Origin of the sequence: Paenibacillus sp. FSL H7-0943, assembly GCF_037963265.1 — a bacterium.
Classification (GTDB): Bacteria; Bacillota; Bacilli; order Paenibacillales; family Paenibacillaceae; genus Paenibacillus_AQ; species Paenibacillus_AQ odorifer.
Genome location: NZ_CP150148.1, coordinates 1,960,828 through 2,018,498, shown reverse-complemented (window position 1 = coordinate 2,018,498; position 57,671 = coordinate 1,960,828). Strand labels below are relative to the sequence as shown.

Below are 57,671 nucleotides of genomic sequence, written 5' to 3'. Positions count from 1 at the left end.
ATGTTCAGCCATGGGGCTCCGAACCAACACCAACCAATTTTTTTGGCGGCGATCTGCAAGGGGTTATTGATCATTTAGATCATCTTAACGAGCTTGGGATCACTGCTATTTATTTCACACCTATCTTTGATGCAACTACTAATCATAAATACGATACAGAAGACTATATGAAAGTCGATCCGCATTTTGGAGATATTGAGACTTTAAAAAAGCTCGTCGATAGCTGCCATAAACGTGGGATTCGTGTCCTGCTAGATGCCGTATTCAATCATTCTGGCAAAACCTTTGCTCCTTTTGTAGATGTTCAAGAAAAAGGAGAGGCTTCCGCCTTTAAAGATTGGTTCCATATTCGCAAGTTTCCGCTTCAGATTGAAAACGGTGTCCCTACTTATGACACCTTTGCTTTTGAACCGCTAATGCCAAAGCTAAACACAGAACACCCTGAAGTTAAACAATACTTACTGAAAGTCGCAGAATACTGGATCAAAGAAGTCGGGATCGATGGCTGGCGTCTGGACGTTGCCAATGAAGTGGATCATGATTTCTGGCGGGAATTCCGCAAGGTGGTTAAACGTGCTAATCCTGAGGCCTATATATTGGGGGAAATCTGGCATGAATCTGCACCTTGGCTGGAAGGCGATAAATTTGATGCCGTTATGAACTATCCTTTCACTGACGCCGTCCTTGACTTCTTTGTGCATGGCACTCTTGATGCTGAAGGATTCGCCAATTCCATTGGTAAACAGTTATCACGCTACCCGCTGCAGGCTAGTGAAGTTGCTTTTAATCTGCTGGATAGCCACGATACTCCACGACTGCTTACGCTGGCTGCTGGAGACAAAAACAAGATGCGATTAGCGGCACTGTTCCAATTCACCTTTATGGGCACTCCCTGCATCTATTACGGTGACGAGATCGGCATGGACGGTGAAGGTGACCCTGGTTGCCGCAAATGCATGGAGTGGAACCCTGAAAAGCAGGATCGAGAGCTCTTCGAGTTCTATCGTCAGCTTATTAAAATACGCAATGACCACCCTGCTCTCCGCACAGGTACATTTACCTTCCTTGAGGCAGGACAACAAGGCAGCAAGCTAGCCTATGAGCGCCGGCTGGATCTGCAGACGATTGTGGTACTAATCAACAGTGAAGAGACCGCTCAGACCTTCCGTATTGACGTAGACGAGCGGGATTGGGAGAACTTGTTTACAGGCGAAACAATGCGCACAGAACGCAGCAAGCTGATCGTGAAAATGCCAGCCTATGGATTCGCTATCCTAAAGGCAATCATCTAAAAGATTTCTTTTCTTCCCACTGCCCAGCCATACAGCATAACAAAACAGGGTATCTCGCAAGCGATAATCGCTTCGGGATACCCTGTTTTCTTTTGGAGCATACTAAAATGCTAACCGCTGCTCAAACTAAGGGGTGCCAGAATTCAGCACACCTTAGTTTAGCCTACTTGCTCAGCAGCGTATAAATAACCTGTGCGCTTTCTGCGCGGGTCATCCATGCTTTTGGAGCGAATCGATTGTTCTCTCGGCCTTGCAGGAGTCCTAAGTCTGCTGCAGTCTTCACATAGGCTTCCGCCCACTTGCTAATACTTGAAGCGTCAGTAAATGCCGTAGAGGCTGCTACAGGTTCAAGCTTCTTACCAGACTTCACTTCAAGTGCGCGGATCGCCATAACAGCCATTTCCTCACGGGTAATTGATGCATTCGGCGCAAAACTATTATTACTCCGTCCACTAACAATACCCAGCTTAGTAGCTGTGGCTACATATGAGGCATACCATGCATCTGACCTGATGTCAGTAAACAGGACCTGCCCTTCCGCTTTTAAGCCAAGTGCACGTACTAGTAGTGCTGTAAATTCCGCACGGCTAACATTACTTTTTGGATCAAACTCAGAGGTAGTGACCCCTGACACAATTTGTTTGGCGGCAAGTGATTGAATCGCCTTAAATGCCCAATAGGTTGCAGGAACATCTTTGAACGACTTATCGATTTCAAGCACAGCATACTTACTGAAATGTGTGACTTGTGCCGTGATCACCTCTCCATTCAGCTGTCCTCCCACGTACTCTAACCCGCCATTATCACTTAAATAATAGATTCCGATTAAGTCCTTGTTGAATTGCCCTTTAATCTTGAATGAGATCGTAATCGGCTCATCGAACTGCTTAATTACAATCCGAGTACCGTCTTTCATCAGCACGCTAAGTCTGAATTCAAATAAATCGGAAAGAGAGCTAACATGAGCACTGTCTTTATTTAAACCGTCTACTATGGCTTTCGCAGCAGACTGCGCCAGTGGGTTCAGTTCAAGCAAGATTTGGGCACCTACCCCATCAATACCTGAAGCTAAACTTGGCATTGTACTTAAAAGCTGGCTAGGGATAGTAACTAACAGATCCCCCATTTTAAATACAAGATCATTAGTTCCTAGTATTTGTGCAGCTTGTAAAGGTAAGCGTACCTCTGTCTTACCGGCAGCAACATCAATTTGCACCTTGCCGTCTTTACCATTCTTCAAGCTATCCTCATTCACAACCTGAGTATCCGCTGGCGGTGTAGGGCTAGGGTTAACAACAACTCCAGAGGTTGGTGCCGCTGTGGCTTCTGGCGTTGGTGTTGATGTTGGTGTCACCTCAGGCGACGGTGTTACTTCTGGAGTCGGCGTTGGTGTCGGCGTCGATGTTGGTGTTGGCGTCGACGTTGGTGTCGGTGTTGGCGTCGACGTTGGTGTCGGCGTTGGCGTCGACGTTGGCGTCGGCGTTGGCGTCGACGTTGGTGTCGGCGTTGGCGTCGACGATGGTGTCGGCGTCGGCGTTGGTGTCGGCGTCGGCGTTGGTGTCGGCGTTGGTGTCGGTATAACATCCGATACTTCCGCCAAAATAACCGTGCCTCCATCATCTCTGCCTGGCAGATCAATATTTACCTTTTGGTCTTCGGAAACCATGTATGTTTTACCGCTGTATTCATCGGTTACCGATGAATTGGCAGCAAACGGTACTGGAATCGTTACAGAATTCTCACTAGTTTTAGTATTGATTACCGTCACTACGTTCTCATCTTCATAAGATTTGTTGAAAGCCAAATAACCTGAATCATCTGAACCTGCGAGCTTCGTGCGCACACCTTTGGAATACACTTTGGAGTACTTCGCACGGATATTCAACAGCTTTTGATAATGGTCATGTAGTGGCTTCTCTGCCGTCAATTGATCCCAAGGCATATCCTTACGGTTCTCACTGAATTGACCTTCAGACATATTTCCAGCATTGCTTCCGGAATTCCCCAGTTCTTCTCCGTAGTATATTACCGGCTGTCCTTTGGCGGTAATTTGCAGAGCTGCAGCAATCTTCAGCTTGCCTTTATCGCCTCCCACATAATCAGACAAGAAACCATTCTCATCGTGACTGCTCAGGAATTGAGCCATCATCTTCGTATTGTCGATCTTTAATTCACGTTCCTGCAGATAAGCATCCACACTGTTTACCTTACCATTTGCAAAATCTCTGGCTGCATCTTTAAATCCAAAATCAAGCAGACCATCCATCTGGCTAGTTTCGAGCATTCCACCATTGTTATCAATGGTTCCACCGAAGTATTCGCCGGTCATTTTGAAGTTTGGATCAATCGCTGTCAGTGCATTTTTAAAGGCTTTCCAAGTCGTATCGTCCACATGCTTGACTGTATCCACACGGAAATAATCAATCGTGTCTCCACGTTCCGTACGTGCGTTGTCTAACCAGCCTGTTTGCCAAGCGATAATTTTTTCACGAACGGCTGGATCTTCCGTCTTGAAATCTGGCAGGAAAGCAAGCTCACCCTTAATTGGATCTGTATCTGCGGATACACCATCCGTGCGCAGCATCCCTTCGAAACGTGCTTTATCCTCAGCTGTAATTGTCGGATAGGTATCCTCAGCTTTCAGACCGTAACCCGTATGATTGAGTACAACGTCAACCATGATCTTGATCCCTTTGTCATGCGCCTTTTCGATCAGCTCCTTGAAGGTTGCCATATCGCCAAGATGCTCGTCGAGCTTGGTAAAATCTTTTGCCCAATACCCATGGTATCCATATTGTTCGCTGCCAAAGTCAACGCCTTTGTTAAAATCAATATTATCTACGATTGGCGTGATCCATAACGTGTTAATTCCTAGCTCTTGCAAATAATCGAGATTGTCGATCATCCCTCGGAAATCTCCACCATGATAAGCTTCCAGATGATCTTTATTTACATTCTCATTATTCGTTGGGTCACCGTCTTTAAACCGGTCTGTAAGCGCGAAATAAATCCGGGCCTCATCCCAATCAAAATCCAGCTTATCCCCTGTATAGGTTCTTGCTTTTACCTCAAGTGTAGCCTTTTCCTTATGTGCATTGCCGTATTGGTCTACGAGCGTAATCGGAATATCCTTGATGCCCGCTGACACCGTGTCTTTCACAGCAACCGTTTGTTTCAAGAGTTCCGTATCCAGCTTAACTTTGCTAGGTCCTCCAAGATTGGTTAAATCCATATATGCTTCAGAGTAAGTTACTTCTTCCGAAGAGGAAGCGTTGATGCTTACAACAGCATTCTGATTGGATGTGACTGCCTCTGGACTTACGGATGCCGTAATCGTAACGACAGGTTGATGATAATCAATAACAGATTCATCATTCACCGTATTCTTTGGATCTGTAATTTCGGTAGTGACGCCGTCTTTAGTAATCAAGAAAGTATATTTATACATACCTTCTTTTAAATCAGCCAGTGTATAAGTGAACCACTCGTTAGCCGGATCATAGATCATTGGATACGAAGTGCCGTTCACTTTTACTTTAGCAGCTGTTATTGCGTCCATATTTCCATTACGGAACAAAGCGTCGTCGCGGTATCTGAAAGTAATCGTTCCATCTTTTAAAATAGGGCCGCTAATACTTGGTTTGATATCAAGCTCTTTAACCATACTGGTTACATACACCTTAGTGAACGGTTCACCAGGGGTCAACGGTATGACACGATCGTCCGGATAGTCTTGTTTTCCCGTGTTCCAATCCGTACCTTTGCGCAGGACAAATCCAACGCTTGTTGCATTCTCCGCAACCTCAATCAGAACGCTCGCTGTGCCATTCTTAAAGGTTGTGAAATCAATCTGGTCATTTTTAGCTCCAGTGTTCCAAACCCAGATATTCCAATCCTTATAGTCCTTATCGCTACGGGTATAAGTGAATTGAACATATCGTTTGTCAGTAACTTTAACGGTGACGGTTGTGGAAACACCCTCATAAGAGATAGTAAGGGTTGCCGTTCCTAGCCCAACCGCTTTGACTAGACCTTTATCAGTTACTGTAGCCACTTCAGGTTTATTGGAAAGGTAAGTAGCCTTCTTAGTAACATTACTTCTGCTATTGTCATCATATTTCGCAAAAACAGCGGTTTGATGCGTATTGCCTGCTGCCAGCGTGTAGCTTGCACTATCTGTTTCCAAAGAGGTAAGCGTAACTGGTGCAGCTTCCTTTTGAATAATCACAGCCGTCAAAGGCTCTAATGTAATTGAATTTGCTGTCAAAATAAAACCTGTCTGCTGCGCAGCCGGTATCGCTGTAACACCAGCTTCATCGTTGTCCACAAGCACTTGACCACCCGTCAAATCCTCAGATAAGGTCAGCTTTCTAGTTGTGCTGTCACCATTCATGAAGACATAATAGATGCCAGTACCATCTGTTGCTTTGTTGGAATAACCGATGACAAGATCGTTATCCTTCATTTCTGGAGCAGGGATCAGGTTAATGTTAGAGTCAACCAAATCCTTATCGCCCAATCGGAAGGCATCCGTTGATTTTCTCAGCTCCATCAGACCCGACGTATATTTTCTTGTCGTGTTCTGTACCGGGAACTTAGATTCATCCGTTGCTTTGGTCCAATCAAACATGTTAACTGCATCCGATGAATCGTAAGAATCATGAATGAAATAGCCAAACGATTGGTTGTTATTGTCGAACATCTCTGTGAATTTATCCTCAGGATCCGTTGTGCCCTTCCACTGCTTAGTCCGCCCATATTCCTGACCGGCATGGATAAAGGCTGTACCTTGAGAAGTTAATACGAGCATATTTCCTAATCTGATCCGCTGCTGAATTTCAAGCTCATTCTCAGCAATATCCGGATCCTTCTTGATCGATTGTGCTATGACATCATGAAGTGTCAGATTATCATGAGCTTCGATGTATGGGACGATATCACCCGGATCATCTGCTGGTGTATTCGAAGGTTGAGCTTTAATATTGTCCAGGATTGTAGCGATCGGACGTGCTCCACCGGTAATAAATCTAGGCTGACCTTCGGAACCATAACCAGACTTCAATTCATTACGGAATTCATCGGAGAAAACACCGACACTATCCGTTTTGTCCATCCAATCCTGATCTGCACCTTGCCCAGCGAGAGAAGGATCAGCCGCAGCGCCGCCGAATGTTCTCCAGCCTTCACCAATAAAGAGTGCCTTCGGATTCACTGCTGCCGCGGCATCATAAGCATGCTGAACAGCATCAGCTGTCGCATCGCCCATCATATCCCAGCGCATTCCATCAATCTTATACTCTTCAAACCAGTATTTTACCGAATCAACCATCAGCTTCTCAGCCATTTTATGGTTGGTGGCTAAATTGTTGCCGAACCCCCCGATAAAGTTGCCGTTTGCATCTTGGAAGGCATAATAATTAGGTACGATGTCGTTTAAAAATTCTTTTTTAGCCATGTGAGTATACACTACGTCCAGAACGACACCCATTCCAGCTTCATGCACGGCATCAATCAAACCTTTTAATTCTTTAATCCGCTCTTCTGGATCGGCAGGATTCTGTGAATAAGCCCCGTCCGGAGAGAAATAGCTGTGAGGATCATACCCCCAGTTGTATTCATTGTTTTTTGCGGAATACTCTGGCTCTCTAGTCCCCATCTTCGTCTCATCCCCGTAATACCAAGCCATCACAGGAAGCAACTGAACATGCGTTACACCAAGAGATTTAATATAATCAAGTTTCTTTTCAAAAGCGCTATAAGAACCCCATCTTTCCCCACTCAGACTATCCTCGATCGATACATCTGACGTAAAATCTCTCACGTGGACTTCGTAGATGATGGCGTCCTCACGTTTTTCGTAGCCTTTTATATCAGCATACCCAAAGGTATCAGGGTTCGTCTGGCTTAAATCAACGATAGCCGCTTTGCCCACTGTATCCCCGCCGGCACCAGCAGCACCTGTGGTATCAACAGTGAATACCGCCATTGATTTAGCATAAGGATCAAGGACCTTATGGGTTACACCGTCATTCGTTACTTCGTATTGATAAAAGAAGCCCCTTACATCTGTTGCCGCTGTGCCTATCAAATCAGCTGGCTTCAGCTGGACTGACCAAACCCCTTGCTCGCCGAGTGTTAAAGCAACACTACCCACTTGCACGTTAGAGTCATTCTTATCGTAAAGATTTACAACGACTCCGCTTGCTTTAGGTGCCCATAATTTCAATGTGGCTGTTTTGTCAGCATTATACGTAGCTCCAAGATCGTCTCCTGTATAATTGTACATTTCATCAAGCATTCTCCAGCCACTTGCGGCGGAGACTGTTTTACCTGAATAAGTAACGCTAAGCGGAACTTTTTCCAAATCAAAAGCTTCTGTATCCACTTCGATTGAAGTTTTGCTTGTAAGGGTTACCGCAGTAATCGGGACTGCAGCACCCTCTTTATCCTTAACTGTAATTGCTGTCTTTAAGGCAGCTGGATCCAAACCGTCAGTCAGTGTGAAGCCGAGAAGGATTTTGCTCGTCGACAACACCTCTGCGGATACTAAGCCAATTGGTGTCTCTCCAAACGGAGAAACATAAACATTGTTGTCTCCTTCTTTAACCCATAGCTGATTGTATCGATCCAGCAGGCTAAAGGTTTTATTGTCACCGTCCTTATCACCGTTCGAAGGTTTCATCACAATAAAGCCGATTTTCTTCGCGTTCTCAATAAGTGGAACATCAACATATGCACCATAACGATCTGTTTGATCTGCCACAAAAGGAGTGGCACCAGACGGCCAATTTTCGGATGGGGCTACGACGTCATCCCACAGCCAAAGTCCGTATTGATCATGATTTGTATCAGCTCTGGTATAGTGAATTCGCACTGTATTAGGAGCAAGTGCAACTGGTTCATACGGTGTTACATCATTTGACCCTTGCTTGATCCAAATTTCATTCGTCTCAGGCGTGTTAATGGCAAAGAGTTTATCGCCTTCATCCTTAGCCTGAGTGACTCGGTTTACCACAAGGAACGAAATTTTCTTAGCTCCATCCTTCACTGGCACGTCAACATAAGCACCATAAGAATCAATTTGCCCTTCAGGAAATGGAGTTGCCCCTGTTGGCCAATTTGCGGAAGGGGATTGAACATCATCCCATGTCCATAATCCCTGATTTTCATAGTCACCAGCTGTCCGAGTGTAGTGAATACGGATGTGTCCAGCCGGAACAGGGGTAACCTCAACAGGTTCAGAAGGAATTTTATATTCGGCTGTCACACTGCCATCCAGTGGATTAAATTTAAAGGTAACCGGCAGATCTGAAGGAAGACTCAGATTATTAGCAGTTTCGGGATACAATTGATCCCCGGCTTCACCGTCTCCTGGAACAGAAACTTGGTAGGTGTAATCTCCCTTAGGAAGGGTAGCCACCGTACTGTAAACATCATCAAAATCAGGATCAGATAATGTAGTAAGTGCTTCTGCCGGCAGGTTTCCTGTCAATCTTGGTAGTTTAGCGGAAGCAATCGGTGTGTAATACGTGGAATCAGCTATTTTATGAGTCAAGTCATTATAATAAAAGGTTACGGCAGTCTCTGTTTCCAGCTTGATATGGATATTCTCCCCATCATTGGTCCCCTGAGGATTGGTGTAACTTGTGAATCCATAATTCTCATCCCATAAATCATTTAGAGTAACCTTGTAGTTATATTCTCCTGCTGGCAGAGTGCCTGTAAAAGAATATAGGCCATTATCTGAATAGGTCATTTGGGTAACTACTGATGTCTCATCCCAATCCTTACCCGGCGCTTCCGCACCTGTCGATGTAAATTTAGACTGCAGATCCCCAACCAATACAACCTTCGTCGTTGCTGCTTTAACATTAACAGGATGTAGTCCAAGACCAGAGAACACGAGAGCAATGATCATAAAGATCGCAAATGCCCTCTTCCCCCATAAAGTTATTTTCATTTTTGCAAAACCTCCCATAATTATGAATTCCCTTTTTGCAAGCGGATACATGATTTCACAAACCCCTCCAATTTATGAGATTATAAATCATGCATATTCCTTCTGAAGGTGAAGAAGGTCTATATGTAGGGCTCGTCAAGCCAAATCAACGCTGTCACCATCCTTTTATCAAAGTAAAAGCTTGATACATCATGTCAAAATTAGTGCAATCGTTTGCAAAAAGCTATGCACAAACACTAGTCCATAAAACCCGATCGTTAGTGCAACTGATTACAGCCTAAAAATACCCAATGAAAACGCTTGCTGTATTTTGATTTACATACTAATGCCGAATTTACGGTATTGTCAACCAGTATTTTCTAAAATAAAAGCTCAATTTAAAGCCGCAATAAAAACGAAACTTGTTCTTCCCTTCCTTTCAGCTAAGTTCTTGCATCCTTTAAGCCATACGTTTGCATTCAGCGAATGCTCTTTTCGCAAAATTCAGACCGCATTTATACATATTAAGATCAAAATTCCCGAATCATTCATACTTTTTTGGTGAAAAGCAACAATATTACATTGAAATTTCTTGTGTTCCTTCCAAAAGTAGCAATTTCCTCCTTTTGAATGACTTTATCTATTTACAATTTAGAACTCTTAGATTAATATTACTGTGTAAAGCAAACGGTTCCATAAGGAGGTTTCAATGACAGTTACCATTAAGGATGTGGCCAAGAAAGCGGGAGTATCTCCCTCCACGGTATCCCGGGTATTGTCCAACCATCCCAGAATCAGCCTGGAAACTTCCCGCAAAGTTAAAGCTATTATGGAGGATATGGGCTATACCCCTAACATGATGGCTAAGAGCTTGGTGTCGAAAACTACTAACAGCATCTGCTTCAGTCTTCCTAAACCTGCTGAAGAGCTGTTCTCTAATCTATTTTTTATGGAATTAATTCGCGGGATCGTTACACAAGCCAGCCGTTCCGGTTATGATGTGCTGATAAGTTCCGGAGCGAACGAGAAAGAAGAACTGGAAGCCGTTTCACGACTTCTGAAGGGTCGCCGTGTTGACGGCGTTATTCTGCTTTACTCTCGTACGGATGATGCCGTTATTGATTTTCTAGAGAGCAACGATTATCCATTCGTGCTTGTTGGCCGAAGTGATAAATATGAGAATATTTTATCAGTCGATAATGATAATGTGATGGCAGCGTACGATGCTACGAACCACCTCATTTCCATGGGGCATAAACGTATTGGCTTCGTAAGTGGACCACCTAATCTAATCGTTTCTCGTGACCGTCTCGCCGGATATCGTAAAGCATTGCAGAATAGCGGTTTAGAAATGCGGGATGAATGGATTGTAGAGGGTGAATTTCTACAGGATAGCGGCTACAGAGCGATGTCCTTTTTCATGAATTTGCCGAATCGACCCACTGCGCTGGTAGCGGTGGATGACATGGTATCGTTCGGAATTTTGCGTGGGTTGAACGAACTGAAATACAAGGTTCCAGACGATCTCGCCATTGTAAGCTTTAACAATATTCCATTATCTGAATTATCTAGTCCTCCGATCAGCAGTATTGATATAGGAATTTATCATCTTGGCTACACCGCATCACAAGTACTTATCCAAAATATCAAGAGTCCGGATAACGGTTCAGGTCATACTAACCGATTTGTTATTCCCCATCGTCTGATCGTGAGAGAGTCATCCATGCACTCTCTCGCAAAGCATGAAACCGAATGAATAAGTGAAGCGTTTATTCGCTTCATTTATTTTTTGAAAATCTGTACAAACGTTTGCGCTAAATCATACAATACTTAATGATCCAGTTCTTTATGGGTGATTTCTAGGATCTTAGGTTAGGATAAACTTACACATCTTAATCAAAGTTTAAACGGTTTAATAAGATTCTAATACGGCATCCGCTGGATCACGACGCTGTCAAAACTTTTAGGAGGTACTACAATGCCGGAAATTAAAGCCTGCTTGTTCGACTTGGACGGAGTAATCGTCGATACAGCAAAATACCATTATATCGCTTGGAAAGAGCTTGCAGATGGTCTGGGATTTCTTTTCACAGAACAAGATAACGAACGCCTTAAGGGAGTCAGCAGAACGGCTTCACTAAATATTTTGCTGGAAATCGGCGGACTAACGATTGATGAAGAAGAGAAAGCTAAGCTTGCGGAACAGAAAAATAATCGGTATGTCGAATATATTGCGAAAATGGACAGTTCTGAGATTCTCCCAGGTGCGCTTGATTTCCTAAAAGAGTGCCGCGCGAATGGCATCAAAGTCGCTCTCGGTTCTGCCAGTAAAAATGCAATGACGATCTTGAATAATACCGGATTAACCCCTTACTTTGATGCAATCATCGATGGAACTCACACTAGTGCTGCTAAACCAGATCCGGAAGTGTTCCTGTTAGGAGCCAAAGCACTGGATGCCGCACCTGAACATTGTGTAGTCTTCGAAGATGCAGAAGCGGGAATTGAGGCCGCTACCCGGGCCGGTATGTTCAGTGTTGGCATTGGTTCGCCGGAAACCCTCAGTGCAGCGAATATTGTGGTTCCATCGCTCGCTCATATGAGTGTGTCCGTGCTCAAAGAATCTTTTGCATAAATATAGTGAACATAATGAACTCAAATAGTACTGATTTGAGTTGTTATGGACATTCCTACCAGAGATTAAATGAACTAATAATTAATCGTTAACTTTCTGGTGATGAAGTGACGGAGAGGAATTTTGGAACTGTAGAAGCTTAGCGTTCGCCTTTATAATCAGATTTCATCCGCAAAATGTGGTTTAAATATAGAAATCTGATTATAACAGCGATCGAAAGTCCAAAGATTCATCGCAGTCACTTTTATATCACTGGAAGTTTAACAAAAGATTTGTTCATTTTATATATCCCCCTAACATATTTAAAGGAGCGGTTATCGTGAAACAATATTTAACAATTGATGAATGGTCCATTATTGAGGAATCCTTTGATCCACAGACGCAAGAAATTTCTGAAAGCGTATTTAGTCTTGGTAACGGATTTATGGGTGGCCGGGCCAATTTCGAAGAGCAATATAGCGGCAACAGCCTGCAAGGCAGCTACATGGCTGGCGTCTACTACCCTGACAAAACACGTGTCGGCTGGTGGAAAAACGGCTATCCTGAATATTTTGCCAAAGTACTTAACAGCACGAACTGGATCGGTATTAACATTGATATCGAGGGTACCCCCCTTGACCTGGCAAAGTGCACCGTTTCCGAATTCCGCCGTGTACTTAATATGAAAGAAGGAACGCTCTCCCGTAGCTTCACTGCCACTCTCGAAGATGGTAAGGAAGTTAAAGTAGAAAGTATCCGGTTCGTAAGCATGACTCGTCAAGAAATCGGCGCGATTCGCTATTCCATCATTCCTGTCAATTTCTCAGGCAAGATTACGATTACTCCTTATCTTGATGGTGATGTGAAGAACAAGGATTCCAACTATGACGAGAAATTCTGGAATGAAGTTGAGAAACAAGCGGGACCTGATCATGGACATCTCACTCTAAAGACTAAGAAACTCGACTTCCATGTCACCTCTGCTATGGCTTTTGATATCCTTGTCAATGGTGAGAAGGTAACTGCCGAAGCCGAAGTCATCGAACAAGAGAAATATGTAGCCAGCAAACTGGACGTAACCGCACAAGCGGGCAATCAAATCGTCATTTATAAATATGTAGCCAATGTTACTTCTCGGAATCACGGTCTGGGACAATTGGTCGACGCCGCCCAAACTGCTCTGCAAGCTGCTAAGGAAGCCGGGTTTGTAACTCTTTTGACCGAACAAATTGAAGCTTGGAGAGAAAAATGGAAAGAAAGCGACATCATCATTGAAGGTGACGTTTCGGCTCAGCAAGCGATTCGCTTTAATATTTTCCAACTCAATCAAACCTATAATGGTGAAGATGACCGCCTGAACATTGGCCCTAAAGGCTTTACCGGTGAAAAATACGGCGGCAGCACTTACTGGGATACAGAGGCGTATTGCGTTCCCTTCTATCTCAGTACGGCGGACTCCTCCATTGCCCGCAATTTGTTGATCTACCGTTACAAGCACTTAGAGAAAGCTAAAGAAAATGCCCGTAAGCTTGGATTCAAAAAAGGTGCGCTATACCCAATGGTTACTATGAACGGTGAAGAATGCCACAACGAGTGGGAAATTACATTTGAAGAAATTCACCGGAATGGTGCCATTGCCTACGCCATTTACAACTATGTGAACTACACCGGAGACAAAGCTTATCTGGGACAATATGGCCTTGAAGTTCTCGTGGAAATCTCCCGCTTCTGGGAAGAACGTGTTCACTATGCATCACGAAAAGACAAATACGTAATGCTCGGCGTAACGGGCCCGAATGAATATGAGAATAACGTTAATAATAACTGGTATACGAACCGTATGGCTTCGTGGACTATGGAATACACCATGGAAGCACTGGCATACCTGCAAGAAAATGAGCCTACTCGTTATGCTGAGCTAGTTGACAAACTAGGGCTGCAAGAGAGCGAAACTACAAAATGGAAAGACATCATTGCTAAGATGTATTATCCTGCGGATGAAGAGCTGGGTATCTTCTTACAACAAGATGGCTTCCTGGACAAAGAGATCATTCAAGTCAAAGATCTGGAACGTGAGCATCTGCCACTTAACCAAAAATGGTCATGGGACCGTATCCTGCGATCTTGCTTCATTAAACAAGCAGACGTTCTTCAGGGATTATATTTCCTGGGTGACCGTTACGATCTCGATACCAAAAAACGTAACTTCGACTTTTATGAACCGATCACTGTTCATGAGTCCTCCCTTTCCCCTTGTATCCACTCCATTCTAGCCAGTGAGCTGGGATATAAGGATAAGGCCTATGAAATGTACTTGCGTACTTCAAGACTGGATCTTGATAACTATAACAATGATACAGAAGACGGCTTGCACAGCACTAGCATGGCTGGTACTTGGATGTCAATCGTACATGGTTTCGGCGGACTCCGCGTGCATGACGGCAGACTGACACTGAGCCCATCTAACCCAGGTCACTGGACCGCTTACTCTTTTAAAATCATGTTCCGCGGCTCCCGTCTGAAAGTAAGCGTTACGGATGCACAAGTTACTGTTACGAATGAAACTGATATCCCTGCTTCTATTACTATCTACGACAAAGAATATACCGTAAACGGACTAAGCAGCATCACTGCTGATAGCAATTCCGTCACAGTATAAAACTTACACCCAAGAGATCCTTGAAGCTTAATGCTTTTGGGGTCTCTTTATTTTTTAGGAAGATAACTTATATAAGGAGTGATTTTGAATGAACAGAACCTTTTGGAAAGAAGCCGTTGTCTACCAAATCTATCCCCGCAGCTTTCAAGATAGCAATGGTGACGGGATTGGAGATCTGCAAGGAATCATTTCACGTCTGGATTATTTGCAAAAGCTAGGTGTCGACGTAGTTTGGCTGTCACCTGTATATAAATCACCAAATGACGATAACGGTTATGACATCAGCGATTATCAAGATATTATGGATGAGTTCGGCACATTGCAGGATTGGGAAGAATTACTGACTGGATTGCACGCCCGTGGCATAAAACTGATGATGGACCTTGTAATCAATCATTCCTCAGATGAGCATCCTTGGTTCGTAGAATCCCGTTCTTCAAAAGATAATCCATATCGCGATTACTACATTTGGCGTCCGGGTGGACCAGATGGTGAGCGCCCCAACAATTGGAGTTCTGTATTCAGCGGCCCGGCTTGGGAACTGGATGAAACCACTGGTGAATACTATCTGCATCTGTTTTCGCGCAAGCAACCGGATCTCAACTGGGAGAATCCGCAGCTGCGTGAGGAGTTATACAAGATGATCACCTTCTGGCTCGACAAGGGTGTGGATGGTCTACGAATGGATGTAATCAATATGATTTCCAAGGTGGAAGGTCTCCCTTCCTCTCATAGAGACGGCCTTGCTCCCGGGGAACTTGCTTGGGGTGGCGAATATTATATGAATGGACCACGTGTTCATGATTTTTTACATGAAATGAATGACAAAGTGTTATCCAACTATAACATTATGACTGTCGGCGAAACTCCTGGCGCTACAGTTGAAGATGCCATCCTTTACACGGACGAGGAACGCAAAGAGCTGCAAATGGTATTCCAGTTCGAGCATATGGATGTGGACTCGGGTCCTGACGGCAAATGGGACGTAGCCCCGTGGACGTTGTCGAAGCTGCGCGATATTCTTCATAAATGGCAAGTGGGTCTGGCGGATAAGGGTTGGAATAGTCTTTATCTTAACAATCATGACCAGCCACGTATGGTCTCAAGATTCGGGGATGACGGTAAGTATCGTGTGATCTCTGCCAAAATGCTCGCTACCTTACTGCACACGCTGAAAGGGACACCCTATATTTATCAAGGCGAAGAAATCGGGATGACTAATGTAAAGTTCACAGCCATTGAACATTATAAAGACATTGAAATCCTCAATATGTATCGCGAAAAGGTTACCGAAGGCGGCGCTGATCCTAACAGCGTGCTAAACGCTATTCATATCAAAGGCCGTGATAATGCGCGCACTCCGATGCAATGGGATGATTCTGCGAATGCCGGCTTTACTGAAGGGGAGCCGTGGCTCAAAGTTAATCCGAACTACAAGGAAATTAACGTGGAGCAGGCCCTGGCGGATTCGGATTCCATCTTCTATTATTACCAAAGGCTGCTTGCTTTGCGCAAAAAAAATCCGATCATGGCTTATGGCGAATACAAGCTACTTTTGCCAGAGCATGAGGATATTTATGCCTATACGCGTACTCTGGATGACGAGAAGTGGCTGGTGCTGCTCAATTTCAATGAGGTTCCACAGACTGTTGATCTTTCCGCAGAGCTAAGTAAGGCTACGGAACTTATTATTGGAAATTACCCTGATGATGCACCCACACGGGAATTATTACGACCTTATGAAGCAAGAGTGTATCGATTGAAAGACTAACTTTGTCTATCTTCCTGAGTTATACTATTTAGGATGATTTTTTATGAGATTATCCTTCTGCCTGCTACCTGTCATTAGAGAGCACGGAATAACAGGATTTTGCAAATGCAGCCTGATAGTATGAACTTAAAGGGAGATGACGGACTTGGAATGGCTTATCCGCATGAAAGAAGCTTTAGATTATATGGAGAGCAAGATGGAGGAATCTGTGACCATTGAAGAAATCGCCAAGGTTGCTTACTCCTCCCCCTTTCATTTCCAGCGCATGTTCAATATGCTTACCGGAATATCTATTAAAGACTATATCCGTAAGCGCAGATTAACTCTGGCTGCACAGGAGCTTGCTATTTCTAAAGTTAAAGTGCTGGATGTTGCACTGAAATACGGATATGACTCGCCCGAGTCGTTTGCCAAAGCATTCCGCAAGGCACATGGAATTACTCCTTCTGCTGCGCGGGAGTCAGGGGTACAGCTCAAGGCTTTCCCTAGACTCTCCTTCCATCTATCACTGAAGGGAGATAAAGAAATGGACTACAGAATTGAGAAAAGAGACGCCTTTAATGTTATCGGACTAGTAGAGGAAATGACAACGAAGGATGGGGAGAATCTGCGCCGCATCCCTCAGTTGTGGATAGAAGCTAATGAAAATGGTACGTCGGATAAGCTGATTGAGCTCGGTGAAGATAAGGATTTATTAGGCATCTGCTCTGACATGAACCATGATAAAGAAACCTTCTCCTATTGGATCGCTGTCGAAGCTACTCCAGAGACTGATGCACAGGGCTTTGCTTCTACAACAATTCCAGCTGCAAGTTGGGCTGTGTTCACCTCAGTAGGGCCGATGCCTGATGCGATCCAGCAGGTATGGGCACGCATTTTCCAGGAGTGGTTCCCTTCCACAGGCTACGAGCACACAGGCGGACCTGAGTTTGAGCTATATCTTCCAGGGAGACCAGACGCAGAGGACTATCGTTGTGAGATATGGATCCCTGTTACGAAAAAAGAATAGAACTAAAAAGACTATCGAAATCCCGATAGTCTTTTTTCTTGTGATTGCCTACTATTTCATTTTGAGAATTGGCATAGTCTTGGTATAATAAATAGATTATGTAGTTCTATAATGAATATTGTCATCCGAATTATCGGTGAAGGAGAATTTCATGTCTACTGTAAAAATATTTTCAGACAGCACTTCCGATTTACCTCAAAACTGGAAGGATACTTATGACATCGGCATCGTTCCTCTTTATGTTGTATTTGAAGAAGGTACCTACAAAGATGGTGAAGATATTACACCCGAGGAAGTGTATCGCCGTGTAGCCGCTAGTGGAGTATTGCCGAAAACGGCAGCACCTTCGCCAGCAGATTTCATTGCTGCATTTCAACCCGTGATTAGCAGCGGACAAGATATTGTATATATCAGTCTCTCCTCCTCACTATCCTCTACATATCAGAATGCACTTTTGGCTGCCGGGGAATTTCCTGAGGGACGCGTACAGGTTATAGATTCGCAAACCTTGTGCGGAGGCATTGCCCTCCTTGTTATGAAGGCTGTCAGAGCTGCTGAAAAGGGCCACTCTGCCGTAGAGATTGCAGCCATGCTGGAGCACAGCCGCAGCCTTGTGGAAACTGAATTCGTTGTGGATACGCTAGATTACTTATATATGGGTGGACGCTGTTCAGGCATGCAGAACTTCATCGGTAGTCTGCTCAAAATCCGTCCTGTTCTTAGACTGGTAGATGGGAGCATCATACCTACCAGCAAAATCCGTGGCAAAAAAGAAAAAGCTGTGGAACAAATGCTCCAGAACGCTTTGGTTCATGTCGATCGAATGGATAATGAGTTGCTCATCGTGGTCCATACCTTGGCGGAAGAAGATGCGCTCTATCTGGAGGCAGCACTACGAGAGAAAACTCAAGTTAATGAAATAGCAATCCTCCATGCGGGTTGTGTAATTGGCAGCCATTGTGGGCCGCATACTGTAGGTCTCATGTATATGCTTCAGGACTAATAACACACAAATCTCCGGCCATTGCTTCTTAAGCAAATGGACCGGAGATTTGTGTGTAACCCCCCTAGTTTGAAGTTACTTCCAGCTCTATATCTTCTGCTCTGCAAGGCAACATAAAACGAAACGTAGAACCTTGATTCTCTTCACTTTCTACAAAGATCGTCCCACCCATCAGCTCCACAAGCTGTTTACAAATCGCCAGTCCCAAGCCTGTGCCTCCATATTTACGGTTTATGGACGGATGCAGCTGTGAGAAAGATTGAAACAATAGATTGAGTTTGTTACCGGCAATTCCTACACCTGTATCCCGCACTGAAAACTCCAACAAAAATTCTTGTTCATCAGATAGTGGAATGTTCTTCACCGATAGGGTCACGCTCCCACGTTCCGTGAATTTCAGCGCATTGCCTACCAGATTCACGACAATCTGCCGCAAGCGGATCGGATCAGCAATGATTATGGTTGGAACGCTAGTATCCATCCACCAACGTAATGCCAGCTTCTTCTCTTCCGCTTTCGGTGCAAATAAATCAATGACGTCTGAGATCATCTCGCGGAGATCAAACTTCTCGGATTGTAGTGACATTTTACCTGCTTCCATTTTGCTGAAATCAAGAATGTCATTCAAGATCTGCAATAACGTATAACTACTGCTGCGTAAAATCTCGGCATAACCTCGCTGCTCTTCTCCAAGTTCAGTATCCAACAATAGATCAGCCATTCCGATCATCCCGTTCATCGGCGTCCGAATTTCATGGCTCATCATCATTAAGAAATCAGATTTGGCTTGCGCTGCCTGCTCTGCTGATTCTTTCGCACGAATGATTTCTCGCTCATTCGTAATATCACTGAAGGCAATAACCGCACCGGCGATCAGCCCTTCATCAATAAGAGGTGCTACCCGATAATTAACAAAAAAACTGGTGCCATCCTTACGCCAGAAGATCTCATCATCTTTCTTACGGATGATTCCATCCTCTATCGTAAGACTAATCTGGCAATCAGGTGTCGAATAACGCGAACCATCACCTTGGATATGATGGATATAATCCATAAGCTTCAAACCCATCAATTCTGTTGGTTGGTAGCCTAACATATCCGCTGCCTCACGGTTAATAAATAGAGCGCGCCCCGTTGTATCCAGCACAAAGATTCCCGCGGAGACGGAATTCAGAATGAGACTCGATTGTTGATCCTTCACAGCTACTATTGAGGTATCTTTGGAGCTGATCTCCACTTCGCCCGTGATAGGTAATTCAGTATCTAAGGTGTCCGCTAATTCATCTAGCCAGTCTTGTAACAATTTTGCATGTAAAAGAGCGCTTCCGTTAGCCACTTGAGTAATCGCGAATACCCCGGCGATCCCTTCTTCCGTTCTGATCGGTAATAGTTTAACGCCTACGCAATCTGAGCCTTTTTTGGGATTCTCTAAATCTTGTAGCTCAAAGCTTGAGGAGTTCCCCTGCAGAGCAGCCTCAAAACTAGCAATATTGCCAAGTTTTTTTCTCTTTGCTGATATCGGACTTGTATTTTGCAACTTCGCTTCTGCGCTCAAGCCTAGATGAAAAGTTCGATTGGTTCCTACGCAGCGACCTTGTCTATCCAGAACGAATATCAAATCAGGATGATGGTCATATAACGATTTATAAGCGCTCTCTTCCGAAAGCAACCGTCTCAGAATGGACGTCCAGTCTTTATCCACAGTTCACATCCCCTCAGGCTCTCTCATCCATTATCATTACCCCTAAACGAGCAATGTTCATCTAAAATTTAAAATATATTTCATATCTATTATATCAAAATTACGGAAATCAGTCGTAGATAAACGTCAAATTCCCCCTTTATAACCCAATCACGATGCTTTTTCATCGTTACAAAAGGGTTATAAAAGGGGGTGAATTCCGAATCTATTAGGCTATATCTTTATGTTCAATGTTGCGAATAGCCATATAGGCAATACCTGCTCCTAGCAAACCAAGTGAGATCGACACCGCCGCTAAATTACCTAAGCGAGCTTGATCAAATCCCCCAGAAATTAGGGAGGTAACTAACACAGCTGAGACGATGGTGGCAGGGACCGATTTTTTCTTCATTCCAAAGTACAATGGGATTAGAGCAATACCCGCTGCGTAAAAAGCGTTTGCGCCTAACTTAATCAGCTCTGAAGTGATTACATGAAGGGTCAGTTCACCCGGAATAAGCCCTGCAAAGGAATTGAATCCTACTAGGATAGCGCCGACTACAATATCTGCCACGATAATGGCCACAAATGTGAAGGCGAACACTATCAATATTTTCGCAGTCATCAGCTTTTTACGTGAGATAGGATACATGAAGAGAAGAGTAATGGTGTTGTTCTTATACTCATCAATCACCAGCTTGCTAATAATAACCGAAGCGAAAATAATATAAGCAGCCTTTACAAAAACGAACACGCCCTCAAACAACTCTGCATAAGAAGCAAATGACGGTTCGCTCTCATTTTGATCAACGAATAAAACCATAATCATAAACGCAAGAATCGCAAGATTGACGATTGCTGCACCTGTAAGAAGCGTTTTTAGCTTATTCTTCCGAATCTCCAAAGATATTAATTTAAGCAATGCCTTCACCCCCAATCAATTGCAGAAAATGATCTTCCAGCGTATGTTGTTTTTTGCTGATACTTTCAATTTCCACATCTGCTAGCACTAACGCCTTATTCAGATCACGTTGTGAGATTCCACCGTCATATATTCTAACTGTAATATGGTCCAGCACTTTGAAATTATTAAGCCCAAGCTTATGCTCCAACACATACACTGCTTTATTAATCTCATTCGTAACCACTTCGATATATTCAGTATTTTGGCCACGAATGGAATCCATCGCCACTTCTTCTACCAGAGCACCCTGCCGGATCACACCGATCGTATCAGCAATCTGCTCTATTTCCCCCAGAATATGACTAGATACAAGTAACGTCATTCCATATTCACGGCTAAGCATCCGGAACACTTCACGCATCTCCTTGATTCCCACAGGATCTAGCCCATTAATCGGCTCATCCAAAATGAGCAGCTCAGGTTTCGTCATGAAGGCTCTGGCAATACCCAGACGTTGCTTCATCCCAAGTGAAAATTGCTTCACCGGCTTTTTATCGACACCTGTGAGCTTTACCAGCTCCAGCGCTTCACCAATCGCTTGCGGATCATAATAGCCCATGTACTCTCCGTGCAAAATCAGATTTTCTTTGGCTGTCAATTTATCATAAAACACTGGATATTCAATGATGCAGCCCATCCGCTTCAGCATTTCGTAAGAATGCTCAGTCATTTTTTCATTAAAAAATTCAATTTCTCCACTCGTAGGTTTAACGAGGTTCGTGACCATTTTCATCACGGTAGTTTTGCCAGCACCATTGGGTCCAAGAAACCCGTAAATTTCACCTTGCTTAATATTCATATTCACATTGCTGACGACTTCTTTACCTTGATAGGTTTTCGTTAAATTTCTTGTCCGAAGTATTGTAGTCAATTCCGCGCTCCCCTTTGTTTTCGTCTCGTCTTCCTTAGTTCTTATTGTACACAGCAGAATTTTCTTTTTTATTACTCGTTTCTTACGAAAATCTTAAGCTGCGCACAATTCTATTCCTTAGAAGCGTAATCTGCGAAAAGTAAGGGTAAACACCGTTCTCACATACGGCTGACTAACCAGTGTAATCATTCCATTCATTTGCTCCGTTAATCTTTTGGTGATCGTCAGACCTAGACCGCTGCCTTGATAAGCCCGATTTCTTGAGTCTTCCAGCGTATACAGACGCTCAAATACTTTATCCTGGTGTACTTCACTGATGCCTTTTCCCCGGTCCCACACCTCTATGTATACTTTGTTCTCATCACTATAGAGCTTTAATCCTAATACGCCCCCAGCGTCGCCATAAGAAATTGCGTTCGACAACAGATTGGACAATATTCGATCAAGAGCCTCTTCATTTCCCATGAAGTAAACAGCCTCATCCGGAATCTCAATCTCCACCTCACTGCCCTTAGCGCTGAGGATATCATAGAAAGAAAGGATGTTGCGTCTGCATACTTCACCTGCCTCAACTCGTGAAAGCGCAATTTCCCGATCCCCTGATTTTAGCTTGGACAAATCAAAAAACTTGTTCATCAGCTGGATCACTTCATTGGCTTTTTGATGAATCATCTTCATCATTCGTTCCCGTTCCCCGGCCGGCAAATGCTCATCCTGTTGAATGGTCTCAATATAACCAAGCACAACCGTTAGCGGAGTCTTAAGATCATGAGAAATATTAGACAGCATATTACGCATGGATTTCTCCAGCCTAACGCGCTCAATGCTTCCTTTATGATTGATATCCAGCAGCCGGTTCAGGTCAATCAGCACGCTCTGCAGCTCCAAATTACCGCTGAACAGCAGCAATCTTTCATGTGAGCCTTCCTCCATAATGCTGCTTAACTTGTCATGCATATATCGCAAATCATTAGAAGCTTTACGCGAATTCTGATATTGCCACACAATGACGGCGAGTAAGAGCACAATGACAACACCTAGCACCGCTATCATTATAGCTGTTCTCCCAGCTTATACCCGATGCCCCATAACGTCTTAATGTATTCGGGATGGGAGGGATCGTCTTCTATTTTTTCACGCAATCTTCTCATATGTACATTAATGACGTTCTCATCCCCGAAATAATCATCCTCCCATACGCTCGCATAAATCTGCGCTTTGGTAAATACTCGGCCCGGATGCGTCACAAACAGCTTAAGAATATGAAATTCCTTCGACGTTAGCTTTACTTCTTCCCCGTTCTTCAACGCAGAGAAGTTATCTAAATCTACAGTCAATCGGCCAATGGAGATCATTTGCTTCACCGGAGCTTGATCTTCCACTTGGATACTGGGAGATGCATAACCTGCACGACGGATCGCTGCCTTCACCCTAGCCGCTAGCTCAATCATAGAAAAGGGCTTCGTAATATAATCATCCGCCCCAAAGCCTAACCCAAGCGCTTTATCTACATCACTGTCTTTAGCGGACATGATCAACACTGGAACCAGACTCCCCGCACGGATAGTCTGAAGAATGTCAGTCCCGCTTCGCTTCGGCAGCATAAGGTCTAACAGCACAAGATCAAATGGACCACCGGTCCGAAATGTTCTCTCCGCTACTTCACCGTCAAATACAGCTTCAATCTCATAACCTTCTTTTACCAAATAAGACCTGACCATTTCACTGATTGCTTCGTCGTCCTCAATCAGCAGCACACGCTGTGGCATGTCCAAACCTCCCCGTAGTCGAAAACCTCTTCGTTAAATTATACCAATTTCCCGGAGCTCTTACTATTTCGGTTTTTATTTCAGCTTTTATTTCAGTTTCATTAAAGGTAGCCCAGGTATTATGGCCTTAACAACTTACAAAATGAGGTGATGCTTCAATGTTGAACAAGAGAAGTAAGCAAGCCTGGAGCTTCAAACGAAAGCTGCTGATCGTGATGATCATTGTCCTCCTGCTTCTCGGCACAGTGATATATAGTCTGGCAGATCGTTACTTAATCGAACATGTCGAAGTCGTAGTTGCGGATGATGCAGCTACAACTAGCAGCTCAGGAGCTACAGCCGTTACAACTGCCGAAGTTAACGCAACCTCTGACGACTGGAATTACTCCAGCGATGATATTCAGATCCAGATCGACCAAGTGCAGACCGGTTCCGGTTCAGACCAGATCACTTATTTTGTCGCTGATATCGTCCTCAAGGAAGCGAGCAGCCTGCGCACTGCCTTTGCCGACAACAGCTTTGGAACAAACATCACTGAGGATACCTCGGACATTGCTTCCGCGAACCATGCGATTTTTGCCATCAACGGTGATTACTATGGCTTCCGCAATGACGGAGTGATTATCCGTAACGGCACGGTGTATCGTGATGATCCTGTGCGGGATGCAATGGCGCTGTTCGATGATGGGACAATGCAAACCTATAACGAGGAAGAGATTTCTTCCTCTGAACTGCTGGCGCAAGGGGCCACCGATACCCTTTCCTTTGGTCCGATTCTGATTCAGGACGGGGAGATTGCCAGTGATTTCAGCAATGTCAAAATCGATACCAACTTCGGCAACCATTCCATACAGAATGCGAATCCCCGCACCGCAGTTGGTATGATCGCACCAAACCATTATGTGTTTGTCGTAGTTGACGGGCGCAATGAAGGGTACAGCCGTGGGATGACCCTTACTGAGCTAGCCGATGTAATGTCCGACCTTGGTGCCACAGAAGCCTACAATCTGGACGGCGGTGGTTCATCCACTATGTACTTCATGGGACGGGTCGTAAATAATCCGCAGGGCAAAAACAAGGAGCGGGGCGTCAGCGACATTCTTTATATCAAGGAGGGTGCAACATCATGACTATACTGATCCCAGCCTATGAGCCAGATGAACGACTGCTCGATTTGATTTTACAGCTGCATAATTTCCAGCTCGAACCTATTGTTCTTGTGGATGACGGCAGCGGCCCGCACTACCGTGGAATCTTCGATATGGCAGAAGCATTCGGCTGCACTGTCCTAACCCATGAAGTCAACCTCGGAAAAGGACGTGCTCTGAAGACAGGGTTCCAGTATATTCAGGAGACTGGTCTGCCGGATTATGTAGTCTGCGCGGATAGCGACGGCCAACATCTGCCTTATGATATTAACCGGATCGTTGAATCTCTGCGGAACCAGACTACTCCGGGAATCGTACTCGGCAGCCGCCGGTTCACCGGAACCATTCCTCTGCGCAGCCGCTTCGGCAACTCTGTAACCCGGACGGTCTTTTCCTTAACTACAGGTACTAAGATTTATGATACACAAACTGGGCTGCGCGGCTACCCCCTATCAATGCTTGATTGGCTATGCCAGATTCCCGGCGAACGGTTTGAATATGAAATGAACATGCTGCTGACTGCCCATAAAGAGGGGTACACCATTACGGAAGAGTACATCGATACCGTCTATCTGGACGATAATAAATCATCCCATTTCCGGCCTCTGATGGACTCCTTCCGGATTTATCTGCCGATACTGATGTTCAGCACTTCTTCGCTGCTGTCAGCCCTGCTCGACTTCACACTCTTATTCCTGTTTCAGAGGCTCAGCCATAACCTATTCCTGTCCGTCGCGGCCGCGAGATTGTGCAGCTCTGTCTTTAACTATTCTATGAACCGAAAATACGTCTTCACAGGCGGCAAACGCTCCAAGATTCAGGCTTCGCTTCCCAAATATTTTGCGCTGGTGATCCTCGCATTGTTGTTCAACTATGGGCTACTCTATTTCTATAATGAAAAGCTGATTATTCCGCTTGTCGCCGCCAAGCTACTGACCGAGGCTTCAATCTTCCTTTTCAGCTATTGGGCGCAACGGAGGTTTGTCTATTGAGGGTTTGGGTAGTCTGGGGAAGGTTACGTTCTCTCGACTGCTTATGCTTGTGTGGTGAGCAATCGGGAATTTGTGGAGTACTAATTGGACACTTGTGGAGTACTAATCGGATACTTGTGGAGTACTATGGGTACCTATGGAATACTTTTCGAACACATATGGAGCTTCTATCGGGTACCTATTGGGCACCTATCGGACACAGATGACACTAATCGCAGTATTATTCCACTTTTGGTATGCTAACGGACCCCATAGCCGCTATTGGTAAGAAAGACACCACATATGAGCCTCTTTCTGTGGGATAGCGTCTGTGGGGTCCGAAACCCTGCTCAAAAGGCTGGAAATTTGCAAATAACGTCATCTGAGTCCGAATTCACCGAGAAGGATACCGTTGATAGAATTCGCATACAAAAAAGCTAGTGCTTCCTTCCAATAATGTATACAAAATCACATTATCTTCACTCAGAAATTCAGAACGTCATACACTCATCTTCTCTCCCATATACTTAAATGGAACAGTCCCGGACATTGTCGCGGAACCTTTGCAGCCTTGTCAGAATAGGTTGCAGCATAAGCCCAAGCTGGAGGGAGAGAAAGATTCATGCCAAGCGAAGAAATTAATGCGCTAGAGCGGGCCATTGCCGAGATTACGGAAATAGCCACTGGCTTCGGTTTAGATTTTTATCCCATGCGTTATGAAATATGCCCCGCAGATATTATTTATACATTCGGCGCTTATGGAATGCCTACACGATTTGGACACTGGAGTTTTGGAAAAACCTTTCATAAAATGAAATCCCAATACGATTTCGGACTGAGCAAAATATACGAGCTCGTTATTAACTCCAACCCTTGTTATGCCTTCCTGCTGGATGGAAATTCACTGATTCAGAATAAGCTGATCGTTGCCCATGTGCTAGCGCACTGTGATTTTTTCAAAAATAATATGCGTTTCTCCATGTCCAACCGAGATATGGTCGAGAGTATGTCAGCTACAGCAGATCGGATTGCCGGTTATTCTGTAACCTACGGTACTGATGCTGTGGAGAGCTTCATCGATTCAGTGCTGGCTATCCAGGAGCATATAGACCCCAGTCTGATCCAGCCACGCAAGCTGGGCAAAACTCACCTACTGGAAGCTAAGATGAAGGAGCTTAAAGATGCCCCTCCAGGCGGCACGAAATCATCCAATCCTTATGACGAATTATGGAATTTAGATAAAAGCAATACTGGGCCACAGGAAGCACCCTCTGGAAACCGTGCTTTCCCCCCTGAGCCAGAAAAAGATATGGTCTGGTTTATCCAGCAATATTCTACTGTTTTGGAGGATTGGCAACGCGATATCATGACGATGCTCCATGACGAAATGCTCTACTTCTGGCCGCAGATGGAGACGAAGATCATGAACGAAGGCTGGGCTTCCTACTGGCATCAGCGCATCGTTCGCGAACTAGATCTGACCGAAGAGGAAACAGTGGAATACGCAAAACTAAATTCATCCGTCGTGCAGCCCTCACGGCAAAGCCTGAATCCTTACTATCTGGGGCTGAAAATCTTTGAAGACATCGAACGCCGCTGGGACCGTGAGAAAATCTTTGAAGTACGTGAGTTGGAATCCGATACCTCCTTTATCCGCAGCTATCTGTCGAAGGAATTGGTGAACGACCTCGATCTTTATGTTTTTGAGAAAAAAGGCCCCGAATGGAAAATCACCGATAAAGCATGGGAAAATGTACGAGATCAACTGGTGCTCGCCCGGGTCAATGGCGGGTCTCCTTACTTGGTCATTGAGGACGCAGACTTCGAGAAGAATGGTGAATTATTTATAACTCATCGCTATGAAAGCATCGAGCTGGATCTGAAGTATCTGGAGCGCACACTCCCTCACATCTACTCTTTATGGGGGCGGACGGTTCATCTACAGACGGTTGTGGAAGACAAAAAGGCGCGTTTTTCATACGATGGCAAAAAGGTGCAGCGGAAGTTTATTTAAACTAAAAAAAGCGGCAGACCTAAACGGGTATTAACACCCTGGTCTGCCGCTTTTTGCTATGACTAAAATGAGGATTCAGATTCTTTTAACGACTTCGAGAAATATTTTGGAGCCTCAACAAATCCTTGTCGAGCATAAAATCTATGCGCATCAGTTCTTCTGGAATGACAATGAACCTGAATTTTATCACAGTTTCTTTTTCTAGCTAAATCAGCGCAATACTCCTCAAGCTTTCGTCCAATACCTTTGCTCCTAATGGCATTGCTCACCACAAGATAACTTATAATTGCAGTCTCTCCTACCAGACCTAATTGGGGTATGTAATGCATGGAAATACAAGCTACCACTTGATCATCTTCCTCAAAAACCAATAATTCCTCGTCCGGATGTAGGATTAGCTTTTCTATTTTTTCTTGCATGAACACTTCTGTATCCGGATATCCCAACTGTTCTAATAATTCCGCTATGTCTTTCCAGTCATCAGCTCTCGCTTCTCTAATCATCTGCTTCACTCCCTGTTATTTTCGAATTACCTTACTTATTGACTCTATTACACTACGGAAGATCATACTCGTCAAACATAAACTGATTAGATAAAAAAACACCCCAAAATTATCATTGGTTTCCATATGAGAGTTCCTAAAAAAGGAGACCCACAGCGGTAACACGTTGCGGACCTCCATCGACACCCTCATATCAACTTAATAACTGCACATGGCAAATGCTCAGGTGAACGTAACGTTAGGAAGTTTGAAAATGTAGGCGCGTAGCGTTCGCCTTTGTCAGCGACCTAAAGTCCAAACATTTCTGAAATTACAATTATCACCGCGCGGTCTTTGCCCTTATCGACTATTCAGTCAACTTTTTCACAGGAACGTAAATCTCCATCACTGTATCTGGCCGCGAATGGCAGCGCTCATCGTAAAACTCAAAATCCAGCTTAGTCTCGTCATAAACGTAACCACTGTCCTTAAACCACTCTTCGAAGATGTACTTCCAGCTGCTTTTTATGACTTGGGCAAACTCTATTTGCTCTGTATCCGTTGAAGTATCCACTGGAGGTGTTGTAAACACGGCATATTCGGCTTCTGGGACATCCATCGTCAACATATCAGCTTCTACCTTGGAGTAGTCCTCAACAATAACACCCAAAAGATAGGTGGCATTACCGTTATCTGAAGACGGAATACATAAACCAACTTCTCCGTGTTTAGGCGGGTTTAGTATTTTATACATTTTGGACTCCAGGTTTTCACCCTCATAATGGCTCCAAAAAGAAGCAATATCCTTAGTGTACATACTACCCGCAACATTAGTTTGGATACCATAACCTGCCACCTTAAAAGCAGGCTTACGAACAAAAACAGGATTCATAATATAACCTCCGATATCAAATATTGAATTTCCTTTACTAAACCCATCCATCCGCGCTGCATATTGTGTCGGACTATAACCAAAGGTTTTGCGAAAAGCTTTAGTAAAGCCACTTTGTGTTTCAAAACCATAGTCCAGCGCAATATCAATGATCTTTTTTCCAGCAAATAATTCAATTGAGGCTAAGGATAATTTTCGGCTCCGCACATACTCCATCACAGACATTTCTTTGCACAAGCTAAACACTCGGCAAAAATGATACACCGAATATCCGACCTCCGTCGCTATTTCTTCCACCGTTATATTTTCTTTGATATGAGCTTCTATATATTCAATACATTTTTCTATATCTTTACTGTAATTCAAGTGCAGCACCAGCCTTTCCCCGTACGGTGATTTCATTATATCAACTGCGCTGGAGATGGACTGTTCCTGTTTTGCTGAGCTGCATTATTGCCTGTATAAAAAAACAGAGCAGTGATCCTCCATTTACAAAAGGATCATAACTCTGCGTATTCTTAGTCACCATCATTTTGGGTAAGCCTCGAAGTAGACAACGCTGGATCCACGTAACTACTTACTCTTCAGTTCTGTTGCTCCCAACGACTGACTAAAGGACCCAGATGACGTTAATTGCAAAAATATCGCCTTTTGAGCGGAGTTTCGGACTCCAGTGCAGCTATTAGTCAAAAACGGCTCATATTTAGGGTTTTTCCTGCTAATAGCGACCATGGGGTCCGATAGCCTGCGAAATATGCTCAAAATCTACGTTTAGGGTCACCTGTGTCCTTTAGCAACTTCTTACGCACAACAGCCAAATTAGTCAGACGGGTTGCGGCGTTTAGATTAACATTAGGAGGGTAAAAGGAAGAAAATACAACATGGGAGGGCAAAAAAAGAGTGCTCCACAGCCATTTTCATGGCTTTTGGAACACCCCGCATAAATGAACTCTTTTTTAACGGTTAAGCAGACTTCCCACGTATTTCAGCAGCTCGTTGGCGCAAATTGGGCAGTAGTGATGTCCATCAATAAGTCTGGCGCATACCTCGTTAATTCGTTTGAGCTGACTTTCATCAGGTGTTTTGGACGAGGTGGTGATTTTGACAATATCTTTGAGATCTGTGAACAGCTTTTTCTCAATCGCTTCCCGCAGGCGGTCGTGGTTGTTGTACTCGAATTTCTTCCCTTTGCGTGAATACGCGGAAATCCGGATCAGGATCTCTTCACGGAACGCTTTTTTTGCATTCTCAGAGATTCCAATTTGCTCTTCAATCGAACGCATTAACCGCTCATCCGGCTCCATTTCCTCATCCGTCAGCGGATCACGAATTTTCGACCAATTGCAGAAAGCTTCGATATTATCTAGATAATTCTCAAAAAGTGTCTTCGCAGATTCCTCAAAGGAGTAGACAAATGCCTTTTGTACTTCGCTTTTCGCTAAAATATCATATTCCTTGCGGGCAATGGAGATGAAGTTCAAATAACGCTCCCGCTCCTCTTTTGTAATCGATGGATGCTGATCCAGGCCATCCTTTATCGCCCGCAGGACATCCAGTGCGTTCATGCACTGCAGATCTCCTTTGATCAGAGCGCTGGAAATGCGGTTGATAACATAACGCGGATCAATTCCGGACATGCCCTCATCTAAATACTCCGTTTGCATCTCTTTAAGATCGGCCTCTTTATAGCCTTCGACCTCTTCGCCATCGTACATCCGCAGCTTTTTGATCAGATCCATACCTTGTTTTTTGCTTTCTTTAAGACGGGTTAGGATAGAAAAAATAGCGGCGGCACGCAGCGCATGTGGTGCAATATGCACATGACTCATATCACTCTGGGCGATCAGCTTCGCGTAGATTTTTTCCTCTTCCGAAACTCTGAGGTTATACGGAACAGGCATAACAATCATACGGGATTGGAGCGCTTCATTCTTTTTATTAGAAATAAACGACTTATACTCGGTTTCATTTGTATGAGCAATTATCATTTCGTCCGCACTTATCAACGCGAAGCGGCCAGCCTTGAAATTGCCTTCTTGCGTCAGTGACAGCAGGTTCCATAAAAACTTTTCGTCGCATTTGAGCATTTCCTGAAATTCCATCAGCCCACGGTTAGCTTTGTTCAACTCACCATCAAAACGGTAGGCACGCGGATCAGATTCCGAACCAAATTCAGTAATGGTCGAAAAATCAATACTTCCTGTCAAATCGGCGATATCCTGAGACTTCGGATCAGATGGACTAAAAGTACCAATCCCTACCCGCTCTTCTTCTGACAAAATAACACGCGTCACCTTAACCTGCTCAATGTCACCAGCATAATCATTTCTTAGACGCATCTGGCAGGATGGGCACAAGTTGCCCTCAATACGTACACCAAGTTCCTTCTCAATCTCCGGACGGAGCTCCAGCGGGATCAAATGCAGCGGGTCCTCATGCATCGGGCAGCCTTCTATTGCGTATACCGCACCCGCATCTGTCCGCGAGTACTGTTCCAAACCACGTTTAAGCAGCGTGACCAGGGTCGATTTCCCCCCACTGACAGGTCCCATCAATAACAAAATCCGTTTGCGAACATCAAGCCGACGTGCTGCAGAGTGAAAATATTCCTCGACCAACTTTTCGACTGCACGATCAAGTCCAAAAATCTCCTGTTCAAAAAACTTATACCGTTTGCGTCCGTTTATGTCCTCTACGCCGTGCGACTTAATCATGTCATAAACGCGGGAGTGAGCGGTTTTTGCGGGAGAGGGGTCTTTTCTCAACAGTTCTATATACTGCTTGAAGGTGCCGCTCCACGCCAACCGGTCGTTCTCAGCCCGATACGAAGCTATACGCTCAAAAATGTCCATTGCTCGCTGCCTCCTCTTGCGCTCCTACTTGCTCTTCTACTTGCTCTCCTATAGCGTTAAAAAGTGTATTACATACCTATGCGGCAAGCGCGGAATAGTTGACCTCTTTTTTACTGTGCTATAATAGAGAATCAGAAAATGGCTGTAAAACCTTATTGGGAAACCCGAAAATAAAAGCCTACGGGAGTGACAAGATGGCGGTACGACATGAAACGGAGCTGTATGCTCCTTTGAAGATTTTTTTTGAAAAGCAGGGTTACAGCATCAAAGGTGAGGTTCGGACCTGCGATTTGGTGGGGATTCGGGAGGACATTGAGCATCCTCTGATTGTGGAGATGAAAAAATCATTCAATCTCGCCTTGCTGCTGCAAGGGGTAGAACGGTTGAAGCTCAGTCCTACCGTCTATCTCGCAGTGGAACGTGTCCGTGATAAAAAAGGAGCGGTGAACCAGCGCTGGGGCGAGCTTAGCGGATTATGCCGACGGCTCGGTCTTGGGCTGATCACTGTTATCTTTTATAAGACCAAAGCACCGCTGGTCGAGGTGCTCGTAGAGCCAGACGAGAAGCCGCCTGCGCAGCGCAGCAACAAGCGGCGGCGCGAACGCCTGCTCTATGAGTTCCGCGAGCGCAGCGGAGACTACAACACCGGCGGCAGCACGCGCGTCAAGCTCGTGACAGCCTACCGCGAGAAAGCGCTGCGTGTCGCGCTTTCTCTGCAAGCAGCGGAGGCGGACGCCGCCGAACAGGTTCCGGCGCTGAGCTCAGCGCCGGAGAGCCGTGCTGCCGGGGACGCGGCAGCACGGGAGGCAGCGGCGGCAGGCACGCGAAGCGGTGCCCCTAGCGCTGCCTCAAGCACGCTTCCAGCGGCCGTATTGGCCGCAGGAAGCGCTCCCCGCTCGGCCGGCATCACTCCGGCCGAGCTGCGGAAGCGTAGCGGCGTACCCACCGCCGCCGCTATGCTTCAGAACAACTACTACGGCTGGTTTCACCGGGTAAGCCGTGGGCGTTACACCCTAACCCCAGCCGGTCATGCGGCGCTGGTGGAATATGCCGCGATAACAAGCGGCGTACCCAATAACAGCAATCATCCCATTAATTAGCTAACCTAGCCGGGACAGTACTTCTATCGACTATTTCTTTTTAGTCGGGTCTTATTCTTTTAGCTCGGTTCTAATCATTTACTCAGACTTTAAACTTATTATTCTGATGCACACATAACATGTGTAAATAACGCCAAAAAGCATCCCAACTACGGGATGCTTTTTCGTATGACTAATCTTATTTAAATCCTATCTCTGTGCATTCCATGTTCTTAACTTACACTTAACATATTAGTATCTGGTGCGTACCACGCTCTTACTACACTCATATCACATTTAGATTACATTTTTAATACACTAGTATCTCATACGTGTCATGTCTTATTTCACTCATATCTCATGAGTATCTCATACGTACCACATTCAGATTGCATTCTTAACACACTAGAATCTCGTTCGTACCATGCTCTATCTTATACATACCACATTCGTATTACACGTGCATAACTCGCTCTTCCCACGTTCGTAAATCATTATCATCACATTAGTAACTCATTCGTACCACGTGCATAACTCGCTCTTACCACGTTCATATCTCTGCGTACCTCATCCGGCTCTAAGTGCCTGTACTTATTTAACTTATTTACACTCTCGAACACGAGCCTTATTTACTAATTACTATTTTCTCTACTCTTGCTTTAACAAGCTACTCTTGCTGAATCATTCAAAGCAAAATAAGCTTTAAAAACACCATTCCGAAAAAGGCACACTAAGTTATTAGGGAAATCCTCCCCAATATTCTTCGATTCACACGCTAAAAACCGCATTTTAGGGAAATCTTCCCTGATTTTCGCCAGATTTACCCTTAAAACGGGGAATCCCTTGATTTTTTAGAGAGAAATTCCCTAAACAGTCCATTTTAGAGTTCAAATCGACCATTTTTAGGGAGGATTTCCCTAATTAATCTCACATCACGAACTTCGTCTTGCCCGACTTGTAATTCTGTCCTTGTTTTAGCTCTAAAAGTGTCTTGTGTTTTCATCATGTCATTCATTTCAATCTTTCATTCCCAACTTTCATTCCACTACCTAACTCCGTGCTGTGAACTCCTTAACCGCTTCGCTCATCAGATTCATGCCAAGCAGCAGCTCATCCCTGCCGGGATGGCTAAAGTTAAGGCGAAGGTGATTGCTGACTCCATCTACACTACATAACGGACCTGGCAAAAAAGCCACTCCCTTACCTAGCGCACATTTGAGCAACGCCATAACATCCATTCCCTCTGGTGGTGCGACCCACAGGAACATGCCTCCTGATGGAAGGTCATAGGAGCTGCCCTTCCAAGCAGGCCGCTTGAGCAGTTCCACCATAAGCTTCAGACGGGTGTTATACTCTCGATTCAGCTGCGCGATATGCTCACGCAGATCAAACGCAGACACATCCAATAAATGATGCAGCAGCCGCTGATTTAATGCGCTCGACTGCCAATCGGCCATCTGCTTAGCCGCAGACATCATTCTGATCAAGACTCGGCTGCCTGCCGCCCAGCCCGTCCGCAGCGCAGGCGCAACGGTCTTGCTGAACGAACCGATATAAAGCACGTGTCCGCCATCGCTGATATTTTCCAGTGCATACAAAGACGGATATCTTTTAGCCTTGTGTTCACCCTGCTTCTGGAAGTGCAAATCCCCATAAGAATCATCTTCCACAATCAAGATGTTATATGCGATACATAAATCCAATACTGCGCGGCGTCTCTCCAAACTCCATAAAATGCCGCTTGGATTGGTAAAGCTAGGGGTTGCGAACAGCATTTTCGGCTTATGCAGCTCGATCTGGCTCCGCAAATGCTCCGGATCAAGCCCGTCCAAATCACCCTGTACAGGAATAATAACGGCCCCCTGCATCCGAAGAGTCTGCAAAAATCCTGGAGAGGTCGGATTTTCTACTAATACACGATCTCCTGGATCAATATACACCCGCGACAACAAATCAATGGCTTGCTGGCTACCCGTTGTTAGCAGAACTCCACCCTCAACAACATTTACCCCTTTTTCTTTAAGCCAATCCCCTGCGAGCCACTCCCGAAGCGGTCCGTACCCTGCAGGATCACCATATTGCAGTGCTCCCGCATCTGCTGAAATCACCGTAGATGCTGCTTCAGCAAGCAGTGACAATGGGAATAGTTCTTCCGCTGGTAATTCTTCAGCTAGCGATATCATGGAGCTTCTCCGTGTTTGGGTGCGGATACTAAGAAGCGATGACGACAACAATGTGTGTGCGCGAGCAGAAAATTCGTAAATCATGCGAAATCCCCCTTCCCTGTTACCAAGTAGAAACGGCTTCGTCATCCTCATCCAAGGATGGGATGGTTACCCATTCAACATGATATTCTTACTTCTACTCCAAGAATATTCCACCCCATACGTCATTATGTCGTAAAGCGTGGGTTAGGCGTAGATTTGCCTGTTTTGTCTTGAGAAGAGCGCGAATTTCTCAATCGCTTGTGCCCGGGTCGAAACATCGAGCTTTACATAGATTTTGCGCAAATAATTATCAATGGACCGACGGCTTACCGCAATTTCAAGCGCAATTTTATCGTAGGTAATCCCTTGAACGATTCGCTCCATGATAAACATCTCTGTCTCCGTCAGTTGCAAAACATCATCTAATCCTTTAAATGTCGAAATCGGCCAAGCTCCTTTTTCAATCCATTCCAACGGCATTGAAAGAAAACCCTCCCGTAAACCCAGGATCAGCTGTAAAAGCTGACGGGGAGAAGCTCCCTTCGAGAATATCCCGCTGGCTCCTAGTTCTACGAGGGGCTGAAGCAGTTCTCGCCCGTCTTCGTCTGTCATCACGACAAAATGTGAGTTTGGTGAGCTTTTTTTCATATTTAACAGCACACTCTCAATATTCCCCTCAGGCATATGATAATCTACTAGCACTAGCTCGGGATTTTTTTCCCTTACGATGGTAGCGCCTTCGTCCCAAGTGGAATACATTCCCAGAACCTTAAGCCCCTCTTCCTCTTCCAAAATCAATTTTGTCCCCAGCATACTTGTAGGATGACACCCCACAATGACCACCTGCCAAACCTTCATCATTAATGCCCTGACCCCCTGCTCTATATATAATCATCTAGAAAGGAAAGCGCCGCAGCGTTTCCGGTTAAAACGCAAGCAAGGCTGTATGATGACTTGTCTGTATAATCTCTAGCTGGTTACCTTGTGTACGTCTATCAGAATTCCAATCTATAGAAATTGTATCGCAGTAGTTTAATAGGATGCAATTACTTTTTCTAGTTTTCATACTCTCTTACATTTTTGCGAATCTTGTCAAAGTCTGATAGAATGGGGACTTGAAAAAATGACCAACCCGAGGTGATAAAATGCAACCGCTAGCGGAAACGTCCCCGGTACGCTCGCGCTCTACTACTGCGAGAAACGGCCCTTCCGTAAAATGGTTTTTACTGTTCTGGATTATGATGATCGGACTCGGCGTATATGCTGTATACAGCTACACGAACCATCTGAAGCAACAGGTGCTTACCGAACTTAGCACTCAGAGCCAGCAGCAGCTTACCGTTTTGAAGACCGACTATGAAGCAAAAATTGCCGTTCTCTCTGAAGAAGTGAAGGAATTGCAGAATACAGTGCAAAGCTTTAACGAACTATTAACCTTCACTAAAGATAATGCTAGTGCCAAGACAGATAACAGCAACAAGCTATATACGCAATTGAGTGAGGTAAGCAAACAGTTAGAAGCTTTGAAGAAAGAAATGGATCTGATCAAATGATGACGCCAGTCAAAAGAGTAAACCGCTTCTTCATGCTTCTAACTGCACCGTTCATAGGCTTGGTTATTTGTATGTCGTGGTATCGACCACCGCTACAGCTAGACCTTGATGTAGGACAATTCACACCAAGCGCTGGGCCAGTGAATGAAACAGCTTCCTTAAAAAAAGAGCTGACGCTGGCAGAGGCCTCCGCAGCTTACACCATTGATGCTGTCAGCGCTAGTGCCAAGCTATATAAAGAGACTACCACTACGATGAATAAGCTGGTCGAAACAGCACAGACTCAGGCGACCCGGCCTGAACTGATCTATAACCGCAGGATTTCAGCCAAGCTTGGTATACCTTCAGAGATCGTTACTAGCGACCGTATAAGAGTTGAGTTATATCGATTGAATCCAGGAAACTACAAAGCTTATGCGTTGAAAATCAAATTGAAGGACCCGACCGCTATGAAGATGAGCTTGGCGGAGACAGCCTCCGGTGCGGAAACTACTATGCATGCCGTACAGCGTAATGGTGCCATTGCTGGTATTAATGCGGGCGGCTTTGCAGATCAATCCGGAAAACGTTATCCCTTAAGCACAACTGTAGTGGATGGAAAGTATTTATACGGTTTTGAGCCCACGTACAAGGACCTAAGTTTTGTTGGGCTGAACAAATCCGGGCAATTAATCGGAGGGAAATTCTACAGTCGCGCACAATTAGATCAGCTAGATCCGGTATTCGGCGCCACCTTTGTGCCTGTCCTCCTTAAAAACAACATCAAAACACCCATACCCGAAAAGTGGAAAACATCCCCTAATCGGGCACCACGTACCGTGATCGGCAAATATAAAGATGATCAGATCCTGCTTTTTGTAGCGGATGGATATAATGAGTATGGCAGCTCTGGTGCACAGCTGGAGGAGATTCAGAACAAATTATCGAATATGGGTCTCGTAGATGCTTATAATTTAGATGGTGGTGGCTCTTCCTCATTGATCTTTAACGGAAGAGTTATCAATAAACCATCTGATGGAAATCTAAGAGCTGTGCCAACGAATTTTCTGTTTTTTAAATAATATAGTAAATTGTCTATGTAACATATCACATTTGCGTTTATTTTTATTAAATTGCAGGTTATAATCTTGATAACGAATACATTCGCTATTGGAGGTGCCAGTATGTCGTTCTCATTAACCTTTTGGATCGTAATGTTCGTATTTGTGTTATTTACGGTCGGCATCCTTACCTCATCTTACAACGACGACAAAACAAAAGGCCTATAAAGCCGATATGTCCCTGCAGCCACTTGGTGCGGGGGCATTTTTTGTATACATAAAAAAACTGCCCCCCAAGTAGAAGAGTTCTACGAAGAGGACAGTTTTTTATAAGCTCTTGGCTGTCAAAATTCAAAATATGTACTTCTTAGGCATGTCTTGGCAATTGAGTCATTTCCGAAAGGCATGCAGAACAAATATAACGATCTTTATATTCGCTTACACCATCCATCGATCCACAGAAAACACATTTTGGACGGTAACGCTCCAAGATGATATGGTCACCCTGTACCAAAATTTCAACCGGGTCGCCTTCATTCATCTGATACCTTTTACGCAGGGACTTAGGCAGAACAATTCTACCCAACTGATCCACTTTGCGAACTACACCAGCAGGTTTCATAACTAACGTACACCTCTCCTGTTCAAGAAAAATTATTTAGTAGCTACTACTTATTTCGGCTCTTTCAATATATTTCGTTACCTAATTGTCGAATCCTGCTGAAAAAAATAAAAAATTTGTCTTTTTTTAAATAAGATTAGGGAAATCCAATTGTCGAAGCGCCTCGTACACAATAATTGCTGCCGAATTGGATAAATTCAGAGATCTCACAGCATCACTCATTGGCATGCGTATTTTTGTTTCTTTACCTGCTTCTAGAATCTCTGCAGAAAGCCCCTTCGTTTCCTTACCAAAAACAAAAAAATCGCCATCTTGGAACTTAAAGTCGCTGTATCTTTTCTCTGCTTTCGTCGTTGCGTAAAAGAAACGCCCCTCGCTATATTTCTCCAAAACCTCAGCAAAGGAGTCGTGATATTCAATAGTAACAGCATGCCAATAGTCTAATCCTGCTCTTTTTAATGTAGCATCGTCTGTACGGAATCCGAGTGGACGAACCAAGTGAAGATGAGTGCCGGTAGCGGCGCAAGTACGCGCAATGTTGCCAGTATTGGCCGGAATTTCCGGCTCGACTAATACGATATGGAGTGCCATTATATGGTTCCTTCCTCTCTAAAGGCTTAATAGCCAGATGTTTTACTCTAGTGCCTAACCATAGCTTCTCCAAACAAACTGAAAACCTTCCACCAAGAAGGCGGAAGGTTATAGATAGAATTCATTAACCTTGAGTTTGCCGGAAATGGTTCATGAAATCGGATAGTGCTTTTACACTTTCGTAAGGAACTGCATTATAGATGGAAGCACGCAAGCCCCCAACACTGCGATGACCCTTTAAGCCGACAAAACCTTCCAGTTCAGCAGCTTTGACAAACTGCTTTTCGAGTTCTTCTGATTGCATCCGGAAAGTAACGTTCATAATAGAGCGGCTGCCTTGTTCTGCAACACCACGGTAGAAACCGTCACTTCCATCGATGTGATCATATAACAGACCCGATTTTTCAAGGTTCTTGGAATGGATGCCAGCTAAGCCGCCTTGCTCCTCAATCCATTTTAATACTTCGTTCACCATATATACAGAGAAAGATGGAGGTGTATTGTAAAGAGAGTTATTCTTATAATGAGTGCTGTAACGCATGATAGTAGGAATGTTAGAAGGTGATTCTGCAAGCAATTCTTCTTTCGCGATAACTACAGTCACGCCTGAAGGTCCAAGGTTCTTTTGTGCTCCGGCATAGATCATTCCGAATTGGTTCACATCGATTGGACGGCAAAGTATATCACTAGACATATCCGCGATTAAAGGAATCGAGCCTGCATCTGGAAATTCTGCATATTGCGTTCCTTCAATGGTCTCGTTGGAAGTAACATGAAGGTAAGCAGCATTCTCCGCAGCTTTGATCGAACTTAATTCAGGTATAGCCAAGAATTTCTTATCTTCGGAAGAAGCAGCAACATGAGCGCCTCCTACCAATTTAGCTTCTTTATAAGCTTTATCTGCCCAGCTACCTGTCATTACATAGCTACCTACTTGGCCTTCGGAAATCAAGTTCATAGGGATCATTGCAAACTGTGTGCTTGCTCCGCCTTGTACGAACAATACCTTATAGCCCTTCGGATTGCCGAGGAGCGAAAGCAGACGTTCCTGCGCTTCATTATGCACGGATTCGTAAATTGCACCACGGTGCGACATCTCCATGATAGACATTCCACTTTCCCGGAAATCAACAAACTCCGCTTGTGCGCGTTCCAGTACCGTAAGCGGCAATGCTGCCGGTCCGGCATTAAAATTGTATGCTCTCTTATTCAAAACTGCTCCCCACCCTTTCTCTCCTATCAATATGGATATGGTTATGATAGCAATATTCTCCCGCACCAGCAAGTATAATTATTCACATAAAAGGTTAAGACGGTACTCATTTCGCAGTGAAAAACCGGTAAGATCGGCGCCAGCTCTTGCTTTGACGCGGTAAAAGACTAATGTTCACAAATACTTCAGGAGAGACTACATGACCTTCTCCCCACAGGGCCATACGTTCTACTGGAAAGTTCCCACTCTCTCGCACGCCTGTTCCACTAGGCTTATGAACCAACTCCCAGGTGAACTCATTTTCCTGACCTTCCCAACCGCTCAACTTGCAATAAAAGGGTTTATCCGGTTCCTTTGACCAAGTAAGGGTATTCCCGGATACCTCTAGCAATTCTTTCGTATAGGAGGATTCTGGTTCTACTACCTTGAGTTCCCTCGGAAGACGCAGTTCGAAATCCTGCCCAATATTCAACCCATCGATTCCGATGAAGTTGTGAATATATTCCTCCGTAAGGAAAGGCTTTTGCCCTTTGTTATGCAGTTCATATGCAATTATTAATTGATCCCCCTGTAAAGAAATCGTTTTGGTTAGCTGCACAGCATATCCGTTGCTTTCCATTGGGTGGATCGTATATGTGACCGCATCATTCCCTGCTTCGATATCCTTACTAAAAGAGGTTAAGGGGAACTCCTCATTGAAACTGTATAATGGGGAAGTTCCTTTTTGTAATAATCCGACTCCGATTTTTGGAAACCAGCCTCCGATTGGTGCTTCATCATATCCAATTGCCCGGGAAATGCCAAACTCATTACAAAGTCCCTTGCCTCCAGTTCCTTCGCCTGGCTTCAAGCTTTCCGGCACACAAAACGTATGTTTCCCCTCTTCTAATGTCACCTGTGTAATAAATCCTGTCCAGTCAAAACGAGTGCCCTTATACTCTCCGATATCAGCGATATCGACAGTTAATATGCCATTTGACAGTCTGCAACCCATACCTAACGCGCCCTTTCGTTCATTGTTACAATGAATAAATATTCATTATTGAAAAAAACGTCTGCAGCCGCTATGAATAACGGTGCAGACGTCTTAAAATATCGTATAAAGCTACGCCAATGTCACTTCAATCAAGTGGCATTTCTCTGTCTGCAGAGAGAGCAACTCTTCACGCGGAATAATCGCACTTCCTGAGCCGCGCTGCAGCGTCACCTCGCTGCCATTCAGGGTAACAGCGTGTATTTGGTACTCCCCGTAGTTTAAGCTTCCTGTGGCTTTATAGACCACTTCAAACTCGCGATCCGCGAAGATTGTCTTAATAGAGGCCTTTCCCTCGGAATCAAACTGCTCTTTAACAAGCTTCGGTTCCAACAAAAGATCACCTAGCTTACCTTTTACACCAAATACTTCAGTAACCATAGTTAACAGCAGCCAGCTCGCTGATCCTGTTAAATACGTATACATCCCTCTGCCTTGCTCGTTAATATACTCAGGAATTCCTGGGTATATGCGGGCTTTTGCAAAGTCAGTACTTAAGCTATACAGAGATTCTAATACTTTATGTCCTTCTTTCACATATCCGCGTTTATACAACGCATTTCCATACATGATGGTCATGTGACTGAACATAGCACCGTTCTCTTTATGTCCAAAGGCAAAGCCAAAGGCGCGACCCAGATTCTGCTGGATGCCTCCGAAACGGGAATTAAGTCTGTACCCAATTTTGTCATCCAGTAGATTACGATCCACGGCGGCAATGATATGCGGAATTTGCTCTGGCGCAGCTGCATGACCCATCAGCGGGAATACTTGACCTGTAAGCGTCATTCGAACGCCTTCTGCGAATTCCCCTTCCACTTGTTCTCCATCATTATTATAATAACCGTTAAACCAGCCTCCACCTTGTTCACTTTCCACCCACTCATTGCGGCGCAAGTGATTAAAGATCCACTCTGCTTTTTGTTCCAGATCGTCCGCTACTGTCTCTATGTCGAGTGCTGCACGAATACCGCTAACTTTGTTCGGAGCGGCAGCATAATATTGATTAAGTCTTTCATGCTTGCCTGATACAGATTCATAATCCACTTGCTCACCAAGCGAATCTAGCAATAGTTTCATTTCTTCTGCCAATTCAACTGTCTCTTGCCCTTTAGAAGTCTTTAGCGTACGCAGCACACGAGAAATATCCAATAAGTTACTTGCGTAGAATGCTGTGAAAGCTACACTCTCACCCCGGTCTGCGCCCATATCAAGACCATCATTCCAGTCTGCGCCCTCCAGCAGGATATTATTGTGCTCTCCAACATTAAAGAACGGAACCAGATTTTGCAGCAGGATATGCTCCAGAATCGTACCTTTATAAACCTCACCAGAAGTTGTTCTGAGATCACTTCCTAGCGAGGTATCCCATGAAGTATCGCGTTCCTTACAGCGACTCATAAAGGTATCGCGGAAATACGTCTGTTCCTGCAATAAGAAATCAAGATCACCACTCTGATCCAGATATAACATAGTAGTTAAGAACGGCCAAGCTCCATGATCCATCCACACCCGCGGGATGTTGTTACGGTCGGCAATAAATTCACCAGGCTGTTGACCGATAATAGTGGCATTACTACCATCTATTCTTACCCCAGCGTAGTTGTTCAGCAGTAAGCTGCGCACTTCAGCCGGTTCCATAATAAGGAGTGCTAGACAATCCTGCCAAAGATCCCGCCAGCCACGTCCGCCTCTTCCATAATCATGATAAGGCAAGAAGGAGTTACCATAAAGTCTTCTCAGCACGGGTTGAATCGTAACCCATTTCATCCATTGGTCAGCATCTGAATCACCGGTATGAAATTCTACCATATTCACTTTATCTGCCCAGAAGGCTTTAGTTTCCTCAAGCAAATGATCAAAAGCTTCAGATGTACCATATTTGTTCATCAAAGCATCCACGTCTATTCTCTCATTATGGATCGCCATAACTACTATATAAGAATGGCTGTCACCAGGAGACAGAGTAAGCGTCTCATAACGAAGACCCCCGATAGCCTCATATCCCTCTCTTTGTACGCCTCCGCCCTTGCCAATCTGCGGCGTGTTGTTCAGGATAACAGCTTCTGGCCAATCCAGGCTTCCACCTTCTCCAATGAACTCCTCCTGCACCGGAAAGAACCCCGCAGGTTGACTGCCGTCACCCTCTGCACCAAATACTCCATAAGAAGTGTGATTGATGCGGTGTCCCCGCTCATCAAAGGAGAGGGCAGGCTGAACCTCAACACCATAGGGTGAAGTATAAATCCGGTTAAGCAAAGAGGTTACATGTCTATGATCGCGCAGATCATCCGCCGAACGCGCGTAGATCGGAACTACCGCTGTCGGTGTCAGCGTAGTAGCCTCTGCTGCTGTATTGGTCAACTTAACCTTCATTAATTCGATTTTATCATTACCACTTGGCACAAAGCTGGTGATTTCAGCTTTAACACCCATCTCTGCGTTACAACGCGTTACGCGTTGCCACAAGAAACCAGCCTCTAGTACCGCTTCATCAGTAGACGATGTATAAAAATCGGCATTTTGCTTAGCGGAGTTCCCCACTGCCGACCAAGCTCCCTTGCCGTCTACGTATACCCAGAAGTTGCGGGAAGCCCGCGAATTATGCAAATCTTCAACCGATAATGGCGGTGTCAAAAATGTATTATGACCTGTGGTAACCTGACCATGAAGTTTTGGAGTTACTGTCGACATCATTCCCCCTTCATTCACTAGAGGGAAATATAGAAAACTGCTGCGATCCGGTTGCTGAAGCCTGAATTCCCCATCATTTCCGGTGAATTCGAAGCCATGAATTTTATTACGATCCATTCTCTCCATCCTCTCATTTACACAACTACTTAAGCTTTAACCGCACCTGCCAATGCACCGTCAACGATATACTTTTGAATGAAGGTGTATAGGATGATAAGCGGTGCAGATACGATCATGATCCCGCACGCCAACATAGGCCAGTTGTTTCCGTATTGACCGCGGAATTCTTTAAGCCCGAAGGTGATTGGATAGTTTTCTGGACTCGGTAAATACATGACCGGCCCCACGAAGTCATTCCAGATACTAATAGCTGTTAGAATAACACCTGTAGCAATTACTGGTTTCATAAGTGGCATGATGATCTGGAACAAATAACGCATATATCCAGCACCATCCATACCTGCTGCTTCATCCATCTCCCGGCTAATTCCTTTGATGTAACCTACAAACATCATGAACACGATACCCGTTCCGCCTGTTTTAAGGAGAATGTAACCCAGCTTCGTGTCATAACCTACAAATCCTAGCTCCTGTTTCATGGTAAGCATCAGCTTGAACTGTGCGACCATTGGATTCGGCAGGAACTGAGACATCAAGAAGAACAAATAAATAAATCCGCTCCACTTCACATAATTTCTCGCCACCGGGAAGGCCCCGAATAACGAAACAATTAGGGTCAGCACTGTTGCTACGGCTGTATACAGCAGACTGTTTAAGAAATAATTAGAGAAATTCCCCTGTAGCCAAGCTTCTTTATAATTATCCCATTGAATACTTTTTACGAGACCGATAGGATCTAGCAGATATTCTGTAAAGGACTTGAATGAAATATTGATTACAAATAACAACGGCATGATATACAAAACAAGCAACACTGCAATCAGAATATAAGAGAGAGTTTTGGCGGTTTTGGAATCCTTCATTAATATTCCACCTCTCTCTTACGCATTTGTTTCACTGCAAATACTACAAACACCAGAATCATAAGGAACTGAACCACGGAAAGCGCGGAAGGAAGTCCCATCTGTAGAGAACCACGGAACGTCTCTTTATAAACGTCATATGCCATCGTTCTTGTGTTAAAGCGACCGTCCGTAGTTGCGAGAATAATATCAAAGGTGGACATCGCACCGATAATAGACAAAATAATGTTAATCGTAAAGGATGGAGCGATAAGTGGGAATGTGATATTTTTAAAAGATTGCCACTTCGTAGTTCCGTCTATATATCCAGCCTCATACAAATCTTTCGGTACGGATTGTAGTCCCGCAAGGAAAATCAACATCGAATATCCCATATACATCCAAATTTGCGTAAATATAATATAACCGAACGCATGAGTGAAGCTTCCAAAGAACATATCTTTATAACCGAACAAAGAATCATACAGTTGGTTAACCGGACCACTCAGCGGATCGAACATCATGCCCCATACCAGTGCAACTACCGCCACACCAAGCACAACCGGTAAAAAGAATACCGCGCGATAGAAATAATCGCCTTTCAGCTTCTGATTGATAACTACGGCCATAAGCAGACCGACACCGTTCTGTACAATGGTTACAATGACCATGAAATAAATAGTACGTATAATGGAATCCCAACGCTCGCCTGAATTTCCCGAGTAAAATACATCATAATAATTGTCAAGGCCTACGAAACTCATCTTGCTTCCAGGAACGTTAGTGATATCTGTAAATGAATAGATGACCGTCATCATAGATGGGCCAAAATAGAAAATTACATACAATGATAATGGAATCATTAGCAGCAGAAGCGGTATATATCGTTTAAAACCTTTCCCGAACGGATACATTTCTCTCACCTACCCAATCCTAATTCAATAAAATGATCGGGGCCTGCACAAAACAGACCCCGAAGCTGTAAAACATGTTTGGTGTACAGTATGTTGTAGATTCTTTTTTATTTATCGGGATAGCTACTTATTTAGGTGCTGCTGCTTCCCATTCTTTTTGTTGTACATCTGCAAGCTCTTTAGCGGTTTTAAACTCGCCGCCTGGTGCCAAATACTCAGTGTGAACGCCTTCAGCTGCAATGTGTTCACCAACGTTGTCACGGTTAATCATCATAATTTCATAAGCAAGCTCGAAATCTCCAGTCATGTATGGAGCAAGTTCTTTGTCAATAAAATCACTTTCAGTGGCAATATTGTCTTGTGTAGGCAAGAATCCTGCTGCTTTAACATATTCTGTGTAATTTTCTGGTTCAGAGAAGAATTCCAGCCATTTCAAAGCACCTTCTTTGTTCGGGCCTTTTTCTGCTGCATACCAAGTTACATCGTATTTACCGACAAGAGAATTATTCTTAGCAGCATCTTCTGTAGCTGGGATTGGGAAGTAACCAAATTTCACATCTGGATTTGCTGCCGCGATCGTAGGAGCATCCCAAGTTCCGTCAGCAATCATAGCTGCTTTTCCTGTTGCGAAAAACGAAGGTGCTGTTGCATAGTCGATACCCAAGAAACCGTCGATGATGTAGTTATCTTGAAGCGTCTTCATTTTCTCCAATACTTCTACAGCCTCAGCATCGTTAAATGCCGAAGTTCCCTTCCAAACGCCCTCAATCCATTGTTGTTGGTTGCCGCCACCCAGAATCTTAGCTTGCAAACCGAACACTGGCAGTTTCAATGGCCATACGTCTTTACCAGCCACTACGATTGGAACAATACTCTTAGCTTTCAATGTATCTAGAACACTAATGAACTCTGTCCAAGTTGTAGGTACAGTCAGACCGTTTTGTTCAAAAATTTCTTTATTATAGAAGAATCCTGACATTGCTACTTTACCGGTTGGGATTGCATACACTTTATCTTTATAAGTGCCGGCTTTAGCAATGTCATTCGCATTGTAGTTTTTAACGAAAGCTTCGTTGCTCAGATCAGCAATCAGTCCGGAATCAATCCATTGTTGCCAGTCTGGCACTTTCGCACCTGGTGTCCAATCTTTCGGGGACAATCTCATACCGGATAGATCGGCAAGAACATCTACGTCACCAGCTGTAATTCTTGCTCTTTGTGCTTGTTTGAATTCATCATCCGGACCCGTGGTTGTGTACTCCACTTTGTATTCCGGATATTTTTCTTCAAACTTTTTATTAATTTCTGTAATGACCTTGTTAATATTCTCTTGTTTCCAGTGTAAGATCTTAATCACTTTCTTATCACCAGATGCAGGCTTGTTTGTTCCGCTGCCCGGAGTAGCCTCACCATTCGCGTTGTTATTGCTGTTTCCACATGCTGCTAATGAGAGCACTAGCGCTGAGCTCAACAATACCGCAGAAAGCTTCTTTACCATTTTGTTACCCCCCAGATAATTTGTTATGACCCTTTTAACGAAACCACATGTTAATTTCTGAAAATCACGAAACAGTAAGGACGATATCACAGAAAGCGGTTTCGGTGTTTTTATTATTACATCGTTATTTGTCTTTGTAAAGTCTTTTTTCTTTGTTCGTTTTTGAACGTTTTTTGAACCAAATATTCAAAAAAACCTTTAAAACCAAGCATAATCCTAGTTTAAGAGTAAACATTCCATTGACTATAATCTTATTGAACTATAAAATAAGTAACGAAACTATTTCGTAAATCATAAATTCAAGTCATAAAAAATAGCCTTGAGTAGATTTTAAACATATATTACGGAACATTTTTCACTATAAGGGGGACTTAATTTGGCCTACAGCATCAAAGATATAGCGAAAATTGCTGGAGTTTCTGTTTCGACAGTATCCAAAATCATTAATAACTACAGTGATATTTCGGAAGATACCAAGACAAGGGTTCAACAAATTATAAAAGAAACTGGATATACCCCCTCCAATTCAGCTAAAACATTGGCTACGAAATCATCCAATCTAATCGGAGTGATTTTTGCCGGAATGCTGAATGTCGACTTTACCCACCCTTTTTTCATCGAGGTGCTAAATTCATTTAAAAAACAAATGGGACTACTAGGTTACGACCTTATCTTTTTTTCCAATGAAAAATTCCAAAGTGGCGATACTAACGATTATCTTGCCCGTTGCCAGCATTTTAATGTAGATGGGTGTGTGCTTCTATCCGGACAGGAGCTAGAAACCTCTATCAGCGAATTAGACAACAGTGCAATTCCGTGTATCGGCGTAGATTTAAAGCTGACCGGTGACAACTCTGGTTTTATCATGTCGGATAATTTCAAAATGTCCTCCAAAGTGGTGGAACACTTTTACTTACTGGGCTATCGAGAGCTTGGCTACATCGGCAGTTCCTCAGATTCAGACATCTCCAATATGCGCGAAAGTGGTTATCGCAAAGCTCTTGAAGATTTAGGACTGCCTATTAACGAGAATTGGTTCTTAAACGGAAGTAACTTCTTTGAGGCCAGCGGGTATGAGACGATGCGTAGAATGATTGAGAATGGAAATTTACCTAGAGCGATCTTCGCGGCGTCGGATCAGCTTGCTATAGGGGCGATGCGTGCCCTTAAAGAGGCTTCTATCGCCGTTCCTGAAACTGTCGCAATTATTGGCTGTGATGATATCGAGGCCTGCAATTATACAACCCCCCTACTGACTACCATCCGCCAAAATAAAGATAAGATCGGCCGCCTAGCAGCGCTAATGCTATATGATCTAATAAACAACCAATCCGGTACGAGTTCTTTCAGCGTGGAGCCCGAGCTTATCATTAGAGAGTCCTGCGGCGCTCCTGAACGGGGGCTAGTGTAGTCTTTCTTAGCATATAGTCATAGGGCACAGTAAAACCCATTACTTTTCCTGATTCATAAAAAAAGAAGCTGCCTCAAGTAGAATTCACTACTTTTGAGACAGCTTCTTTTATTATAAAGATTATAATAGCAGGAATCTTATAGATCGAAGTACAAGGCGTATTCATGTGGATGAACACGAATTGCAACCTCTTGTGCTTCAGAACGTTTCAGAGCAATATAGTTATCGATGAAGTCCTTAGTAAATACGTCGCCTTCTGTTAGGAACTCGTAATCAGCTTCCAAAGAATCAAGCGCTTCGCTCAGGCTGCCTGGAACGCTGCGGATTTTTTCTTTATCTGCATCAGACAATTCATAGATGTTCTTATCCAGAGGACCATAACCCAGTTCTTGCGGGTTAATCTTGTTCTTGATTCCGTCCAGACCTGCCATCAGCATTGCGGAGAATGCCAAGTAAGGGTTAGCTGTGGAATCCGGTGTGCGGAATTCGATACGACAGCCTTTTGGTGTCACAGCTGCTACCGGGATACGAACTGCTGCAGAACGATTTCCTTTGGAGTAAACCAAGTTAACCGGTGCTTCGTAGCCAGGAACCAGACGTTTAAAGGAGTTGGTGCTTGGGTTAGTCAAAGCGATCAATGCTGGTGCATGGTACAAAATACCACCGATATAATGAAGAGCCATTTCGCTCAAGTTAGCATAAGCGCCTTTTTCGTAGAACAAAGGAGTGTCTCCGTCAAAGATGGATTGATGCACGTGCATTCCGCTACCGTTATCACCGAACAGTGGTTTTGGCATGAAGGTTGCTACCTTGCCATACTGACGTGCAGTGTTTTGTACAATATATTTATAAGTCATGAGATTATCAGCAGTTTTCTTCAAGGTATCAAAACGGAAGTTAATTTCCGCTTGACCTGCAGTGGCTACTTCATGGTGATGACGTTCAATGCGTAGTCCAACTTCAGCAAGCAGACGGCACATTTCACTGCGGATATCCTGTTGGGAGTCAACTGGTGCTACAGGAACATATCCACCTTTAACGCCAACTTTAAATGCCAAGTTGCCGCCCTCTTCTTTACGACCCGTATTCCAAGCCGCTTCTTCAGAATCTACGAAGAATGAGGATCTGTTCATGCCACTTTCGTAACGAACATCGTCAAAGATAAAGAATTCTGATTCAGGCGCGAAGAATGCAGATGTACCTACTCCGCTTTTTTGCAGGAATTCTTCTGCTTTCACAGCAATACCGCGAGGATCGCGCTCATAACGTTCGCCATCAGGAGTGAAAATGTCGCACATCACGTTCAGCGTTGGATGAGCTGTAAACGGATCTATGAATACACTATTCGGATCAGGCATCATAACCATGTCTGATTCTTCAATACCACGGAAACCTTTGATGGAAGAACCGTCGAATGCTACCCCATTTACAAAAGTTTCATCTTCCACTTCAGAAGCTGGCAGAGAGATGTGGTGGGCACGACCACCTAAATCTACGAATCGAAAATCTACCCACTCGATATTGTTCTCTTTAATTGTTTGCAACACTTTTTCAACCGACATGAATTTTTCCTCCCCCAAGTTCCGAACATTAGGCCGCTCACAGTATGCAAATGTTCTTGTTTTAATTTTTTTGCTGTCGTAATTATAAATCTCATACCTAACATCGTCAATGCTTATGTCAGGTATTTCTTTCAGCAATGTAAGATATTCTAACGCTTTCGTGAAATCTGTTATTTTCGCATATTTTCATGTCACATTTATTTTATCCAACTCCAAAAAAACCCTCTTTTCCCACTAGGTCGCGGGTTAAGAGGGCTTCCGAGGAAGCTATTAGATTAAATTTTATAGAGCCGAAACCGTTTCTGGCGAAGTTGAAAACTTACGTCCAACAATTGGAGCCAGCTTTTCCAGATCCTTTAGCAGGTTATCAAACTGATCAGGAAATAACGATTGAACACCATCACCTGTCATGGAATTGTCCGGATCTGTGTGCATTTCAATAATTAGACCATTTGCGCCAGCAGCAACAGAAGCTTTGGCCATAGGCTCAACTAACTCACGACGACCGGTTCCGTGACTTGGGTCAGAGATTACTGGAAGATGGCTTAAGCTCTGTAGAACTGGAATAGCCGATAGATCCAGCGTATTACGAGTGTAGGTCTCAAATGTGCGAATACCGCGCTCACAGAGCATTACATCCTTATTACCGCCTGCCAAAATGTACTCCGCTGCATTGAGCAACTCATCGTAGGTCGCACTGAAGCCACGTTTTAGAAGAACAGGTCTGCCACAGGTCCCCAGCTTGCGCAGCAAATCAAAGTTCTGCATATTCCGTGTACCCACCTGCAGAATATCCGCATGCTCCGCACAGATATCAACATACTCTGGTGTCATAACCTCTGTAATGGTCAACAGCCCATGACGCTTTCCTGCTTCAGCCATCATAGTCAAACCTTCCACACCTACGCCTTGGAAGCTGTACGGTCCTGTACGGGGCTTAAACGCGCCTCCACGAAGTACCTGAGCACCAGACGCTTTAACAAGCCGGGCGATCTCATCAATCTGCTCTGGAGACTCAACGGCGCAAGGTCCGCCCATGATCACCAGGTTTTCTCCACCAATCTTCACACCCTTGATATCAATAATCGTATCCTCAGGATGGAAATCCCGGCTGGCCAGCTTGTAGGATTTGGAGATCTTCACGACGTTCTCTACACCCTTCATTTGCCGCAAATGCTCGGCGAGCTTAGGAGTGACGACTCCCACTAAACCTATCACCGTGTGATCTGCTCCTCTGGAGAGATGCACCTGCAAGCCTTCTTTTTCGATTACGGCAATTATATCTTTAACCTGCTCTTCCGGTGTTTGATTTGATGTAATGACGATCATATTTATAACTCCCTCTCTACATTTAAAATTTATAATAATTCCGCTAAATACTATCGTGCTACGACGCGTGTTCGCTTTTAAGCTTTTATGCTTTTAATCACTAAAGCAATTTTACCTCAAAAAACGATTATAGTCAATCTATATTCTAGATTCCTATGCCGGAAGCGTTCTTTCGATAAAAAAGAGCACTTAACCTCGACTGACGAAGTTAAGCGCTCTTGTTGCAGCGTTCATAATATATAAGTTCGAGCCTAGCCCATTACATTAAGTAGTACTTGCACTCTTATTCTTAACCGGTGGCAGCAGCTTCGCCATATTCACTGTACGTTTGATCTCCCACGTCTCCGGATTAGCCGAATCATACTGATCTAAGTAGTTAATCACTTCTTTGGTGATAGGTGTAGGTGTGGACGCGCCAGAAGTGACCCCGACGATATTTACACCCTCTAGCCATTCTGTTTGGAGTTCAGACACATCAGAAATACGATGGGCAGGAACCCCAGCGATTTCTTCCGACACCTGTGCCAGACGATTGGAGTTGTTGCTTCGCGGATCACCGACAACAATCACCAGATCACATTGCCCCGCTTGTTCCGCCACAGCCTCTTGACGTACTTGGGTAGCCATACATATCTCATTATGCACTTCAGCACCTGGGAAGGTCTCTAGAAGCTTTTTCATGATGTGTTTAATATCCCACTGGCTCATAGTAGTCTGATTCGTAATGACAATACGTGAAGAAGAGATGGATAACGTAGCAATCTCATCTTCTTTTTCAATCAGATGCACATGCTCAGGGGCAATACCCACAGCACCCTCCGGTTCCGGATGGCCTTTTTTGCCGATATAAATGACCTCATAACCATCATCTACTTTTTCCTGAATAAGATCATGGGTCTTCGTGACATCAGGACAGGTGGCGTCGACCGTAGTCAGACCCTTGTCCCTAGCCATCTTGCGCACCTCAGGAGAAACCCCGTGTGCAGTGAATATAACGGTCCCACTATCCACTTTATCCAGAATATCCAGACGATTATGTCCGTCCAAAGTAATAATGCCATCATCTTCGAACGAATTCGTGACATGACTGTTATGAACAATCATACCCAGTATATAAATCGGCCGGGGAAGATCGAGATTTTGCGCAGCCTGCCGTGCCATAACCATTGCATCGACAACTCCGTAACAATATCCCCGGGGAGAGATTTTAATGACTTCCATGAGTTCACCAGCTTTCTGCTTTCATTGACCTCTGTAATAGGACACTTCTAAATTATACCCTATTCCAGCGGCGGAGCAAAGAGAAGCGGTAACCAGATGACAAAAGTGGTACCCTCACCTTGGCGTGTAACAACCTCCACAGACCCACCATGCTCGTCAATAATCCACTTAGCAATGGATAAGCCAAGCCCAATCCCTTCCGTAATTCCACGCGATTCATCTGCACGATAGAAACGGTCAAAGATATATGGAACCTCATCTTTATCCATACCAATCCCTGTATCAGTAATCCGAATGCCAATCTGATTCTGATAGAAGAGGGTATCCAAACTCACGATGCCTGAAGGTGTGTACTTAAAGGCATTATCAATAAAAATAAAGAGCATTTGCTGTAGATAATCTTTATTCCCAACTATATATTTGCCATTTAAGACTGACATATCACCTGTAACCCACTCGGCTTGACGGGGCAGGAAAGAGGCGCGGCGCGCAATCTCATTCATCATCGGTTCCAGTGCCACGGGCTCTATATCAAAAGTACGTCCAGTATCCGCACGCGCGAGCGAGAGCATATCCGCTACCAAGCGGCTCATACGCTTAGACTCGTCTGCGATATCCTGCACCGATTCAAGCGATAGCTGGCGAATCTCAGCTTCACTCATCTTCCCTTCTCCGGGTTCCATCTCCCAAACCTTTTGCAGCAGATCAATATTTCCGCGAATCGTAGTGAGCGGTGTCCGAAGCTCGTGTGAAGCATCTGAAACGAAACGGCGCTGAGCCGCATACGAATCCTCCAGCTCTGTGTAGAACCCTTCCATACGCCCAAGCATACTATTAACGGTCTCAATAAGTCTTCCTATCTCGTCTGGCGGCCCATCGTATTCAATCCGCGAGCTTAAATCATTCCCCGTCTGAATCCCATTCGCAGCTTCAATTACTTTGCCGATTGGACTCATGGATTTGCGCGCAAGGAACAAGCCGAAGGTAAATGCCGCGATCAGAGTAGCAAAAGAACCTACGAGTAGTATATTTTTTAAACGCTCCAAGAGCTTGTCTTCCGAATTTGACGGTGTTGCCACCTGCAGAAGGGCCACAGGACTCTTATTCAAGTCATATATCGGTATCTGATAAACCATCAAATGATATCCGCCAAGCGTAGTCTGTTTGAACCCGTGAGCTTTATCAATATCTTCCAGTTTCGGAACATCGAATTGGATATCTAGATAATGCAAGTTCTCTGACTTTTGCAGGTTCTCATTATTATAGATATAGGTTTGCACCAAAATATTAGCTTCCTCCAGTTTGTTACCGAAGAAGGGGTTTATGCTCACACTTTGCAATGAACCGTCATACGCCCAGTTAGGATTGAGATTGGTTACAAGCTGCTCACCCTGTTTTTGTATACGATCCTTCAAGTCCCCATAAGTATTAAAATAAACAAAACCGTAAATTGCGGCTGATAAGGCCAGCAGCATAACGGCCAAAATCCCTGAATACCAAGCAGTCAGCCGCAATCTTATAGACATGTTAGTTGTCACCTCTTAGAATGTAACCGGCACCCCGGATCGTTTGAATGAGGCGTTTACCGCCATGCTCCTCCGTCTTTTGACGTAGCATAGCTATGTATACCTCAAGCACATTAGATTCACCGCTATAATCATAACCCCATATTTTATCCATGATCAGATCCCGTGAAAGCACACGTTTCGGATTTTGCATAAAAAGATGAAGCAGCTCAAATTCCTTCGCTGTTAGCTCCAGTCTTTTACCGGCGCGGGTAACCTCACGTGAATCCACATCCAGCGTAATATCTTCATAAGAAACCGCTTGCTCTCCACCTTCGTTTTGCTCACTCTTACGCCGAAGCAGCGCACGTACACGTGCAAGCAGTTCTTCCAGCGCGAAAGGTTTAACCAGATAATCGTCCGCACCCAGATCAAGCCCTTTTACACGGTGCTCAATTTCATCCTTCGCGGTAAGCATGAGAACAGGAACATTACTGCCTCCTTCCCGCAAGCGGCGACATACTTCAAAACCATCCACCTGAGGCATCATTACATCCAAAATTACCACATCCGGATCACTGCTCAAGATTGCCCGTAATCCATCCGCTCCATTCACCGCTGTTTTCACATCGTAACCTTCAAAAGCTAAACCTCTACGCAGCATAGAAATAATCTTTTCGTCATCATCAATAATTAGAATATTCGGTCGCATCAAGCAGCCCCCATTGTTCAGTTCTTTTTATATATTGTAGCAGTTTACATCACAATTAGACAAAAACGGAAGGGTCGCCCCTTCCGTGTGACTTACCGTCCGGTATTATTGCTGCTGACTTTGTTGTGTAGTCGTTGTATCAAAATCATTTTTGTTACCGATGGTAACTGAAAGATCCATGGTTTTACCGTCGCGCACAACATTTAATGTTACTTTGTCACCAACTTTTAACGTTTGAATGAAAGTAATCAGATCTTGGTTGGTTGCATACTTCGTTCCATTCGCACCGGTAATGATATCGTAAGGGCGCAGGTCAGCGGTATACGCTGGGGATTTATAGATGATGTCTGCAACCACAGAACCTTCTTTAATATCCGTACCCATTTGCTTAGCAACCTCATCTGTAATCGTCATAAGAGTTGCACCAATGAAAGGTACCGGCTCTTTCGGAATGGCTTGGTTGGCTTCCAGCTTATCTACGACTTCTTTAATCGTATTCACAGCGATTGCGAAACCAATACCTTGAGAATCCGTGCTGACGGCTACATTCATCCCAATTACCTGCCCATTCATGTTGAGCAACGGCCCACCTGAGTTACCCGGGTTGATAGAAGCGTCGGTTTGCAGCAGGTTTTTGTAATTACGTGTTCCACTGCCATCTTCTTCGTTAATATCAATACTGCGTCCTTTTGCACTAAGAACACCGGAAGTTACAGTATGATCAAAGCCTTGCGGGTTACCGATAGCAACCACTTCTGAACCTACCTTTATGCTATCCGAATCTCCCAGTGCTACTGTAGGGAAATCACTATCTCCTTCAATTTTAAGCACAGCCAAATCCAGATCTTTGCTAGAACCTAGCAGCTTCGCTTCATAAGGCTTGGTTACGCCATCCACGGTGACTTGGATTACATCGGCATTGTCAATTACGTGCTGGTTGGTCAAAATATAGCCGGATTTCTCATAAATGAAGCCTGTTCCAATTCCATAAGGGATAAGCTGTGATGAAGAATCAGATCCTGATTTGGAATCCTGTTCATTTTGGGAAGAACCATTTCCACTGTATTGATCCCCGAAGAAAAATTGTGAGAAGGGATCACTCAGATTCGGACTGGATGAGCTTCCATTACGCGAATTAGATTTAACTAGTGTCTCAATCTTAACAACTGCTGGTCCCACCGCATCAACAACACCTGTCACATCACGAGATCCAGTCACCAAGGATGTAGTAGAAGTAGAAGGCGCAACACCTGCACTCTCGCCCGTTGTCTTCGCCGTTCCATTCGTTCCGGAGCTAGCAACCGTTGTAGCTGTATCTCCCGTAAACCAGTTACCTCTGTCTGCCATATACATTGAGCCCGAGAGAACGACCATACCGGCTAGGAATGATACCAGCACTGTTTTTAACGAGCTTTTTGGTTTTTTATTATATTGCCAGCCGCCGCCACCTTCAGAACCGCCACCGCCATTTCCTCCGCGGCCACCACCATTGCCATCATAGCCAGTGGTGCGAAGCGATGTGTTATAAGGCAATGGCTTTACAGGCTGTGGAGGTGTAACCTCGACACGTTCTGGCTCCATCCGATTGTAGTGCTGTGCGCCACCGTCAGTGTTATTCTCGTCTTTGTTCAAAGATTTAAAAGGTCCGTAAGAATAGTAGTATGATGATGATCCTGCTTCAGATGAATTATTATTATTGCTGCTATTGTTATTATTGTCCCATTCCCGATCTGGTGCTGGTCCATTGTCGCGATTGAAGTTGTTTTTGTTATCGTCCATGTTTATCTTTCCTCCTGCTTCCTGTCGCCGTGACAAGGATTAATTTGTTTTCATGTTCTTATTTTGTACTTTAAACCTTAAGGTCACATTAAAAACAATTTAAGCGCAGATAAAAGATATAGGCAAATGGGAGGAGATTAGGCAGGAAAGTAAAAAAAGAAGCTCGGGCGCGAAAAACATCGCGGCCCGAGCTTCTAAAACCATTTCAAATAGTAATGCACCTTAGTCTACAAGTCCTACCCCTGAGCCCAGCCCTTCCGATGAGCGTAAATAGCCAACTGGGTACGGTCATCAAGCTCGCATTTCATCAACAGATTGCTGACATGCGTCTTCACTGTCTTGATGCTGATATGCAGCTCCTCACCGATATCCTTATTGGTCTTGCCCTCAGCTATAAGCAGCAGGACTTCCTTCTCACGCTCTGTTAAACCGGAGGAATCACCTTGCACGGTGCGCTGGCGAATACCACGGGTCAGCGCCTGTGACACATCACCCGTCATGACTGGCATGCCGCGGTAAGCCCCTTGCAATGCGTAGATTAACTCTTCTGCCGACACTGTTTTGAGCACATAGCTGACTGCACCAGCCTCTATAGCATCTACAACAAGATCATCCTCCAGGAAGCTGGTGAGGATCACGATTTTGAGGCCAGGAAATTCAGCCAGCACTGCTCTTGTGGTCTCGGCACCATTCATCACTGGCATCATCAAATCCATCAGCACGAGGTCAGGCAGACCTTCATGTCCACCAGCACGCAGCATCTCCAGCGCCTCTTGTCCATTCGCCGCCTCACCGATGACCTCGAATGTAGGCTC

Annotated in this window: 40 protein-coding genes (2 of these 40 only partly in view); 14 read left to right on the top strand and 26 right to left on the bottom strand. The window is 44.5% G+C overall.

Going from position 1 to position 57,671, the window contains the following annotated elements:
- Positions 1 to 1,292: the 3' portion of an alpha-glycosidase gene (locus tag NSQ55_RS08650; RefSeq protein ID WP_076126468.1), read on the top strand. The gene continues 454 nt to the left of window position 1, outside the view; the window shows 1,292 of its 1,746 coding nt (coding positions 455-1,746); its start codon lies off the left edge, out of view; its stop codon occupies positions 1,290 to 1,292.
- 163 nt (positions 1,293 to 1,455) lie between these two features.
- On the opposite strand, the gene NSQ55_RS08645 is transcribed toward NSQ55_RS08650, so the two are convergent.
- Positions 1,456 to 9,252, bottom strand: a complete 7,797-nt coding sequence (locus NSQ55_RS08645) for a pullulanase (protein WP_175617328.1) — start codon at positions 9,250 to 9,252, stop codon at positions 1,456 to 1,458.
- Positions 9,253 to 9,940: 688 nt separating this feature from the next.
- Here NSQ55_RS08645 and NSQ55_RS08640 point away from each other — a divergent pair.
- The 6 genes from NSQ55_RS08640 to NSQ55_RS08615 all read left to right on the top strand — a co-directional run bounded on the left by NSQ55_RS08640 (position 9,941) and on the right by NSQ55_RS08615 (position 18,287).
- Positions 9,941 to 10,987, top strand: coding sequence for a LacI family DNA-binding transcriptional regulator (locus tag NSQ55_RS08640; RefSeq protein WP_076126466.1), 1,047 nt, complete (start codon positions 9,941 to 9,943; stop codon positions 10,985 to 10,987).
- A 222-nt stretch (positions 10,988 to 11,209) separates the two neighbouring features.
- Positions 11,210 to 11,866, top strand: a complete 657-nt coding sequence (pgmB, locus tag NSQ55_RS08635) for a beta-phosphoglucomutase (protein ID WP_076126465.1) — start codon at positions 11,210 to 11,212, stop codon at positions 11,864 to 11,866.
- A gap of 319 nt (positions 11,867 to 12,185) precedes the next feature.
- Positions 12,186 to 14,504, top strand: coding sequence for a glycoside hydrolase family 65 protein (locus NSQ55_RS08630; protein WP_076184663.1), 2,319 nt, complete (start codon positions 12,186 to 12,188; stop codon positions 14,502 to 14,504).
- 88 nt (positions 14,505 to 14,592) lie between these two features.
- Positions 14,593 to 16,275, top strand: coding sequence for an alpha-glucosidase (locus NSQ55_RS08625; protein ID WP_076184664.1), 1,683 nt, complete (start codon positions 14,593 to 14,595; stop codon positions 16,273 to 16,275).
- Positions 16,276 to 16,420: 145 nt separating this feature from the next.
- Entirely contained in the window at positions 16,421 to 17,284 is an 864-nt protein-coding gene (locus tag NSQ55_RS08620; protein WP_175617329.1) for an AraC family transcriptional regulator, read from the top strand.
- A 151-nt stretch (positions 17,285 to 17,435) separates the two neighbouring features.
- Entirely contained in the window at positions 17,436 to 18,287 is an 852-nt protein-coding gene (locus NSQ55_RS08615; protein ID WP_076126458.1) for a DegV family protein, read from the top strand.
- Positions 18,288 to 18,351: 64 nt separating this feature from the next.
- Here the strand turns inward: NSQ55_RS08615 and NSQ55_RS08610 are convergent, their stop codons facing one another.
- The 5 genes from NSQ55_RS08610 to NSQ55_RS08590 form a co-directional block, all read right to left on the bottom strand.
- On the bottom strand, positions 18,352 to 19,989 hold the full coding sequence (locus tag NSQ55_RS08610; protein ID WP_076184666.1) for a PAS domain-containing protein: 1,638 nt from the start codon (positions 19,987 to 19,989) through the stop codon (positions 18,352 to 18,354).
- Between the two features lie 208 nt (positions 19,990 to 20,197).
- Complete coding sequence (locus NSQ55_RS08605; protein WP_256717259.1) at positions 20,198 to 20,899, bottom strand: ABC transporter permease; 702 nt, start codon at positions 20,897 to 20,899, stop codon at positions 20,198 to 20,200.
- Positions 20,883 to 21,803: an ABC transporter ATP-binding protein gene (locus NSQ55_RS08600; RefSeq protein ID WP_076126453.1), complete on the bottom strand. Its 921-nt coding sequence runs from the start codon at positions 21,801 to 21,803 to the stop codon at positions 20,883 to 20,885. Before NSQ55_RS08600 ends, NSQ55_RS08605 begins: the two co-directional genes overlap by 17 nt.
- 117 nt (positions 21,804 to 21,920) lie before the next feature.
- On the bottom strand, positions 21,921 to 22,856 hold the full coding sequence (locus NSQ55_RS08595) for a sensor histidine kinase (protein WP_339172627.1): 936 nt from the start codon (positions 22,854 to 22,856) through the stop codon (positions 21,921 to 21,923).
- A complete protein-coding gene (locus NSQ55_RS08590; RefSeq protein ID WP_036684414.1) occupies positions 22,856 to 23,572 on the bottom strand; it encodes a response regulator transcription factor in 717 nt (238 codons plus the stop codon). Before NSQ55_RS08590 ends, NSQ55_RS08595 begins: the two co-directional genes overlap by 1 nt.
- A gap of 158 nt (positions 23,573 to 23,730) precedes the next feature.
- Here NSQ55_RS08590 and NSQ55_RS08585 point away from each other — a divergent pair, with 158 nt between their 5' ends.
- From NSQ55_RS08585 to NSQ55_RS08575, 3 genes are all read left to right on the top strand, one after another.
- Positions 23,731 to 24,702 carry a phosphodiester glycosidase family protein gene (locus NSQ55_RS08585; protein ID WP_076184669.1) on the top strand — a complete coding sequence of 324 codons (972 nt, stop codon included), beginning with the start codon at positions 23,731 to 23,733 and terminating at the stop codon, positions 24,700 to 24,702.
- The gene (locus NSQ55_RS08580; protein WP_339172624.1) at positions 24,699 to 25,712 is read left to right on the top strand and encodes a bifunctional glycosyltransferase family 2/GtrA family protein; all 1,014 of its coding nucleotides are present in this window, start codon (positions 24,699 to 24,701) and stop codon (positions 25,710 to 25,712) included. Before NSQ55_RS08585 ends, NSQ55_RS08580 begins: the two co-directional genes overlap by 4 nt.
- A 601-nt stretch (positions 25,713 to 26,313) precedes the next feature.
- A complete protein-coding gene (locus tag NSQ55_RS08575; RefSeq protein ID WP_076184671.1) occupies positions 26,314 to 27,705 on the top strand; it encodes a SpoVR family protein in 1,392 nt (463 codons plus the stop codon).
- A gap of 62 nt (positions 27,706 to 27,767) precedes the next feature.
- On the opposite strand, the gene NSQ55_RS08570 is transcribed toward NSQ55_RS08575, so the two are convergent.
- The 3 genes from NSQ55_RS08570 to NSQ55_RS08560 form a co-directional block, all read right to left on the bottom strand.
- A complete protein-coding gene (locus NSQ55_RS08570) occupies positions 27,768 to 28,208 on the bottom strand; it encodes a GNAT family N-acetyltransferase (RefSeq protein ID WP_076184672.1) in 441 nt (146 codons plus the stop codon).
- Positions 28,209 to 28,554: 346 nt separating this feature from the next.
- On the bottom strand, positions 28,555 to 29,481 hold the full coding sequence (locus NSQ55_RS08565) for an AraC family transcriptional regulator (protein WP_254857052.1): 927 nt from the start codon (positions 29,479 to 29,481) through the stop codon (positions 28,555 to 28,557).
- 554 nt (positions 29,482 to 30,035) lie between these two features.
- A complete protein-coding gene (locus tag NSQ55_RS08560) occupies positions 30,036 to 31,931 on the bottom strand; it encodes a PrkA family serine protein kinase (RefSeq protein ID WP_036684429.1) in 1,896 nt (631 codons plus the stop codon).
- Between the two features lie 194 nt (positions 31,932 to 32,125).
- On the opposite strand from NSQ55_RS08560, the gene NSQ55_RS08555 reads away from it, so the two are divergent.
- Positions 32,126 to 33,031 carry a DUF2161 family putative PD-(D/E)XK-type phosphodiesterase gene (locus NSQ55_RS08555; protein ID WP_339172619.1) on the top strand — a complete coding sequence of 302 codons (906 nt, stop codon included), beginning with the start codon at positions 32,126 to 32,128 and terminating at the stop codon, positions 33,029 to 33,031.
- A 1,028-nt stretch (positions 33,032 to 34,059) separates the two neighbouring features.
- Here NSQ55_RS08555 and NSQ55_RS08550 read toward each other — a convergent pair.
- Complete coding sequence (locus NSQ55_RS08550) at positions 34,060 to 35,277, bottom strand: PLP-dependent aminotransferase family protein (RefSeq protein ID WP_036684431.1); 1,218 nt, start codon at positions 35,275 to 35,277, stop codon at positions 34,060 to 34,062.
- Between the two features lie 144 nt (positions 35,278 to 35,421).
- A complete protein-coding gene (locus tag NSQ55_RS08545) occupies positions 35,422 to 36,078 on the bottom strand; it encodes a response regulator transcription factor (RefSeq protein WP_036684433.1) in 657 nt (218 codons plus the stop codon).
- Between the two features lie 284 nt (positions 36,079 to 36,362).
- On the opposite strand from NSQ55_RS08545, the gene NSQ55_RS08540 reads away from it, so the two are divergent.
- Both NSQ55_RS08540 and NSQ55_RS08535 read left to right on the top strand, forming a co-directional pair.
- Entirely contained in the window at positions 36,363 to 36,770 is a 408-nt protein-coding gene (locus tag NSQ55_RS08540) for a hypothetical protein (protein WP_036684435.1), read from the top strand.
- The gene (locus NSQ55_RS08535) at positions 36,767 to 37,831 is read left to right on the top strand and encodes a phosphodiester glycosidase family protein (protein WP_139331019.1); all 1,065 of its coding nucleotides are present in this window, start codon (positions 36,767 to 36,769) and stop codon (positions 37,829 to 37,831) included. Before NSQ55_RS08540 ends, NSQ55_RS08535 begins: the two co-directional genes overlap by 4 nt.
- 346 nt (positions 37,832 to 38,177) lie before the next feature.
- On the opposite strand, the gene NSQ55_RS08530 is transcribed toward NSQ55_RS08535, so the two are convergent.
- The 8 genes from NSQ55_RS08530 to NSQ55_RS08495 all read right to left on the bottom strand — a co-directional run bounded on the left by NSQ55_RS08530 (position 38,178) and on the right by NSQ55_RS08495 (position 47,337).
- On the bottom strand, positions 38,178 to 38,432 hold the full coding sequence (locus NSQ55_RS08530) for an AbrB/MazE/SpoVT family DNA-binding domain-containing protein (RefSeq protein ID WP_036684437.1): 255 nt from the start codon (positions 38,430 to 38,432) through the stop codon (positions 38,178 to 38,180).
- Positions 38,433 to 38,558: 126 nt separating this feature from the next.
- On the bottom strand, positions 38,559 to 39,023 hold the full coding sequence (gene trmL, locus NSQ55_RS08525) for a tRNA (uridine(34)/cytosine(34)/5-carboxymethylaminomethyluridine(34)-2'-O)-methyltransferase TrmL (RefSeq protein ID WP_076184674.1): 465 nt from the start codon (positions 39,021 to 39,023) through the stop codon (positions 38,559 to 38,561).
- Positions 39,024 to 39,147: 124 nt separating this feature from the next.
- Positions 39,148 to 40,236, bottom strand: coding sequence for a 3-phosphoserine/phosphohydroxythreonine transaminase (gene serC, locus NSQ55_RS08520; RefSeq protein WP_036684441.1), 1,089 nt, complete (start codon positions 40,234 to 40,236; stop codon positions 39,148 to 39,150).
- Positions 40,237 to 40,342: 106 nt separating this feature from the next.
- Positions 40,343 to 41,230, bottom strand: a complete 888-nt coding sequence (locus NSQ55_RS08515; protein WP_339172611.1) for a hypothetical protein — start codon at positions 41,228 to 41,230, stop codon at positions 40,343 to 40,345.
- Between the two features lie 111 nt (positions 41,231 to 41,341).
- Positions 41,342 to 44,080 (bottom strand): cellobiose phosphorylase, encoded by a 2,739-nt coding sequence (locus NSQ55_RS08510; RefSeq protein ID WP_339172607.1) that lies wholly within the window; start codon positions 44,078 to 44,080, stop codon positions 41,342 to 41,344.
- Positions 44,081 to 44,109: 29 nt separating this feature from the next.
- Positions 44,110 to 44,946: a carbohydrate ABC transporter permease gene (locus NSQ55_RS08505; RefSeq protein ID WP_036684447.1), complete on the bottom strand. Its 837-nt coding sequence runs from the start codon at positions 44,944 to 44,946 to the stop codon at positions 44,110 to 44,112.
- The gene (locus NSQ55_RS08500; RefSeq protein ID WP_076126435.1) at positions 44,946 to 45,839 is read right to left on the bottom strand and encodes a sugar ABC transporter permease; all 894 of its coding nucleotides are present in this window, start codon (positions 45,837 to 45,839) and stop codon (positions 44,946 to 44,948) included. Before NSQ55_RS08500 ends, NSQ55_RS08505 begins: the two co-directional genes overlap by 1 nt.
- Before the next feature lie 127 nt (positions 45,840 to 45,966).
- A complete protein-coding gene (locus NSQ55_RS08495) occupies positions 45,967 to 47,337 on the bottom strand; it encodes an extracellular solute-binding protein (RefSeq protein ID WP_076126433.1) in 1,371 nt (456 codons plus the stop codon).
- A 376-nt stretch (positions 47,338 to 47,713) separates the two neighbouring features.
- Between NSQ55_RS08495 and NSQ55_RS08490 the strand changes: the two genes are divergently transcribed.
- Positions 47,714 to 48,748 carry a LacI family DNA-binding transcriptional regulator gene (locus tag NSQ55_RS08490; protein ID WP_076101584.1) on the top strand — a complete coding sequence of 345 codons (1,035 nt, stop codon included), beginning with the start codon at positions 47,714 to 47,716 and terminating at the stop codon, positions 48,746 to 48,748.
- Between the two features lie 137 nt (positions 48,749 to 48,885).
- Here the strand turns inward: NSQ55_RS08490 and glnA are convergent, their stop codons facing one another.
- The 7 genes from glnA to NSQ55_RS08455 form a co-directional block, all read right to left on the bottom strand.
- Positions 48,886 to 50,310, bottom strand: a complete 1,425-nt coding sequence (glnA, locus tag NSQ55_RS08485; RefSeq protein WP_036684454.1) for a type I glutamate--ammonia ligase — start codon at positions 50,308 to 50,310, stop codon at positions 48,886 to 48,888.
- A 282-nt stretch (positions 50,311 to 50,592) separates the two neighbouring features.
- Positions 50,593 to 51,639 carry a 3-deoxy-7-phosphoheptulonate synthase gene (gene aroF, locus NSQ55_RS08480; protein WP_076184677.1) on the bottom strand — a complete coding sequence of 349 codons (1,047 nt, stop codon included), beginning with the start codon at positions 51,637 to 51,639 and terminating at the stop codon, positions 50,593 to 50,595.
- A 264-nt stretch (positions 51,640 to 51,903) separates the two neighbouring features.
- A complete protein-coding gene (locus NSQ55_RS08475) occupies positions 51,904 to 52,860 on the bottom strand; it encodes a 4-hydroxy-3-methylbut-2-enyl diphosphate reductase (RefSeq protein WP_076126427.1) in 957 nt (318 codons plus the stop codon).
- Between the two features lie 59 nt (positions 52,861 to 52,919).
- Entirely contained in the window at positions 52,920 to 54,386 is a 1,467-nt protein-coding gene (locus NSQ55_RS08470) for a HAMP domain-containing sensor histidine kinase (RefSeq protein WP_076126425.1), read from the bottom strand.
- 1 nt (position 54,387) lies between these two features.
- Positions 54,388 to 55,077: a response regulator transcription factor gene (locus NSQ55_RS08465; protein WP_076126423.1), complete on the bottom strand. Its 690-nt coding sequence runs from the start codon at positions 55,075 to 55,077 to the stop codon at positions 54,388 to 54,390.
- Positions 55,078 to 55,182: 105 nt separating this feature from the next.
- Positions 55,183 to 56,856 carry a trypsin-like peptidase domain-containing protein gene (locus tag NSQ55_RS08460; protein ID WP_076184679.1) on the bottom strand — a complete coding sequence of 558 codons (1,674 nt, stop codon included), beginning with the start codon at positions 56,854 to 56,856 and terminating at the stop codon, positions 55,183 to 55,185.
- A gap of 236 nt (positions 56,857 to 57,092) precedes the next feature.
- On the bottom strand, positions 57,093 to 57,671 hold the 3' portion of the coding sequence (locus NSQ55_RS08455) for a response regulator transcription factor (protein ID WP_036684464.1). The gene runs 75 nt beyond the window's last position; 579 of the gene's 654 nt are visible here — the last part of the coding sequence; its start codon lies off the right edge, out of view; its stop codon occupies positions 57,093 to 57,095.

Coding starts and splice junctions, on each gene's coding strand:
- NSQ55_RS08645 (WP_175617328.1), bottom strand. CDS start 9,252: ATGAAAATAACTTTATGGGGGAAGAGGGCATTTGCGATCTTTATGATC.
- trmL (WP_076184674.1), bottom strand. CDS start 39,023: ATGGCACTCCATATCGTATTAGTCGAGCCGGAAATTCCGGCCAATACT.
- aroF (WP_076184677.1), bottom strand. CDS start 51,639: ATGATCGTCATTACATCAAATCAAACACCGGAAGAGCAGGTTAAAGAT.
- NSQ55_RS08540 (WP_036684435.1), top strand. CDS start 36,363: ATGCAACCGCTAGCGGAAACGTCCCCGGTACGCTCGCGCTCTACTACT.
- NSQ55_RS08475 (WP_076126427.1), bottom strand. CDS start 52,860: ATGGAAGTCATTAAAATCTCTCCCCGGGGATATTGTTACGGAGTTGTC.
- NSQ55_RS08595 (WP_339172627.1), bottom strand. CDS start 22,856: ATGATAGCGGTGCTAGGTGTTGTCATTGTGCTCTTACTCGCCGTCATT.
- NSQ55_RS08615 (WP_076126458.1), top strand. CDS start 17,436: ATGTCTACTGTAAAAATATTTTCAGACAGCACTTCCGATTTACCTCAA.
- NSQ55_RS08640 (WP_076126466.1), top strand. CDS start 9,941: ATGACAGTTACCATTAAGGATGTGGCCAAGAAAGCGGGAGTATCTCCC.
- NSQ55_RS08465 (WP_076126423.1), bottom strand. CDS start 55,077: ATGCGACCGAATATTCTAATTATTGATGATGACGAAAAGATTATTTCT.
- NSQ55_RS08505 (WP_036684447.1), bottom strand. CDS start 44,946: ATGAAGGATTCCAAAACCGCCAAAACTCTCTCTTATATTCTGATTGCA.
- NSQ55_RS08565 (WP_254857052.1), bottom strand. CDS start 29,481: ATGAAATCACCGTACGGGGAAAGGCTGGTGCTGCACTTGAATTACAGT.
- NSQ55_RS08590 (WP_036684414.1), bottom strand. CDS start 23,572: ATGCCACAGCGTGTGCTGCTGATTGAGGACGACGAAGCAATCAGTGAA.
- NSQ55_RS08460 (WP_076184679.1), bottom strand. CDS start 56,856: ATGGACGATAACAAAAACAACTTCAATCGCGACAATGGACCAGCACCA.
- pgmB (WP_076126465.1), top strand. CDS start 11,210: ATGCCGGAAATTAAAGCCTGCTTGTTCGACTTGGACGGAGTAATCGTC.
- NSQ55_RS08550 (WP_036684431.1), bottom strand. CDS start 35,277: ATGATTTACGAATTTTCTGCTCGCGCACACACATTGTTGTCGTCATCG.
- NSQ55_RS08470 (WP_076126425.1), bottom strand. CDS start 54,386: ATGTCTATAAGATTGCGGCTGACTGCTTGGTATTCAGGGATTTTGGCC.
- NSQ55_RS08570 (WP_076184672.1), bottom strand. CDS start 28,208: ATGATTAGAGAAGCGAGAGCTGATGACTGGAAAGACATAGCGGAATTA.
- NSQ55_RS08515 (WP_339172611.1), bottom strand. CDS start 41,230: ATGGGTTGCAGACTGTCAAATGGCATATTAACTGTCGATATCGCTGAT.
- NSQ55_RS08510 (WP_339172607.1), bottom strand. CDS start 44,080: ATGGATCGTAATAAAATTCATGGCTTCGAATTCACCGGAAATGATGGG.
- NSQ55_RS08560 (WP_036684429.1), bottom strand. CDS start 31,931: ATGGACATTTTTGAGCGTATAGCTTCGTATCGGGCTGAGAACGACCGG.
- NSQ55_RS08625 (WP_076184664.1), top strand. CDS start 14,593: ATGAACAGAACCTTTTGGAAAGAAGCCGTTGTCTACCAAATCTATCCC.
- NSQ55_RS08555 (WP_339172619.1), top strand. CDS start 32,126: ATGGCGGTACGACATGAAACGGAGCTGTATGCTCCTTTGAAGATTTTT.
- NSQ55_RS08580 (WP_339172624.1), top strand. CDS start 24,699: ATGACTATACTGATCCCAGCCTATGAGCCAGATGAACGACTGCTCGAT.
- NSQ55_RS08535 (WP_139331019.1), top strand. CDS start 36,767: ATGATGACGCCAGTCAAAAGAGTAAACCGCTTCTTCATGCTTCTAACT.
- NSQ55_RS08575 (WP_076184671.1), top strand. CDS start 26,314: ATGCCAAGCGAAGAAATTAATGCGCTAGAGCGGGCCATTGCCGAGATT.
- NSQ55_RS08500 (WP_076126435.1), bottom strand. CDS start 45,839: ATGTATCCGTTCGGGAAAGGTTTTAAACGATATATACCGCTTCTGCTG.
- NSQ55_RS08545 (WP_036684433.1), bottom strand. CDS start 36,078: ATGATGAAGGTTTGGCAGGTGGTCATTGTGGGGTGTCATCCTACAAGT.
- NSQ55_RS08530 (WP_036684437.1), bottom strand. CDS start 38,432: ATGAAACCTGCTGGTGTAGTTCGCAAAGTGGATCAGTTGGGTAGAATT.
- glnA (WP_036684454.1), bottom strand. CDS start 50,310: ATGTCGGTTGAAAAAGTGTTGCAAACAATTAAAGAGAACAATATCGAG.
- NSQ55_RS08585 (WP_076184669.1), top strand. CDS start 23,731: ATGTTGAACAAGAGAAGTAAGCAAGCCTGGAGCTTCAAACGAAAGCTG.
- NSQ55_RS08495 (WP_076126433.1), bottom strand. CDS start 47,337: ATGGTAAAGAAGCTTTCTGCGGTATTGTTGAGCTCAGCGCTAGTGCTC.